General features: G+C 60.9%; 43 protein-coding genes, 1 tRNA gene and 4 pseudogenes (2 of these 48 cut by a window edge). 26 read left to right on the top strand and 22 right to left on the bottom strand.

Features of this window, described 5'->3' with window-relative positions; translation table 11 throughout:
• The 4 genes in view from HMPREF9695_RS19130 to ihpA are tightly spaced (each overlapping or abutting the next) and all read right to left on the bottom strand, a layout consistent with a single transcriptional unit that may run on beyond the window.
• Nucleotides 1-1,192 carry the beginning of an efflux RND transporter permease subunit gene (locus tag HMPREF9695_RS19130; RefSeq protein ID WP_006022549.1) on the bottom strand. It extends 2,039 nt beyond the left edge of the window, so only the first 1,192 of its 3,231 coding nucleotides appear in the window; it begins with the start codon at nt 1,190-1,192; the stop codon falls past the left edge of the window.
• Nucleotides 1,185-1,550 carry a P-II family nitrogen regulator gene (locus tag HMPREF9695_RS19125; RefSeq protein ID WP_006022548.1) on the bottom strand — a complete coding sequence of 122 codons (366 nt, stop codon included), beginning with the start codon at nt 1,548-1,550 and terminating at the stop codon, nt 1,185-1,187. The genes HMPREF9695_RS19130 and HMPREF9695_RS19125 overlap by 8 nt, the downstream gene beginning before the upstream one ends.
• Nucleotides 1,540-2,487 carry a divalent metal ion exporter adaptor subunit IhpB gene (gene ihpB, locus HMPREF9695_RS19120; protein ID WP_006022547.1) on the bottom strand — a complete coding sequence of 316 codons (948 nt, stop codon included), beginning with the start codon at nt 2,485-2,487 and terminating at the stop codon, nt 1,540-1,542. Before ihpB ends, HMPREF9695_RS19125 begins: the two co-directional genes overlap by 11 nt.
• On the bottom strand, nt 2,484-3,758 hold the full coding sequence (ihpA, locus tag HMPREF9695_RS19115) for a divalent metal ion exporter subunit IhpA (RefSeq protein WP_006022546.1): 1,275 nt from the start codon (nt 3,756-3,758) through the stop codon (nt 2,484-2,486). The genes ihpB and ihpA overlap by 4 nt, the downstream gene beginning before the upstream one ends.
• 213 nt (nt 3,759-3,971) lie before the next feature.
• Between ihpA and HMPREF9695_RS26725 the strand changes: the two genes are divergently transcribed.
• The gene (locus tag HMPREF9695_RS26725; protein WP_160166476.1) at nt 3,972-4,229 is read left to right on the top strand and encodes a hypothetical protein; all 258 of its coding nucleotides are present in this window, start codon (nt 3,972-3,974) and stop codon (nt 4,227-4,229) included.
• A gap of 136 nt (nt 4,230-4,365) precedes the next feature.
• On the top strand, nt 4,366-5,277 hold the full coding sequence (locus HMPREF9695_RS19105) for a cation diffusion facilitator family transporter (RefSeq protein WP_006022545.1): 912 nt from the start codon (nt 4,366-4,368) through the stop codon (nt 5,275-5,277).
• A gap of 63 nt (nt 5,278-5,340) precedes the next feature.
• On the opposite strand, the gene HMPREF9695_RS19100 is transcribed toward HMPREF9695_RS19105, so the two are convergent.
• Complete coding sequence (locus tag HMPREF9695_RS19100; RefSeq protein ID WP_006022544.1) at nt 5,341-6,168, bottom strand: hypothetical protein; 828 nt, start codon at nt 6,166-6,168, stop codon at nt 5,341-5,343.
• Between the two features lie 361 nt (nt 6,169-6,529).
• On the opposite strand from HMPREF9695_RS19100, the gene HMPREF9695_RS19095 reads away from it, so the two are divergent.
• On the top strand, nt 6,530-6,853 hold the full coding sequence (locus HMPREF9695_RS19095; RefSeq protein ID WP_006022543.1) for a hypothetical protein: 324 nt from the start codon (nt 6,530-6,532) through the stop codon (nt 6,851-6,853).
• Between the two features lie 596 nt (nt 6,854-7,449).
• Here the strand turns inward: HMPREF9695_RS19095 and HMPREF9695_RS26450 are convergent.
• Entirely contained in the window at nt 7,450-7,608 is a 159-nt protein-coding gene (locus HMPREF9695_RS26450; RefSeq protein WP_157223978.1) for a hypothetical protein, read from the bottom strand.
• A gap of 164 nt (nt 7,609-7,772) precedes the next feature.
• Complete coding sequence (locus HMPREF9695_RS19090; protein ID WP_049795435.1) at nt 7,773-9,848, bottom strand: carbohydrate porin; 2,076 nt, start codon at nt 9,846-9,848, stop codon at nt 7,773-7,775.
• A gap of 545 nt (nt 9,849-10,393) precedes the next feature.
• Here HMPREF9695_RS19090 and HMPREF9695_RS19085 point away from each other — a divergent pair.
• Both HMPREF9695_RS19085 and HMPREF9695_RS19075 read left to right on the top strand, forming a co-directional pair.
• The gene (locus HMPREF9695_RS19085; protein ID WP_006022540.1) at nt 10,394-11,674 is read left to right on the top strand and encodes a tetratricopeptide repeat protein; all 1,281 of its coding nucleotides are present in this window, start codon (nt 10,394-10,396) and stop codon (nt 11,672-11,674) included.
• A 551-nt stretch (nt 11,675-12,225) separates the two neighbouring features.
• The gene (locus HMPREF9695_RS19075; protein WP_006022539.1) at nt 12,226-13,533 is read left to right on the top strand and encodes an NRAMP family divalent metal transporter; all 1,308 of its coding nucleotides are present in this window, start codon (nt 12,226-12,228) and stop codon (nt 13,531-13,533) included.
• Nucleotides 13,534-13,713: 180 nt separating this feature from the next.
• Here HMPREF9695_RS19075 and HMPREF9695_RS19070 read toward each other — a convergent pair whose 3' ends face one another.
• Nucleotides 13,714-15,048 (bottom strand): IS5 family transposase, encoded by a 1,335-nt coding sequence (locus tag HMPREF9695_RS19070; RefSeq protein WP_006022538.1) that lies wholly within the window; start codon nt 15,046-15,048, stop codon nt 13,714-13,716.
• A gap of 312 nt (nt 15,049-15,360) precedes the next feature.
• Nucleotides 15,361-16,053, bottom strand: coding sequence for a ZIP family metal transporter (locus HMPREF9695_RS19065; RefSeq protein ID WP_006022537.1), 693 nt, complete (start codon nt 16,051-16,053; stop codon nt 15,361-15,363).
• A 115-nt stretch (nt 16,054-16,168) separates the two neighbouring features.
• Between HMPREF9695_RS19065 and HMPREF9695_RS19060 the strand changes: the two genes are divergently transcribed.
• Both HMPREF9695_RS19060 and HMPREF9695_RS19055 read left to right on the top strand, forming a co-directional pair.
• Nucleotides 16,169-16,411, top strand: a complete 243-nt coding sequence (locus tag HMPREF9695_RS19060) for a DUF2171 domain-containing protein (RefSeq protein WP_006022536.1) — start codon at nt 16,169-16,171, stop codon at nt 16,409-16,411.
• Nucleotides 16,412-16,682: 271 nt separating this feature from the next.
• Nucleotides 16,683-17,729, top strand: a pseudogene (locus HMPREF9695_RS19055) (IS110 family RNA-guided transposase).
• A gap of 359 nt (nt 17,730-18,088) precedes the next feature.
• Here HMPREF9695_RS19055 and HMPREF9695_RS26995 read toward each other — a convergent pair.
• The 4 genes and pseudogenes from HMPREF9695_RS26995 to HMPREF9695_RS19040 form a co-directional block, all read right to left on the bottom strand.
• A pseudogene (locus HMPREF9695_RS26995) lies at nt 18,089-18,224 on the bottom strand (cation efflux transmembrane domain-containing protein); the annotation flags it as partial.
• A 236-nt stretch (nt 18,225-18,460) separates the two neighbouring features.
• Nucleotides 18,461-18,730: a hypothetical protein gene (locus HMPREF9695_RS26990; RefSeq protein ID WP_012047075.1), complete on the bottom strand. Its 270-nt coding sequence runs from the start codon at nt 18,728-18,730 to the stop codon at nt 18,461-18,463.
• A 115-nt stretch (nt 18,731-18,845) separates the two neighbouring features.
• On the bottom strand, nt 18,846-19,907 hold the full coding sequence (locus tag HMPREF9695_RS19045; protein WP_006022533.1) for an AI-2E family transporter: 1,062 nt from the start codon (nt 19,905-19,907) through the stop codon (nt 18,846-18,848).
• A gap of 1,302 nt (nt 19,908-21,209) precedes the next feature.
• On the bottom strand, nt 21,210-22,013 hold the full coding sequence (locus HMPREF9695_RS19040; protein WP_006022531.1) for a universal stress protein: 804 nt from the start codon (nt 22,011-22,013) through the stop codon (nt 21,210-21,212).
• A gap of 447 nt (nt 22,014-22,460) precedes the next feature.
• On the opposite strand from HMPREF9695_RS19040, the gene HMPREF9695_RS19035 reads away from it, so the two are divergent.
• Genes HMPREF9695_RS19035 through HMPREF9695_RS19025 form a run of 3 tightly spaced genes read left to right on the top strand, consistent with a single transcriptional unit; the run spans nt 22,461 to nt 26,827 of the window.
• Nucleotides 22,461-24,218, top strand: a complete 1,758-nt coding sequence (locus tag HMPREF9695_RS19035) for a PHA/PHB synthase family protein (RefSeq protein ID WP_006022530.1) — start codon at nt 22,461-22,463, stop codon at nt 24,216-24,218.
• 3 nt (nt 24,219-24,221) lie between these two features.
• Nucleotides 24,222-25,640: a bifunctional enoyl-CoA hydratase/phosphate acetyltransferase gene (locus HMPREF9695_RS19030; protein WP_006022529.1), complete on the top strand. Its 1,419-nt coding sequence runs from the start codon at nt 24,222-24,224 to the stop codon at nt 25,638-25,640.
• Nucleotides 25,637-26,827: an acetate/propionate family kinase gene (locus HMPREF9695_RS19025; protein ID WP_006022528.1), complete on the top strand. Its 1,191-nt coding sequence runs from the start codon at nt 25,637-25,639 to the stop codon at nt 26,825-26,827. The genes HMPREF9695_RS19030 and HMPREF9695_RS19025 overlap by 4 nt, the downstream gene beginning before the upstream one ends.
• Before the next feature lie 147 nt (nt 26,828-26,974).
• Here the strand turns inward: HMPREF9695_RS19025 and HMPREF9695_RS19020 are convergent, their stop codons facing one another.
• On the bottom strand, nt 26,975-27,406 hold the full coding sequence (locus HMPREF9695_RS19020) for a hypothetical protein (protein WP_006022527.1): 432 nt from the start codon (nt 27,404-27,406) through the stop codon (nt 26,975-26,977).
• Nucleotides 27,407-27,945: 539 nt separating this feature from the next.
• Between HMPREF9695_RS19020 and HMPREF9695_RS19015 the strand changes: the two genes are divergently transcribed.
• The 8 genes and pseudogenes from HMPREF9695_RS19015 to HMPREF9695_RS18980 all read left to right on the top strand — a co-directional run bounded on the left by HMPREF9695_RS19015 (nt 27,946) and on the right by HMPREF9695_RS18980 (nt 39,916).
• Nucleotides 27,946-30,468 (top strand): heavy metal translocating P-type ATPase, encoded by a 2,523-nt coding sequence (locus HMPREF9695_RS19015; RefSeq protein ID WP_006022526.1) that lies wholly within the window; start codon nt 27,946-27,948, stop codon nt 30,466-30,468.
• 516 nt (nt 30,469-30,984) lie between these two features.
• A pseudogene (locus HMPREF9695_RS19010) lies at nt 30,985-32,062 on the top strand (IS630 family transposase).
• Between the two features lie 873 nt (nt 32,063-32,935).
• Nucleotides 32,936-33,961, top strand: coding sequence for an IS110 family RNA-guided transposase (locus HMPREF9695_RS19005; RefSeq protein ID WP_006022522.1), 1,026 nt, complete (start codon nt 32,936-32,938; stop codon nt 33,959-33,961).
• Nucleotides 33,962-35,080: 1,119 nt separating this feature from the next.
• Complete coding sequence (locus HMPREF9695_RS26785; protein WP_024921865.1) at nt 35,081-35,611, top strand: hypothetical protein; 531 nt, start codon at nt 35,081-35,083, stop codon at nt 35,609-35,611.
• 107 nt (nt 35,612-35,718) lie between these two features.
• Entirely contained in the window at nt 35,719-36,903 is a 1,185-nt protein-coding gene (locus HMPREF9695_RS18995; RefSeq protein ID WP_006022520.1) for a hypothetical protein, read from the top strand.
• Between the two features lie 95 nt (nt 36,904-36,998).
• On the top strand, nt 36,999-37,811 hold the full coding sequence (locus tag HMPREF9695_RS18990; protein ID WP_006022519.1) for a nucleotide-binding protein: 813 nt from the start codon (nt 36,999-37,001) through the stop codon (nt 37,809-37,811).
• Nucleotides 37,801-38,187: a hypothetical protein gene (locus HMPREF9695_RS18985; RefSeq protein WP_006022518.1), complete on the top strand. Its 387-nt coding sequence runs from the start codon at nt 37,801-37,803 to the stop codon at nt 38,185-38,187. Before HMPREF9695_RS18990 ends, HMPREF9695_RS18985 begins: the two co-directional genes overlap by 11 nt.
• Before the next feature lie 7 nt (nt 38,188-38,194).
• Entirely contained in the window at nt 38,195-39,916 is a 1,722-nt protein-coding gene (locus HMPREF9695_RS18980) for a type IV secretion system DNA-binding domain-containing protein (protein ID WP_006022517.1), read from the top strand.
• Nucleotides 39,917-40,142: 226 nt separating this feature from the next.
• Here the strand turns inward: HMPREF9695_RS18980 and HMPREF9695_RS18975 are convergent, their stop codons facing one another.
• From HMPREF9695_RS18975 to HMPREF9695_RS18965, 3 genes are all read right to left on the bottom strand, one after another.
• Nucleotides 40,143-40,985, bottom strand: a complete 843-nt coding sequence (locus HMPREF9695_RS18975) for a DUF932 domain-containing protein (protein ID WP_006022516.1) — start codon at nt 40,983-40,985, stop codon at nt 40,143-40,145.
• Between the two features lie 879 nt (nt 40,986-41,864).
• Nucleotides 41,865-42,179 (bottom strand): DUF736 domain-containing protein, encoded by a 315-nt coding sequence (locus tag HMPREF9695_RS18970; RefSeq protein ID WP_006022515.1) that lies wholly within the window; start codon nt 42,177-42,179, stop codon nt 41,865-41,867.
• Nucleotides 42,180-42,976: 797 nt separating this feature from the next.
• Nucleotides 42,977-45,016, bottom strand: coding sequence for a ParB/RepB/Spo0J family partition protein (locus tag HMPREF9695_RS18965; RefSeq protein WP_006022513.1), 2,040 nt, complete (start codon nt 45,014-45,016; stop codon nt 42,977-42,979).
• Nucleotides 45,017-45,343: 327 nt separating this feature from the next.
• On the opposite strand from HMPREF9695_RS18965, the gene mobF reads away from it, so the two are divergent.
• From mobF to HMPREF9695_RS25910, 5 genes and pseudogenes are all read left to right on the top strand, one after another.
• Nucleotides 45,344-48,100 carry a MobF family relaxase gene (gene mobF, locus HMPREF9695_RS18960; RefSeq protein ID WP_012047087.1) on the top strand — a complete coding sequence of 919 codons (2,757 nt, stop codon included), beginning with the start codon at nt 45,344-45,346 and terminating at the stop codon, nt 48,098-48,100.
• Nucleotides 48,090-48,347, top strand: coding sequence for a hypothetical protein (locus HMPREF9695_RS18955; protein WP_012047088.1), 258 nt, complete (start codon nt 48,090-48,092; stop codon nt 48,345-48,347). Before mobF ends, HMPREF9695_RS18955 begins: the two co-directional genes overlap by 11 nt.
• 131 nt (nt 48,348-48,478) lie before the next feature.
• Nucleotides 48,479-48,757: a toxin-antitoxin system TumE family protein gene (locus HMPREF9695_RS18950; RefSeq protein ID WP_006022510.1), complete on the top strand. Its 279-nt coding sequence runs from the start codon at nt 48,479-48,481 to the stop codon at nt 48,755-48,757.
• 3 nt (nt 48,758-48,760) lie between these two features.
• Nucleotides 48,761-49,108: an HVO_A0114 family putative DNA-binding protein gene (locus HMPREF9695_RS18945; protein WP_006022509.1), complete on the top strand. Its 348-nt coding sequence runs from the start codon at nt 48,761-48,763 to the stop codon at nt 49,106-49,108.
• Nucleotides 49,109-49,183: 75 nt separating this feature from the next.
• Nucleotides 49,184-50,275 (top strand): annotated as a pseudogene (locus HMPREF9695_RS25910) (recombinase family protein); the annotation flags it as partial.
• A gap of 555 nt (nt 50,276-50,830) precedes the next feature.
• On the opposite strand, the gene HMPREF9695_RS18935 reads toward HMPREF9695_RS25910, so the two are convergent.
• The 5 genes from HMPREF9695_RS18935 to HMPREF9695_RS18915 all read right to left on the bottom strand — a co-directional run bounded on the left by HMPREF9695_RS18935 (nt 50,831) and on the right by HMPREF9695_RS18915 (nt 55,523).
• Nucleotides 50,831-50,907 (bottom strand) — tRNA-Arg (locus HMPREF9695_RS18935).
• A gap of 398 nt (nt 50,908-51,305) precedes the next feature.
• Nucleotides 51,306-52,484 carry a saccharopine dehydrogenase family protein gene (locus tag HMPREF9695_RS18930; protein WP_006022508.1) on the bottom strand — a complete coding sequence of 393 codons (1,179 nt, stop codon included), beginning with the start codon at nt 52,482-52,484 and terminating at the stop codon, nt 51,306-51,308.
• 110 nt (nt 52,485-52,594) lie between these two features.
• Entirely contained in the window at nt 52,595-53,974 is a 1,380-nt protein-coding gene (locus HMPREF9695_RS18925) for a cytochrome P450 (protein ID WP_006022507.1), read from the bottom strand.
• Between the two features lie 128 nt (nt 53,975-54,102).
• Complete coding sequence (locus HMPREF9695_RS18920) at nt 54,103-55,002, bottom strand: CHAD domain-containing protein (protein WP_245258787.1); 900 nt, start codon at nt 55,000-55,002, stop codon at nt 54,103-54,105.
• A 116-nt stretch (nt 55,003-55,118) separates the two neighbouring features.
• A complete protein-coding gene (locus tag HMPREF9695_RS18915; protein ID WP_006022505.1) occupies nt 55,119-55,523 on the bottom strand; it encodes a YccF domain-containing protein in 405 nt (134 codons plus the stop codon).
• Nucleotides 55,524-55,657: 134 nt separating this feature from the next.
• Here HMPREF9695_RS18915 and HMPREF9695_RS18910 point away from each other — a divergent pair, with 134 nt between their 5' ends.
• The 3 genes from HMPREF9695_RS18910 to HMPREF9695_RS18900 form a co-directional block, all read left to right on the top strand.
• Nucleotides 55,658-55,945: a DUF3551 domain-containing protein gene (locus HMPREF9695_RS18910; RefSeq protein WP_006022504.1), complete on the top strand. Its 288-nt coding sequence runs from the start codon at nt 55,658-55,660 to the stop codon at nt 55,943-55,945.
• Nucleotides 55,946-56,102: 157 nt separating this feature from the next.
• Nucleotides 56,103-57,278, top strand: coding sequence for a DUF3095 domain-containing protein (locus HMPREF9695_RS18905; RefSeq protein WP_006022503.1), 1,176 nt, complete (start codon nt 56,103-56,105; stop codon nt 57,276-57,278).
• A gap of 86 nt (nt 57,279-57,364) precedes the next feature.
• Nucleotides 57,365-57,671, top strand: partial view of a hypothetical protein gene (locus HMPREF9695_RS18900; RefSeq protein ID WP_245258786.1) — the start only. The gene runs 590 nt beyond the window's last position; only the first 307 of its 897 coding nucleotides appear in the window; the start codon lies at nt 57,365-57,367; the stop codon falls past the right edge of the window.

Genomic DNA, 57,671 nt, shown 5'->3' with positions numbered 1-57,671 from the left:
GGCTCATCAGGTTTGCGCTGACCTTGTTTTCCACCATGCCGGTAATGGTAAACAGCATGGACAGCGGGATGACGAAGGCGGTGGCGATCGCCGCCTTGAAGTTTCCAAGGATCAGGAACAGGATCACGATGACGAGAAGAGCGCCTTCGACGAGGTTCTTTTCCACGGTCGCAACCGTCGCCTCGACCAGCTTGGTCCGGTCATAGACGGCTCGTGCGATCACGCCTTCCGGCAGGGACCGCCCGATCTCCTTCAGCTTTGCCGCCACGCGTTGAGCTACTGTCCGGCTATTGTCGCCGATCAGCAGCATGGCGGTGCCTAACACCACCTCCTTGCCGTCCACCGTTGCCGCACCCGTTCGCAGGTCCTTGCCTTCCTTGACATCGGCCACGTCCATCACCCGCACAGGTACGCCGTGGCGGGAGCCGATCACGATCTGCTTTATTTCCTCGACATTTGCGACCTGGCCGGGCGTGCGAACGAGATACTGCTCGCCGTTGCGTTCGATATACCCCGCTCCAACGTTGGCATTGTTCGCGGCCAGCGCCGTCATGACCTCGCGAAAACTGAGCTTGTAGGCCATCAGTTGCGCCGGATCCGGCAGCACATGGAATTGCCGTTCGAAGCCGCCAATGGTGTTGACCTCGATGACGCCGGGAACATTCCGTAGTTGTGGCTTGATGATCCAATCCTGGATCGTCCGCAGGTCGCTTGGCGTGTATTCGTCACCGCCGGTTTTGCGTGCTTCCGGTTTTGCCTCGACGGTGAACAGATAGATTTCACCGAGGCCGGTAGAGATTGGTCCCATCGCAGTTTCGATGCTGGGCGGAAGCTGGTCCTTGACCTGCTGAATCCGCTCGTTGACCAATTGCCGGGCGAAATAGATGTCGGTCCCGTCTTTGAAGATGATGGTGACCTGGCTCAAGCCGTAGCGGGATTGGGAGCGGGTGCTGTCCAGATGAGGCAAACCTCCCATCGCGGTCTCGATCGGAAACGTGATCCGCTGCTCGACTTCCAGCGGCGAATAGCCGGGCGCGCGACTGTTGATCTGGATCTGAACGTTGGTGATGTCAGGCACGGCGTCGATCGGCAGACGCGTGAAATTCCACGCTCCGAAAGCGGCCATGACAAAAACGCCGATCATCACCAGCCAACGCTGCCGGATGGAGAAAGAAAGAATCCCGTTAATCATGAGGTTGCTCCGGGCGCTTGCCAATTTCCCTGACGCGCGAGAACGAATGGACCGGCGTCGTGTAGACGACGCCGTCACCTTTCCTGCCGGTCCATGCGGCCGAGGCGATCCGCCTGCAAATGTCCTCAGCGAGGTCGGAGCGGCAAACCAATCTCAGCTCCAAATATTGATGGTAAGTGAGGTCCGCGTCAGTCGAGATGTAACTGCCGCCCTGTCCGCGCCCTCTTCCTTGTCCCCTCACTTCGTCGAAGGTGAAACCGGGGAAATCAGCAAGGTCGTGCAGCGCACGAACGACATGACCCTCCATGTGCGGCCGGATCAGCGCGGTGATCAACGTCTTGCTGCCCTCAATGCTCATCGCCGCCCGCTCCCTTTGTCATCTCCGCCTTCACGATGAAGCTGTTTTGCGCCGCGTAGAGATCGCCATCGAAGACGCCGAACAGAATTTCGACGAGCTGCGGATCGCGGTCGCCCACCTCGACATCGCGTGCCTCGAACTTCTCGCCTTTGCGCACGAAGACAACGGTTCGATTTTCCACGGTCTGAAGCGCAGACGACTTGACCGCGACCGGAACCGTCTTGGCCGACAACGTGAGGCGCCCCGTGATGAACAGTCCAGGCCGCAGCCGCTGGCTGGGATTTGTGACAATTGCCCTTGCAATGGCGCTTTGGGTGTCACTGCTCCCAACGGGGGAAAGATAGGAAATCTTGGCCTCGATTGGGGGTCCACCGTCGGCCGGATCGATGAGTACCTGATCGCCCATGCTGACCCGCTTCAGGTCGCGGCGGTAGACCGAGAAGTCCACCCAAACATTCGACAAATCCGCTACCACGAATGCCGATTTCTGTTCGGAGACGAACTCACCCAGCGAGATCTGACGATCGATGACCGTGCCCGCAAGCGATGCCTTCAACTCGTATTGCGTCAAGCTCTGATTGCTTTCGATGACGGCCAGCACATCGCCCTTCTGGACGACGTCGCCGATCCGCTTGCGGACGTCCCGGACGATACCAGGAAAGCGCGGTGTGACCTGAACCAGCGACTCCTGGTTCGGCTGCACGATACCGTTAAGCAACAGGCTGTCCCGCAACACACCGGTTGAGGCCTTTACCAGCTCAATTCCAGCGGCCTCAATCTTGGCGTCGCTTAAAGCGACGCTGTCTGCATGTTCTTCCTTCTCGGCTTTTTCGGTAGGAGCCGTCTTGGGTACGGCCGGTTTCAGCATTCGATAGCCGCCATAGACCAGCCCCGCTGCGACCAACACGAAAAAAAAGTATCTCAGAAGTCGTTTCATCTTGACGTCTCGCGCGTGAGCGTAAACGGGTTGCCGACAAGACCTTCGATCGTCGCGATGGCAATGTGAAAGTTCTGCAGGGCCTCCTGTTCTCGAAGCAGCGCCTGCAAGACCGAGCCTTTGACATCGAGCAGCTCAAGCAGCGTAAACCGTCCCTGCAGATAGCCGCTCTGGATCGTCTCGGAAGCACTACGTGCATTCGGAATGATTGACGTCCGCAGCAGCTTGAGCTCGGCCAAGGCGCCGGTAAGGGTATCGTAGGCACGGCCGACGATACTGGTGAGGACGAGCTTGTTGATCGCGCGCTCGGCATCAGTCTTTGCAAGCGTTTCCTGAGCAGCGATGATGTTGCCCGCGTTCTGATCGAAAATCGGTATCGGAATCGACACGCCGAGCCGTACGGCATTGTCATTGGTGTCTTGATAGTGCCGCCAGCCCGCCGAAATGCGCGGATCGGGGATTGCTTTCAGACGCGCGATCAGGAGTTCTGCGTTGCGTTGGGCCGCAACCGCCGTCCAACGCAACAATTGCGGGTTGGCTTCAATCGCCTGCAACACGTCCCGGAACGGCGGCGGTTGTCCAATGTTGGTTAGCCGCCCCAACGCTTTGCCGAAATGAGGGCTGCTGTCGCCCATCAGGATTGCGAGGTCGCGACGCGCTAAAGCGAGTTGTGTCTTGGCGCGCTCCCGCTCGACCCGGAATAAATCGGCCGCGACCCGCGCACGCAGTGTTTCAGCCGGTGAAGAAGCACCTTCCTGAACGCGCTTTTCCAACAGGGGAATGAGGGTGCCAAAGCTTTCGATCTGCTCGTCGAAGATCTCGATCCGCCGCTGCGCACTGATGATCGTGATGAACGCGATCGCGGCTTCCGACAAAACCTCCAGCCGCGTTGCGCGTCGCTGCCACACTGCCGTGCCGATGCCGGCCTCACCGGCAGCGATGCGCGCTTCCCGTTTGCCACCCAATTCGACGAGCTGGCTGAGCTGCAGATTGGTCTCGGCTGATCGTAGGCCTTTGTAAGGTCCCGATCCCAGCGCGTTGTCGAGCTCGAACGAAACGTCCGGATTGGGCAGTACGCCGGCCTGGATGCGCAGCCCGCCGGCAATACCGATGTCACGCTCCGCCGCCGTCAGCCTCGGGTTCGCTGCCAAGGCCCGCTGCAGTGCTTGCGGCAGCGAAATGGCGGGCGACGCGCGTTCGGCGGCCTGTACGGGAATTGTGAATAAAAGCATTGCACCCGCCAGGCGCAAAGCCACTCGAACCAACCACATAAGATCAACCTGAATAGCGAAACAGATGACGACGCGACTTTAGTCGCGCGTTCGGCTAGTTGCTCAGGTGAGATGCTTGGGTGGCGGCGTATCGAGCCAGAGAGGGTTGGCGTGAAGATGGTGTTGAGCCACAAAGGACCGCCTGACGAGCTTGGCAGACCGACCGCTTACCGCGGCCAGCGCTGGCGTCAGGACCGGTGCACAGACGTAACAATGGCTGGCGACCACCGGCAACTTTCTGGTTCCATCGTCATCTGGACCGCCTTCATCCGAAGCGGTGCTGAAATCGGAGGCGAGCGAGATTCCCACGGCCTCGTCGGCGCAGGACACGGCATGGGACATTCCGACGAAAAGATACGCAAAGGCAAGCAAAGCCAGCAGCGCACGGCGAGCGCCCGACGCTTTCGATGTAGGCAACCTTTTGTTCAGCCGATGGCTCATATGTTCCGATTAGCAAGTCTTGCAGAGTAATACTATTACATTGTCGCGCGTCCGTCCGGAACCCCCAGATTTACGAATAGCTGGTTCTGTCAGACAACGTTCACCTGGCCGTCACACTGGCGGAAAATGAGCTTGAAGTTGTTCGCAATAGAGAGAGGTTTTGGTTATGGGTGAAGGTCATTCGCACGGAGGTGCAATCCCGTCGGCGGCCGGGCGGCACCGCAAGCCTCTTTACGCGGCGCTGGCCCTGACGTTGACGTATATGACCGCCGAAATCGTTGGCGGAATCTGGACCGGCAGCCTCGCCCTGATCGCGGATGCCGCGCATATGGCGACCGATGCCGGCGGGTTGGGCCTGGCGTTGTTCGCAATTCATTTCGCTCAAAAAGCTCCAACGCCGCAAAAGACCTATGGCTATCTACGGACTGAAATCCTTGCCGCACTGATTAATGCGGTCGTTCTCCTGCTGCTGACAATTTATATTCTTTACGAGGCATATAAGCGGTTCCTGTCGCCGCCCGAAATTTTGGGCACGCCGATGCTGGCGGTCGCCGCCGTCGGGCTGATCGTCAATCTCGTCAGCATGAAGTTATTGTCGGCCGGCTCCTCCGAGAGCCTCAACGTCCAAGGGGCGTATTTCGAGGTTCTCAGCGACATGCTTGGTTCCTTGGGCGTGATCGCCGCGGCCCTGATCATCATGTTTACCGGCTGGACCCTTGCCGATCCGATTATCGGCGCCGGGATCGGCCTCTTCATCGTACCGCGCACGTGGAAGCTGTTGAATCAGGCCGTTCATATCCTGATGGAAGGCGTACCGGCCGAGATCGATCTCCCACTCCTCGAAAAGGCGCTGCGGGAAATTCCGGGCGTTACGGCGGTTCACGATTTGCACGTCTGGACTATTACGTCCGGAACGGACTCCCTGACCGGGCATCTCGTCGTGACTGACATGCAGGCCGCAGCCACGGTGCTGAAACGCGCCAAAGCCGTTCTGGAGGAGAAGTTCAAGATTGATCACGTGACTTTGCAAATTGAGGACGAAGAAATTCGCGCGGCTGAGCCGGCTCTGCGAGTCTAGATCTCGAGGTCTTGGCGTCGCCACGTATTCCTACCAATTTCACGTTCTATTCCTTTTCGCTGTTCATGGACCGGGATCGCGCACGACTGTCGCGGGATCGGCTGCGTCGCACTGAGCCAACTTGTCTGCGAACTCGCGGAGCAGAAATAGACTTACGTCGTCGAGCGATTCGTGATCCTTGCGAAACGGCTGCTCAAGCGTTTCGATGAGATAAAGAGCATAGATGAACATATAGGAGATGAACCCAAAAATCAGTGCGGTGCCGGGCGAACCTTCGGTCTCTAGAAACAGCAATAGCAGGACGATCGCTGCAACCAGCGTTTTTACCAGGATGTAGACCGACGGCACGAACTGCATGCTTTGGATGTGATAGATGCGGAATACGCATCTGCGAAGCTGATCCTGCTGACCGCGCAGTCGAACAATAAAATTGGCGGGCATCCCGAGCGAGTCCATCTGTGCGAACACCGGTGTGAGCTTGTCGATCTCGGCGATGACGGGTTGCAGTCTGCTGTGGGCGCCTTCGTGCCCCAAGCCCTTCTGCAGTGTCACCAGAATGCCCGATAGAATAGCCCGCAGGGATCCAAGTTGAAAACTCTTTGCTTTTTCGGCAAAGCACATGGCGTCGTCATGAATCGCCTCCAGAGCGACGCGAATATCGGCTGGCAAGCGTTCCGATTCCTTGTAATCGGATAGAACGCCGGACAACAAAAAACCGATGATGAAGATGGCGCCGCCGATCGCACTGGTCAGCAAGGTGCTGAGCGTCACGAATTCAAACTGCATCCAGTGAACGAATACCTTGAGCAAGCTGATCGCGATGACCAAACCTGCCACCACGAAAAACAGCTTGAGTCTCTTCAGGTGGTGACGCTTGTTGAGCCAATCCATAACTGGAACTTTCATCAAACACGATGTTGCGCTGGGGAAACGCGGTCTCGGACACTGCAAGGACGCTGAGTCAGTTGCGATATTTATTGAATGAATTTCTGTCTGCATTCCAATTCACGATGGCGGACGTTGTGAAAAGGGCCGCAGCACAGCATCACCTATTTGCTGGAGAAGCGTCTCTTTCATGGCGCAGAAGGGGACATGACACTCGCATCCCTTTGAAAGGGTTTATTGAGCTTTAGGGATCTGGGAAAAGCGCGTTACCGATCCGGGAACTTGCGAGTAAGCTCGGCGACAACAAACCAAATCATGCCATGATTGTGGACGACGCTGATAGTCTTAAGGTTCGAGGGAGAGGGACATGATCAAGCATTTGACGGCCGTGGCCGTTCTGGCGGCAATTCTGTTTGTTGCACAACCGGCACTGGCGCAGCATCACGGCGGGGACCATCATGGAGGTGGTCATTTTGGAGGTGGCTATTTTGGAGGTCACTTCGGCGGAGGTCACCACGGCGGGTTTGGCGGACACCATGGCGGGCATTACGGTTTTTATGGTGGATTTTATCCGGCCCCCTATTATGGCAGCTATTATCCATACGCGTATGCCGCGGATTGTTTCATTCGCCAACGCGCCGTTTGGACCCCTTACGGTTACAGAACCCGGCGGGTCCGCGTCTGCATGTAAATGCGGCTCTTGAGCGGCGCGGATAAACTCGCCCTCCCCCCCCGGGGGCGAGAAGTGAGTTGCAAGTTTAATGGACCGTAATCGATCACCTAGGATTCAGCGGTTGTGCCGAAAAACCGCGGATCTTGCTGGTTTGTCTTTTGCAACGAAGCCAGCCTGTGCGAGATCGAAAGGGTCGCTGAGCGTCGCAACCGGTTTTCGTGGTGGGCGTCAACATTCGATAACCGCCATAGACGACTGCGACAGCTGCGGGGAAACCCCGTTCACGTCGCAGCATGCCAAACTATTTCAAGCCGGTTCGACTGCAACCGGATTCGGCAGGATTATTGGTACTGGCCGATATCGGCCGGGCCACGGCAACCATGTGCTCGATGATCGCGGATGCGCCCCCTACCGCAGCCAACAACGAGATCGCGTTCGGACACATCGGGCAATCTCACGGTTGGTGGTGGAGGTGCAACACCGGCCATCACCACCTTCGGAAACGCCGGCTTGGTCTGAAAGGACCCGATGGCTTGGCAATTCGAGCAAGTTGCGGCCGTGAGCGCGATTACCAACATTAGGAAGCGGATGCGACACATTGGAGCCTCCGCAAGCTAACCAACGAACACTTTCCTACCCCAAAACAGGCCACTAGGGAATTCAAATTTGGCCACGAGGGTTAAACGGGCGAGTGAAGGCTTGCGGTTGATTGCAAAATCAAAGGCAGGACAATCCTCGCCGCGATCGCCGTCAAACCTGTGAAAATTGGCCACACGCCCCCTCCATGAGGGAAACCCAGCCTGATGCGCGCGCAACGAACTGCCAGACGGAAAGAAAAAGCTCGATTCTGTGTGCGCCGCAACAATTCCAACTTCCTGCGCAGTGGGTGTCTGGTCCAGAGCTCATCTGACATCGCTATCAGGAGCTTTATTGATCGCTAGAACTGAGCGTGAAGGCGTGTACCAAACACGGAAACCGGACCTCGGTCACGGTTATAGGCCGGGTTTGCAATGAGCTGATAATCGAATGTCAGGCGTGACGCCGGCGTAACGGCCAAGCTGTAATAGGCTTCGATGATCTTTTCCAGACCTGGATTGGGGAGCTGACCGTCCCCAATGAGAATGCCAAGCCCTCCGGCATTGAAATAGCTTTGATGCGATTTTGAAATACTGTTCAAGACACCGGCAATTCCGGCAGTGTCACCGGCTCGTCCCCAAAGATCGCCAGATACGGACAAGCCGGCGGCAACCGTTTTGTCGATATCGGCGAACTCATACGGCTCCACTTTGCCGTCGGCTATGCCGGCACGTGCAAACAGACCAACGTTTGGCATGAGTTGCTGTTCAAGGTTCATGCTGATACCGCTTCGGCTTCTGTAACGCCGGACAGCTGCAACGTCGGCGGGCTGATTCGTGACTTGGGCCAGTCGCACTGCATCATCGAAGCTTCCCATGCGTCCCCGGCTGAGGAAGCCGGTGACCGCGATCTTGCCGGGCTGCCCCCAGAGTTCATGACGATGTTCGATTTCGGCGAGCGCCTGAAACTGCGAAAATCGCGGATCCAACTCGGTGCTGTTAGGCACCTTGGAGAGATCGAATAATCCTGCACGCAATGTCCAGGCTCCGCGGTACCATTCGGCAGCAGCACCGTAAGTGTAGCCCCAGGCATCCGCCGCATAGTCGAAGGCGCCACTGTCGATAATCGACCAGTTCAGGAAGTCGGTCCGGGGATCGTGCGCGTATTTGTTGGTATCGAAGACATCGCCGACGCCAAACTTCCCGATCGTGATGACCAAACGGTCGGCGGTCTGCGAGCCGGCAAATTGATTGAAGTTCGATTCGACTTTTTGCTTCTCGCCACCGAGGTCGATCGTTTGCCTGACAAACATCCGCTGGAGGCGCGTGTACGGGTATTCAGCGCCGACTTTGTAGGCCTCACCACTTGGAAAACCGGCAACTCCCAGCGTGTTGCTGAGGCCAAACCCCTGATCGATCTCAGGGTTGATCCACAGTTCTGCTCCTTCCCACAGCCGCATACCTGCGTAAAACGTAATATCCAGGGTCTCGCGTGCTGAATTCGGAGCGAGGCTGTTCGGACCGCGATACGGTGCCCGAAAAGGAGCGGCGTATTGGCCGACAAAAGTCGTCTGGCCGTGAAGGCTGAAATTCTCCGTCTCAAGCGCGGAAATTCCATTTGCCGAAGCCACGTCTTTTTTGCCGGGGTCACGAAGTTGATAATTCAGACCGAGACGGATGCTGTGAGAAGCATAATCCCCTTCGAATTTTTGGGCTCCGGCGGGAAATGATATCGACTGACCGCCAAATTCGGACAGCAAATATTCCAATTTCGCCGTCCAGCTTGGCGCGACCGGAAGCTCGACACCGGCACCCGCCACCCAGCCGAGCCGCCATAGTGAATGTTTTTCGAGCGTTCCGGGCACCGCGCTGCCACCCATTGGGCTGCCCATCAGCTGCGTGCGCGTGAATTGATCGAAGCTCCAGCCAAAACCGCCGGTGCCGTAAACCAACCAGTTGTCAAACGCGTAGCCGACACGCCCGCGGACGCTCCCGGCGTGAAGCACTGTTTCTCCGTAGCTCGCTTGATCGCCAAGTGTAGTCGAAAATGTCTGGGTGGCTGAAACGCTGTTTGGAAATGAGATATCGGCCTCAACGCCTAGCAACAACCGTGATGCAGCTTGGTAATTATAGCCAGCTTGTAGACCGCTCGAAAAGCTACCAGTCCCCTTGAACGCGTCGTACTGAGGGTAAAAATCAAGCCTGCCCATCAAGCGCGGCGCAGATCCGTCAGCTTGCGTTGCCGACCAGTTGGAGGCCCCCGCAGCATAACCGAAATGAGTTCCAACATAGAAGCCGGTCCAATCGAATATACTGGAAACCGAAGCTTGAACGGGAAGTGGTACGCGCCCACTTTCGGCTGATGCCCAAGAATTGGCGGTCAAAACGCCGCATATCGCGCCGACGAATGTCGAGATTCTTTTCACGTAACAATCCATTGGCACGGTTTTAACGGCCGTTTGTAACAGCTTTTAATGCCCAACATCGGACGCCCTCGGACAGGGCGCTTCGGTTGCGGCAGCGCAACAGATAGAGGCCGAAAGTCCGCATTGGCCACACAACTTAGTTGCAACTCATTCTTAATTGCAAGAGAATATTCGAAGTGTACTATGAAATTTAATTCTGGCCGCAATTCCGAGAAAACGCAGGAATGATTGCCTAGAGCTAGAGCTGCGCGACACGCCGAATAACGGTGTTAGAGTCCAATCTCGGAAGGTGCTTCCCAAGCTACGCCACCACAATGGCAACGCTGCTGCCGCAAGCGCACGAGTGTCACACGTCGTCGAATGCCCAAATTCGTTGGAAACGCCGCCGAAGAAAGCAAACGGAGGTCAAGATTGCCTGCTCATCGGCTGGCGCGCAAACCTGCCCAGCGCGGGCCTAAACGCCCATTTCCCGGATTGACACGTTTGATATGATGCCAGCACCTTCTGACGTGCTTTCAAAGGATGTGATTTCGGCAAGCGTGCGGAAGAATCGATCAATGAAGATTTCATTCAAACAATTTCGGTACTTGCTGCTCGTCGCCGCGTCGGTAACGGCGGCCTGTTTAGCGTCACCGAGCTTTGCGCAGCGCAGCGCGCTTGATCTCGCACAAGCAGGATTTTTGGCAAAGGACCGGGGTGAATTCGAGCTTGCAATCCGGCTATTCGATAACGCTCTCAAGCAGGGGATTTTGGAAGACAAGCAGCGCGGGTTCCTCTTGTACAGCCGCGGCGCTTCGTACGAGTCGCTGGGGCTGCGCGATCGTGCTCTCGCCGACTTCGACGCGGCCATCGTCCTTATCCCGGAATTTCCCAACCTGTATCTTTATCGGGGGGTGATCTGGGGCGACAAAGGTGAATATCAGAGAGCCTTGCAAGATTTTCTGACGGTCTCCAGGTTAACTCCGACAGACCCGCTCGCTTTTAATAATCTCGGCAACGTTTATGATCGTTTGGGCGACCTCGATCAGGCGATCGTCAATTTCGATCGGGCGATTGGCCTCCGAGCGGATTATGCGCAGGCTTATTACAACCGAGCCCACACTTACGCGCTGAAGCAAGAAAGAGAACGCGCAATTGCGGACTATGACCAGGCCATATCGTTACAACCGCTGTTCTCGGACGCATACGTCAACCGGGCGGTTTTACATCTCATGCTTCGAAACTTCAAAGCAGCGTTGTCCGATCTCGACACCGCGATCCGAATTAATCCGAAAGATGTGACGGCGCTGACCAATCGCGCCACAATCAACCTGACTATGGAAAGATACGAAAACGCGCTCACCGACTTCGATTCGGCTTTATTACTCCATCCGGGCAATGCGGCTATCTTCCTCGGCAGAGGGCGGGTGCATTTGATCGCGGGCGCATTGGATAGCGCCATTGCCGACTTCAAGACCGCGGCGCGACTTCGCCCGAATAATCCATATCCGATCATCTGGGCACATATTGCTCGTGTTCATAAGGGCGAAGACGATCGAGAAGAGGTTGCCGAAGCCGCCAAAAAGGTGACGCGCAATGAGTGGCCCTTTGCAGTGCTTGGGCTTTACCTTGGGACGGAGAAAACGGAATCCGTAACAGCGGCGGCCCTCCAGGGCGTTCCCGGCGAGAAGACCAAACGGGATTGTGAGGCCAGATTTTTCACCGGCGAATTCGCGCTTCACAACGGTGAGCGAGATCAAGCCCGTGAAACTTTGCAGCGGCTGATTTCTACTTGTGGGCCGGAGGAAGTCGTGCACGGCGCAGCCATCGCTGAGTTGAAACTTTTAGTTCCAAAGTGAGTTGGACGGTAAGTGCTCGTCCGCAGTCCTGAAATTGCGCTTGCTAAAGTGGCGCCTGATGGGGGCCAATATCAAGTCATTGAACAAGCGCATGGTAATCCGAATAGCCGAAATTGATGCCGGACATTGTGTGCTTCATCTCCATGACGGCCTGACCTGCAGTTTGGCCGGGTTTGATTGTGCGGCAACAGGCGCTTGTTACCTGCGCCGAAGGATTTTGGCCAACCCGATGATCGTCCCTGCTGCGCCGAGGGGTCCGATTATTGTGACCCAGGGATGATCCGGAAACGCACGATGCAGAAGAATACCGGCTACCGTCGCGGCCAAGGCAGTCGTCAATAGAATTCCGATGACGAAGAAGGCTCTTTGTGTGGGTGACATCGAATGCAGCCTTGCGCTTAGCCGGGCGAATCGCCGGAACCTAATGGCCCCTGTACGCTAAACCGGCGCCCTGGCCAAAAACCGTCTACTGACTTCCCGGGAACTCGGGCGCAACCCGCGCGCAATCAAACGCCAATTTTTGGCTTTTTAGGATTTAGGGGCATTGCGGGATGAGTTCGACGAAAAAAAGCGTGCGGACACTGCCTAGCCCGGTCGTCGGAACCAGCAAACCACGCCTTCTGGACACCTTGGGACCGGGGCTGATCACGGGCGCCTCCGACGACGATCCCAGCGGAATTGCCACCTACAGCCAGGCCGGCGCCCAGTTCGGATACACCCTGAGCTGGACAATGCTGTTGACCTATCCGCTCATGGCGGCGGTCCAGATGATCAGCGGACGGATCGGACGGACGACGGGTCGTGGCCTCGCAGGCAACCTGCGTCAGCATTACCCCAATTGGCTCCTGCAGACCTTCGTGGCGCTGCTGGCGGCGGCCAACATCATCAACATTGGCGCCGACCTCGGTGCCATGGCCGACTCCACCAGTCTGGTGCTCGGGGGCTCGAAAACATTCTATGTGGCACTATTCGGCGTCGTCTGCATCGGGCTGCAGGTCCTGCTGCAGTACACCCGGTACGTATCCTACTTGAAATGGCTGACGCTCGCGCTGCTCGCCTACGTGGCGACGTTGTTTATGGTGGACGTCCATTGGGGCGAAGCGCTGCGCCAATTCGTGTGGCCGTCCATTACATGGAAGACCGAATACATTCAGACCATCGTCGCGGTCTTTGGCACGACGATCAGCCCTTACCTTCTATTCTGGCAGGCGTCCCAGGAGGCCGAGGACATCCGCGCCGTTCCTGAACGACAGGTCCTGAAACGGGCGCCAGAACAAGGCCCCGACGCCATCAAGCGGATCGAACTCGATACCCTGATCGGCATGGGCGTTTCAAACCTCATCGCGCTGGCCATCATCTTGACGACCGCAGCCACGCTTAACGTGTCCGGCGTGACAGACATCGAGACCTCCGCCCAGGCTGCCGAGGCGTTGCGTCCGATCGCAGACAACTACGCCGCGACAATGTTCGCATTGGGCGTTCTCGGCACGGGACTTCTGGCGATTCCCGTCCTCGCCGGCTCCGCAGCGTACGCCATTGGCGAAGCCCGAAAATGGCCGATCGGGCTTACGCGACAGCCCAAGGAAGCGAAGGCCTTCTACGCGACGATCGTCATGGCGACCCTCGTGGGCATCCTCCTCAATTTTGCGCCGATCAATCCCATCAAGGCGCTGTACTGGTGCGCGGTCATCAACGGTATCGTGGCGGTGCCGGTGATGGGGCTGATGATGCTGATGGTGGCCAACGCGAAGATCATGGGCGAATTCACGATCGGCGGTTGGCTGACCGGGCTGGGATGGATAGCGACCGCTGTCATGGCAGCGGCCGCGGTCGCCATGGGGGTCACGTACTTCATGTAGTGTCCAAGTGACCGGCGATCAGATGCGCGCCGGCGGACATCGTGGCGAGAACGATCGCCTCGTCCCACTCGGATAGGCGCTCCGTGAGCTGACGCCCGCGGCCGATGGCTACCGCCGCCTTCACAAGAGATCCGAGCCCGCTGACGCCCGCTAAATAGTCGTCGGTGAAGAACTCCGCTCTCAGACTGGATTGAACGAAAGTCCGGGGAAGAGTGCGGTCAGGAACAGGCGCAGCAAAAGGCCGAGCCAGCGGATGAGGCGGCCGAAGTTGTAGCCGGCGGCGGCGAGGACGGCGTTGGCGGCATCCCCCTGGCGGAACCAGAGATAGTTGCGGCCCATGCGGTGCTCGGCCTTGAGATGGCCGATGACGGGTTCGACGGCGGCCCTGCGGCGCAGTTCGCGCTTGATCCTCGGCGTTACCCCTCGCTTCTGGCCGGAGATGAAGACTCTGAACCTGTAATCGGGCGGCGCATTGTGACCGCGATATCCCTTGTCGGCGAGGAGGCGCGCGATGACGTTGCCGATGAGCGCCTCCATGTCCGGGATCACGGTGGCCAGTGTATGGCCGTCATAGGGATTGCCGGGCAGCGCCTTCACATGGGTGACGAACTGGCCGCCCTTGGCGTGGCCGATCGTGGTGGCGACGGAGACTTTGACGCCGAACTCGTAAGGCCGGTGGGCCTTGCCTTTGCCGATGCATTCGACTTCCGGCGCGTGCAGGGAATAGACCTTCGGCCCGCGCTGATGCTGCTTCTGATCGCGCACGCGCCGCGCGAGCGCCAGCAGCTTTGTGAACGCCGCTTCGAGCGCGCCGCTACCCTCGATCTTGCGGCCGACATCGCGGATGACGCGGCCGAGATAGGTGCGCAGCTTCCTGAGCGCCCGGTTGGCGCGCTTGAACTGCTTGGCGTGGGCATAGCGCTGATGCTGGATCAGGGCGAACTTGCCCACCCGCGCATAGGACTGGCGCAACGGCACCGCGTGAAGCTTCGCCAGCTGCACCAGCTTCTCGCGCGCCCGGTTCAGAAGCTTCGCATCGGTGGGGAACATCACGTTCTTGGGCTGAACCGTAGTGTCGACGATCACGCGCGACAGCTCGGACGGCTTGATCGCCTTGGTCCTGGTGGCAACCGACAGGCTCTCCTGGATCAGCGCAGCCAGCCGTTCCTCGCCCATCCGGTTGCGCCAGCGCGTCAGCGACGAGCGGTCGAACACCAGCCGGTGCTGGAAGAACTCTTCTCCGCAGAAGTATTGGTAATAGGGGTTCTCGACCCACCGCTCGCACAGCACCTCGTCGGACAGGTCGTAGGTGTGCTTGAGGATTGCCAGCCCCGCCATCAGGCGCGTCGGCAGCGGCGGCCGGCCGGGATCATCGGTGTAAACCTCGCCGAAACGCTCCTCCAGGACCCCCCAATCCACCGTCCGCCCCAGCGGATGCTTCATGTCGATGATCTGATCGAGCCGGGACCGGAAAAGGTCCTGCTCTCCCGTCTCGCTCCGCTCCCGTGGCCGCATCTGATCCCCTCGCCAAAGCAGTCAAAGGCGAGTGAATCACAAATTAAGTTTGCAAGGAATCCCGTTCCAAAGGCCTGTTTTCCGGCAAATCCAGTTACGGCAAAATGCCGTTTCCGGATTCCAAATCAACGGCTTCGGAATTCTTCACGGACGACTAAATAGCGAAAGAAAAGCGTGCTCGTGGCTCCCGTACTGATAGCGAGCGCCGCCGCCAGAGCCACCGCGACCGCAATCTCCCATCCGACCTTGGCCAGCCACGCTTGAAAAGGGTTTGTCTGCACTGTCTCTCCCAAGAAGAAGGAAGTTTGGCATTCAACCGGCGACTTCGTCCAACAGGAGAATCAGCAGAAAACCCACGAAAAAAAGACTGGTTACCCACGGTGTCTCCGGAGCCGAATGAGCTTCCACCAGAAGCTCTTCGGTGACGAGGTATAGTAGCGCTATCAAACCAAACGAAAAGAATGCCGCGATCCAGAAATTGGGCAGATGACTGACAGGGATGCCGACGGCCGCCCCGATCGGCAACAGCACAGCGAGGCCAGTAATGATCGCGAGAACCTTCATCGGTTGCCGGACGGTTTCCGACAATTCGCCGGCGAGCGACAGCCCCAGAAAAAGCACTTCGATCGTGAGCGCTACCGTAAGGAGGAAACCCTGTTTGGCGCCGGCCGCGAATCCGATGCCGAGGACCAATCCATCGATGAAGATATCCACCGCCACCATGATCACCACGCCAAGGGTGCCTTTGGCTTTTTTGCCCAGACGCTTGATCAGGAGCATGAGGAGGATGCCCGCGGCTCCTCCAAGGATGACCGCCCAGACCGACTGGCGATGTTTGATGTCCGGGAGGAGTTCCCCGGCCGCGGCGGCGAAAACGACGCCCGCCGCGAAATGCTGAATCGCAGCGGCGATCGATGGCGTCGGCTGCCGCCACAGCGCGACGGCAGCCCCCAGAACGACGGCGACGCTTGGGATCAGGGTATAAAACCAACCGGGCACATTCACCCTTGGACGGCTCGGAGCGTTGGCGCTGATCTGCGCGGGGATAGAACGGCTAATCGATTAAGCAACCTTAACCCTCGTGGCGCGTTTCTGATTTCTACACTCATAGGAGATTATTATGCCGGACACTTCGCAAATCAAAGAGCACATGGACGTCATTTCATCCGACAAAAAGACCGTCGGCAAGGTCGACCATCTGGAGGGCGCCGACAAGATCAAGCTGACCAAACAAAGTTCCCCGGATGGCGACCATCATCACTTCATCCCGGTCGCCTGGATCGACCACGTTGACCAACATGTGCACCTTACAAAATCCGGCGCGGATATCACCGCTCACTGGGAGCACGAAGGGCGGAAGTAAACCTAACGGCATGCATCCCGGCTGGCGCCCCGCCGGCCGGGGATACCTTCTGTTTCCAACTCCAAACATCATGGATTTTGGCGTCTGGCGTCGTCGAGCCGCCACCCGCAGCGCATCCGCCATTGCGCTCATTCTGCCCGCAAACTGGAACGTGCTGCCTGCCCAGTTTGACGCATCGAAGATCGAGCGACCACCTATTACTCTATTTACCTCCGCATTAATGATGATGCGTGGATGACACCCACTCCCGGCATCAGATTTGCCAAACTTGTTGCAGAGGCAACAGCGAGGGGAGTTATCCACAACGCATCCAACCATCAGCGGCCTTGATCTCGCCAAGCCCGTTTTTCAAGTGCATGGCATCGACGCTGCGGGCAACGTCGTCATTCGCAAGAAGCTCCGACGATCTGAATTAAAGGCATTCTTAGAGAAACTATCGCCCTGTTTGATCGGCATGGAGGCGTGCGGAACTGCCCATTATTGGGACGCGAGTTGACGGACCTCGGTCATGATATCCGGTTGATGCCGGCCGGTTACCTCAAACCCTACGTCAAGCGCGGCAAGAACGACGAGGTCGACGCTGAGGCGATCTGTGAGGCAGTCACAAGGCCGACGATGCGGTTCGTGCCGGTCAAGAGCGCCGAACAGCAGTCGATTCTGATGCTACATCGCACCCGGGATCTGTTCGTTCGCCAGCGTACCATGCTGGTCAATTCATCGCGGGGCAGCTTGCCGAGTTTGGTTTGATCGCTCCCAAAGGAGTCTGGCGCATTCCGGAGCTCGAGGCCCTCGCCCAGGGCACGGAACTTCCGGAGCCGGCCCGGGCCTGCGCCGAATTGATCTTGATGCAAATCCAGGAGCTGCAGTCGAAAATCGAAGCCATCGAACGAACAATCCTTGCCCGTCATCGCGGCAACGAACTGAGCCGGCGGCTCGCAACCATTCCCGGAGTCGGATCATCACGGCGACCGCGCTGGTGGTAACCATCGTCAATGCCAGCGCGTTCAAGTCGGGGCCGCCATTTTGCGGTCTGGATCGGGCTGGTCCCGGAACAGAATGGCAGCGGTGGAAAAATGGCATTGGGCCGCATCTCCAAGAAGGGCGAACCGTACCTACGCGGCTCCTTGTGCTCGGCGCCACAGCCGTTGTTCGCTACGTGCGCAACAAGCCCGACCTAGCTGGATGGGTCAATGCGCTGCTCGCCCGGCGGCCGGCGCGCGTTGTCACCGTCGCAGTCGCCAACAAGCTCGCCTGTATCGTCTGGGCAATCATGCAGCGTGGGGGCACCTTCCGAGAACGACCGTTCGGAATCGCCTGAAAAAAGATCGCTTAGCAAATGCAACCGCCTGAACACCGCTCAAGACAACGAACACTGAGTTTGGCGAGGGCAATGACGACGTGATGGCATCCGGTCGACACACCGAGGATCAGGACACCCCGAACCTGTGCACGGACTTTGAGTCCGTCAACGATGATTGGGGCCCGATCAGCGGACTACCATCAAGGCCATGCGGCTCTGATAAGCTGCAATCAAAGGCCGGACAGATGACCGCAACGACCAAAAATGCCATGACGTTAAAAAATGTTCTTGCCATGTGGGTGTCATCCACAGATGCACAAGTGTGATTTCTGCAATTCGCCCCTTTGTTCGAGGGCGCGCCGGATTGCTGGTCGACAGCCGACATCGGTGAGCATGTGCGCTGCGTCGGCAAGTAGCGTCAGGCTGCCCGTGACCAGACCTCCCACGACTTCGGCCTTCCAACCTCCCCGCGTGTTGCCCGCCCGCGGTTCCTGCGGCACCTCCACCGTGCATGACTTCAACTCCCTGCGTTTGAGACTGGATGCAAAGAGGCGTGCTCGTTCATCGATCTGCGCAAGCCCACCTCGAGCTCGGCCAGCAGGAAGAAACTGACATCGTCCACAGACCCGTGTCCCTTGGCAAACGGCTGCTCGAGCAGGCGGACGGGTAGAGCGCGTAGACGAACATGTGGGAGATGAATCCGAACATGATGGCCGATGCCGGGTCGCCTTCAGTCTTCAGGAACAGCATCATGGCGACAATCGAGAACACCGGCGTCTGGACCAGCGCGTGACCGACGAAACGAACTCGACCCGCTGGGTCTGGAAAATGCGCAGCATCGACCTGCGCAGCACGTCCTGCGTCGTGCGCAGGCGGACGACGAAATTGGCCGTCATCCCCATTGATTCGAGCCGACCGAAGATCGGAGTAAGCTTGCCGATTTCGGCGAGGACGGGAGAGATATCCTTGTGGTCTCGCGCATGGCCCAGACCAGACCGCAGCTTGTCAATCGTCGCCACGCCCTTATTGTTCTTTGGGCCACTCATCAGGTGCTTTGTTGGCAGGTATGAACCAGATGGCGATCGGACGTCAGCTACCACCTAACTGACATTTTCGGCAAGCCGCCGAAATACCTCACGCGATTGCGTCGTCATTCCTTTGTCTCAACACCGAAAACGTTTCCCAAGCTGCGATAAACATGGCCGCGATCACGGGACCTATGACGAAGCCATTGATACCGAAAGCTTCGATCCCGCCTAGCGTCGAGAAGAACACCACATAGTCAGGCATCTTGGTGTCCTTACCCACGAGCATCGGCCGCAGGAGGTTGTCCACCAGACCAATGACGAGGGCACCATAGACGATCAGGACGACGCCCTGCCAGATGGCGCCGGTTGCAAGCAGATAAACCGCTACCGGCACCCAGACTAAGCCAGATCCTATCGCGGGCAACAAGGACAGGAAGGCAATCAAAACCGCCCATAGCAGCGACGCGTTTATGCCCAGAAGCGAAAACATCAAACCGCCGAGGGCTCCTAGCAGGAGAGCGACGAGCAGGTTTCCCTTGACCGTCGCGCGGATAACGATGGTGAATTTGAGCAGGAGGGCATCTAGTCGTTCGGGGCGTAGCGGTATGGCGTCCTTAACGCGCTTGGACAGTGTATTCTCATCGCGAAACAGAAAGAACAGGAGGCACAGCATGACGAAGAGGTTTACAAGGAAGCCGAACGTGCGCTGACCGATATCGAGAGTCTGCGCGGCAAGGAATTGGCTACCCTTCAAGAGGACGCTGGATAACTTCTCCTGTACCCCGCCCAGGATCGCAAGGCCAAAGTGATCCAGCACACGAGCCATCCAGTCAGGCAATCCGTCCAGAATCTGTTGGAATGACCGAACGAGGTCTAGTTCGCCGGACTGAACCCGTCCGTACACGTTGGATGCTTCTCGCGCCAGTGTCACGCTCAGCAGCGTCAAGGGCAGAATTACCAAGGTCACGATAATCATGACCGTCGCGGCCGCTGCAAGACTGTGCCTCTGCTGCATCGCCTGCGACAATCGCCGGTACAACGGGGCGAACACAACCGCCGCGACCACACTCCAGAGAATTGCACCGTAAAATGGCCAGAGAATCCAGCCGAAGGCAAGTGATCCAGTAACGACCAAAGAGACGAAAACTCTGTCTTCGAAGGTTCGCATATCGGCTTCCTGTTAACCAGGCGCGGGCGTCGAGGACCGATTTTCGACTCCCATCTGATTGCACTGAGAACGCTGAACGGCCACTGCCACCATGGTAGGCGCTGACAGTCAACTGAGTCGACCTGATTTAGTCACGTCCCGGGCGCGCTACCGGCCGACCGCCAAACGAGTACGCTCGAAGTCGGATTGCGACGGCGGCAATTACCTGAAATGGACTTCTGATATCAAAGGCCTCCAAGGGGGCTTTTCAATGTCAGAAAGCGGAGGAACGACCGTCGTCGATCCCCCCCCCTCAACCTCGCCGTCGCGATTTGGGGCCCGGCCTCCGGATCGCGGAGCGGGAACGTCGCAAGTGTTCCGGGCCAGTACGTTCGCCCCCCGTAGAACGTTCGCTGTTACTTCGCTTCCCGGTACCATCAGCTTACTTGTCGGCCGCCAGATAATGCTCGTGATCACAACCGGAGGTGCCCTTATCGCACTCGTTGTTGGCGACGGCATGAAGAGGATCCCGGTGATCGCGTCGACGACGACCGTATTGCTCGGTGGACTTCGATGCAACATCCGGCGCTTGCCGGCGGGCTCGGAGCGATCATTGCCGTGTTCGCGGCCAAATCTCTGGTTCATCGTCGCCAGAGACATCCTGGCGGAAAACTACCTAGAGAACCCCCTGCTATTCGCAGGAGCAACACTGGTTGTCCTGCCCCTCGTACCTAATTGTCCATGGGCTCCGACGCTGCGCTCAATCCTCATGCGATTGGGTTGTCGTCATACTAATCATAGCTGTCAGCGAGCAGGTTTGGACTTCCTCTCTCGGCACTGGTTTCAGGCTTCATTTCGAGTACAGCGCTATCCGGCATCGGGATTCACGTCATTCTGCTAACTCTTCCGTCATCTCGTCGCATCGGCCGCGCTGCAAGTGATCGGTTCGGCGAGATCGGCATCATCTTCGCCGCAGCCATCGCAGGTTTCGCCGCTACGCTCTCTTCCGCGGTCTTGGTTGCATCGCTTGTCGCATCAAGAAGACTGGCTGAGTCTGACGCGCTCAAACTAGGCTGAGATGATCGGACAGTCCCTCGCGAAGCTTCGGCAGTGATCAGTGTCAGGCAAACGGTTCACCCGTCATGTGGCCCCTTCGCAGCGCCGCCACGATAAAGGATCGGCAGCAGTATCAGCGTCAAAAGCGTCGATGATAGCAACCCGTCGATCACCACGGCCGATTACATATCGCTCTGCAGGCAAGAATGCCGCCCCATCCCCTGACGGCGAACTATCCCCTTTTATCCTTTAGCCAGTCCACGATCCTCAATGTGCCAGAAACCAGGACATTTCCGTGCTTTTCAGCATTTCCCTGGTGACACCGCCGAGCACCCGTTCGGTCAGAGCGCCGTGGCTGTAAACCCCGGCGACGATGAGGTTCGCACCCTCGCGTTCGGCCTGACCGAGCAGATCCGCGCAGACATCGTCTTGCGAGCGAGGGAGGTGCCAATAGCGAGCCTTCACCTTGTGACGGCGCAGGTGCTCCGCCACCGCCTCAAGCCGGTCGGCGGACACCTCGTCCCCGACACCGACGACCGCGACGCTCTGGGCACGCTCAAGCAGAGGGAGCGCATCATGCAAGGCCCGGCGGGCTTGCGAGCAGTCCTTCCAAGCCACCAACACGTTTGGGAAGCAAGTGCTTGCGGTCTTTCGTCCAAGACGCAGAACTGGAGTACCGGAGCGGAGAGCGAGGTCGGCCGGATCTGGCAAGACGCAGGCGTCGGCCTCGGACGAACTCGTGATTAGCAGATCGGTAGCCAGCAGATGGTCGCGCACCGCTTTAGTCGGCTCGCGGATGCCTGAACGCCACTCGACCCCCTTCGGGTTCGCTCCAAACACCTTGTCGAACGCACTCCGGGCGGCAGCCAGAGCATCTTCCATGGCTCGGGTCTGCTCCTGGACGGAGAAGACGTTGGGAGCCAGCGCTTCCGTCATCGACAGAGGGGGCCAAGCATAGGAAACCACCGCAAGGTTAGAACCGAACTCCCTAGCCATGTCGCGAGCTCGATCAAGCGTTTGATAGAGGTCGCTGCGAGGGCATGCATCGACAACGATGTCGCAAAAGCTCATGGCATCACTCCCATTCTTCAATGTTGCTCGCCGCGTTGAATCTTGCTCTTACAGATCGTATGCCGCCCCGGCGAAACTCCAGCCGGAGTGCGCGGCTCAAAGCACAGGACGCAGCTCCGACCGATTTCGGCCGTCACTCCCTGCTTTGCGACTGAGCCGGATGATAGTGGGGCAAACAAGCCGGCGGCAGGCTCTAAGCACGAACTGACGGCTGGCTGCGAAGGGCCGATCATCTCGTCTAACTGATAAGTCATTGGCGGATACTTGCCTGTGGGATAGCGGACCATCATCTTTGCTACCTTCATCGATGAATGACCGCTCATCATTGAGCCATGTCAAGGTTAGGAGCGCTCGCTGGCTGCATTCTGACCCTGCCACCTCTCGGTGGTCGGCAGCTGTACTCTCCTTCAGTGCCCAACTCCTGGAATCGCAAAAAGATGGAAACGAATGCCTGAGGTCAACTCGCAGACTGCGACCGATCCGCTGGATGGATTGTCAGAAACGTTGGATCGCGCGACGACGGCTGCCTTCGCGCAAGTGACTTTCGGGCTTTCTCCGGTGACGGTGGCCCAGGCCTTTTCCGACTGGGGCCTGCATCTCGCCGTTTCGCCGGGCAAGCAGTTGCAGCTCGGCGCGAAAGCAATGCGCAAGTGCCTCCGATTGGCTGACTATGCAGCCAGGAGCGCGGCGAAGAACGACGCTGAGCGCGCGATCGAGCCGCTGCCGCAGGACCGCCGCTTCGCGGACACGGCCTGGGCTACGCCCCCGTTCAATCTAATCTCGCAAGCCTTTTTGCTGAACCAGCAATGGTGGCACGCGGCGACGACTGGCGTCGCGGGCGTCACCAAGCATCATGAAGACATGGTGGCGTTCACCGTGCGGCAATGGCTCGACACGGTGGCGCCCACCAATTTTCTCGCCACCAATCCAGTCCTCCAGCAGCGCATCCTGGACACCGGCGGGCGATGCCTGATCGATGGGGTGCGCAACCTCATGGACGACATGGGGCGGATGGTCCGCGGTCAGCCGCCAGCTGGCGCGGAAGCGTTTCGAGTCGGTGAGTCCGTCGCCACGGCCAGTGGCAAGGTGGTCTGCCGCAACAGGCTGATGGAACTGATCCAGTATGCGCCGACGACCGATATGGTGCGGCCGGAGCCGATCCTGATCGTGCCGGCCTGGATCATGAAGTACTATATTCTCGACCTTTCGCCCGGGAACTCGCTGGTTAACTGGTTGACCGGACAGGGCTTCACTGTCTTCATGATCTCATGGAGCAATCCGGGCAGCGCAGACCGCGATCTCGACATGGAGGACTATCGTCGGCTCGGACCGATGGCCGCTCTCGACGCCATCTGCGCGATCACTGGCGCCGCTTCAGTCCATTCAGTGGGCTACTGCCTGGGTGGGACGCTGCTGTCGATCGTCGCCGCGACGATGGCGCGCGATGGGGACGAGCGGCTCGCGAGCGTGACCCTGCTCGCGGCCCAGACCGAATTCTGCGAACCGGGCGAACTTGGCCTGTTCATCGACCAGGGGCAGCTTAACCTCCTGGAAAGCCTGATGTGGAGTCGAGGGTATTTCGACAGCAGCCAGATGGGCGGCGCGTTCCAGATCCTGCGCTCCAACGATCTCGTCTGGTCGCGCTTGCTCACCACGTATTTGATGGGCGAGCGCGAGCCGATGACCGATCTGATGGCCTGGAACGCCGACGGCACACGCATGCCCTCTGCGATGCACAGCCAGTATCTGCGCCAGTTGTTTCTCGGGGACGATCTGTCCGAGGGCCGCTACAAGGTCGATGGACGCACGATCAGTCTCTCCGCCATGCGCCAGCCGATGTTCGTCGTGGGCACGGAACGCGATCACGTTGCGCCGTGGCGATCGGTGCACAAGATCCATCGCCTGACCGGCGCGGCGATCGACTTCGTGCTGACGAGCGGCGGCCACAATGCCGGCATCGTGTCGGAGCCAGGGCGACCGCGTCGTTCCTATCGACTGCTCCGCCGCGAGGCGGACGGGCCGGCGCTCGATCCGGATGAGTGGCTGACCAGGACCCAACTCTTTGAAGGAAGCTGGTGGCCGGCTTGGAGCGACTGGCTCAAGCGGCATTCCGGCGAAGCCGCAACGGCGCCGCCGATGGGCGCGCCCGACAAGAACTATCCGATCATCGCCGACGCGCCCGGCCACTATGTGCTGGAGCGTTGAGCGATGGCCGATGAGGGGATGATCGAGAACCGGACATTCGATGAAATCCGGGTCGGCGACACAGCGAGCATGACCCGGACGCTCCGCGAGGAGGACATCAAGCTGTTCGCGCTCGTCTCCGGCGACGTCAATCCGACCCATCTCGACGCCGACTTCGCGGCCACTGACATATACCGCCGCGTGATCGCGCATGGAATGTGGGGCGGCGGCCTGATATCCGCGGTACTCGGCACTGAACTGCCGGGGCCTGGCGCTGTCTATCTCAGCCAGTCGCTGCGCTTTATCCGGCCGGTGGGCTTGGGCGACACGATCACCGCGAGCGTGACCGTCGCCGAGAAACGGCCCGAGCACAGCGTCGTCGTGTTCGACTGCCGCTGCGTCAACCAGAACGGCGAGGAGGTGATCTCCGGGCGCGCGGAGGTGAAGGCGCCGAAGGACAAGGTGCGTCGTCCCCGCATCGCACTGCCTGATGTGCATTTGGCCGAGCATCGCGGCTATCGCCGTCTCGTGGAGAAGACGACGGGGGGCGAAGCGGTGGCGACCGCCGTCGCGCATCCCTGCAGCGCCGCGGCTATCACGGCTGCGGTGGAGGCGGCGGAGGCCGGCCTGATAACGCCGATCCTGGTCGGGCCTGAAGCGAGGATCAGGAAGGCTGCGGAGGAGGCCGGCAAGGACATCGCCGCGCTGCGCGTCGTGCCGGCCGCCCACAGCCACGACGCGGCAGAGAAAGCGGTCGCGCTGGTGCGCGCCGGCGAAGCGCGGTTGCTGATGAAAGGATCGCTCCATACCGACGAACTGATGGGTGCGGTGGTCGTCTCCACCACCGGTCTTCGCACCGAACGCAGGATCAGCCATGCCTATGTCATGGACGTGCCGGACCATCCGGTGCCGCTCATCATCACCGACGCCGCGATCAACATCGCGCCGACGCTGGAAGAAAAGGCCGACATCATCCGCAACGCGATCGACCTTGCCCATGTGCTCGGCGTGGAGGAGCCGAAAGTGGCCATTCTCTCTGCCGTCGAGACCATCAATCCGGCCATAGGCTCGACCCTCGATGCAGCCGCGCTCTGCAAGATGGCGGATCGCGGGCAGATTACCGGCGGCATTCTTGATGGGCCGCTCGCCCTCGACAATGCGATCAGTGCAGCGGCCGCGAAGGAGAAGGGCATTGTCTCTCCCGTCGCCGGCCAAGCCGACATTCTCGTCGTGCCCAATCTTGAGGCCGGGAACATGCTCGCGAAGCAACTGACCTTTCTCGGCGATGCATCTGCCGCCGGTATCGTCCTGGGTGCGCGCGTCCCCATCATCCTCACCAGCCGCGCCGACAGCCTGCGCACGCGCCTTGCCTCCTGCGCGGTCGCCGTGCTGATGGCGCGCACGGCGACCAAGGCGGCTCCAGGACTGCCGGCCAGCGCATGAAAGCCATTTTCAGTCTCAACTCAGGCTCATCGAGCATCAAGTTTGCGCTGTTCACGCTCGACGGGGCTAATAACCCCATGCTGTCAGCCGGCGGCAAGATCGAGCGGATCGGCATCGCACCCAGCCTGAGGGTCCGCTCAGCCGACGGCGATATCGTGCTGGAGCGTGACTGGCCGGACGGCGCATCGCTGAGCCACGCCGAACTGCTAAAGGACATCTTCGCTTGGGCGGCGGAACGTTTGGGTGACCGCCAGGTGATCGCGATTGGCCACCGTGTCGTCCACGGCGGGACCGAGTTCGCCGCACCGCGTCTCGTCGACGACGCAGTCCTTGATGCACTGGAAAAGCTCAACCCGCTCGCCCCGCTGCACCAGCCGCACAATCTGGCCGCCATCCGTGCGATTGCGCAGCTCCGCCCGGGCCTTCCGCAGGTGGCCTGTTTCGACACGGCGTTTCACCACGACAAGCCGCCGGTCGCCGCGCGCCTGCCCCTCCCGCGCGCCTTCCATGAGCAGGGCATCCGGCGCTACGGATTCCACGGTCTGTCTTACGAATATATCGCCCGGCGCCTGCGCGAGATCGATCCCGTGCTTGCCGCCGGTCGCATGATCGCTGCGCATCTCGGCAATGGCGCCAGCCTGTGCGCGATGCGCGACGGCAAAAGCATCGACACCACCATGGGCTTCACCGCACTCGACGGCCTGATGATGGGAACACGCTGCGGAGCCATCGATCCTGGCGTTGTCCTTCATCTCCAGACACAGCTTGGCATGTCCGCGGCGGATGTCGAGGACCTGCTCTACCGCAAGTCGGGACTGCTGGGCGTGTCTGGAATCTCAAGTGACATGCGCACGCTGTCTGACAACAGCGGCCCCGAGGCTGAAGAAGCAATCGAACTCTTCTGCTGGAGGGTCGCGCGCGAGGCGGGCGGCCTCATCGCCTCGCTCGGAGGGCTCGACGCCTTCGTATTCACCGCTGGCATCGGAGAGAACCACGCCGATGTGCGCCGCCGGATCTGCGAGCGGCTCGCCTGGTCCGGCCTCTGGATCGACGAATCGGCCAATCTCGGCAGCGCTCTGCGCATATGCGAGGCCAACAGCCCCGTCGCCGTCCTCGTCATACCCACCAATGAAGAGCGGATGATCGCGCTTCATACACTCAACGTCGTTAGAGAAGATCATTCGTAGAACTGTTCATCGCCCGGCGCTGCAAGCGACGTGATCGTCCGCAATACCAACAAACAGAGCATCGCGCCCGGCTGTGCTACGCCTTTGCCCTATTGTTGTGATGCCGGTAATCGAATTCCACGGTGTCGAATGGAGCGTGCCTTCGTGCTATGCGTTACCGGGCGTTGCCGCCCGCGAACGCAGCAAGTCGCGTAGCTTCGGAAATTCGGTCCGCACGTGTTCGTCCAACGCATTTGCGAATTCGCGGGTGAGCCAGAAGCGAAAAACAGCATCGATCACGCGGCCGGCACCGCGAAATCCGACCTCGACCACGTGGGAGAGAGCGACGCCCTCTGCCTGATCTTCGAGGCGCAGGGTGAGTTTTCCGGGCAGCCGTACGCCCTTTATGAATTGCCAAGTGATCGCCTTTCCCGGAACAACGACGGTCACGATCGCGTGGAATCTCAGCCGAAACCGGCCAACATACTCATCCATGTAGACCACGTTTCCGACATCTCCCGTGACCCGGCGCACGGTGTGAAACTGCAAGTGAACCCCGGGCCACCAGGCTTGATAGCTGGCGTCGTCGCAATTCAACATGAAAGTCTGTCACTTCACGGCCGTTCAGGCCGGGGACGCGAATGTTGGTTTGCAGGCGCATCATCTTGCGACCTTGAGAGCCTCGGTCCCTCTCGGACATGGACCTGTCGTAGTTAAACCATAACATCGCCAAGCGACGATGCGAGCGCGCGCTTGGCCGCACGATCCTGACAGGGCGGGGGACGCATTCGCTGCCAGGATTCCGCCCAGGCGCCGCGAAATTTTCTCGGCCGCAAGAGACTGAGTCTCTGGCATGAGCCACTCCGGCCGGAGCCCGCGGCGTCGGTCCAGCGGCGCGCCGTTCGCTGCTGACGAGCCGCGTACGATCGGCGGAGGTTCGGTGAAACCCAGTGCAACTTTACAGCTATCCAGACGGCATGATGGCCTAGAATGTGATTGCACGGATGATCTGCTCGTCAGAAGATCCCGGTCGCCTTCTTTTGTCTCCCTCGTGCAAAATAATGAATAATAGTGAGGTCGCGGTTACCAGAGGGTGCGATCTTAGCTTAGAAGCATTTTAAGTAAAGAAGGACGTGAGGGTGACCGAAAAACTTCGCTTGGACATTCCGATCCTACTGCCGGGCGTCCCCGACACCGATGACGCGTGCGTAGCTCGGCTGACATCGGAGATCCAGGGCCGCGAAGGGGTCGAGGAGGTTCATGTCGCCGCCGCCGGCCCCGGCGAGCCCGCTCAGCTCTGCATCCACTACGACCCAAGCGCCGTACCGCTTCCACGCATTCGCGAGCTCGTGGCAAGCGCCGGAGCCAGGATCACCGAGCGTTTCGGCCATGTCCTTTGGCAGGTCGAGGGAATCGCTCACCAGCGTAGGGCGCGGACGGTCGCTGATCGTCTGCGTGCAGTGCCGGGCGTGCTGGAGGCGGAAGCGAGCGCCGGCGGGCTGGTGCGTGTCGAGTTCGACCGGACCCGAGGTTCCGAGCAGGCCATCCGCGATGCGCTCTCCGGGATGGGGGTCACGGTGACCGGACCCATCGCCGCCCGCCGGCCGGCTGCGAAGCCTGATCGCGTCGACAAAGACCAAGTGGCCGATGCTCATGCAGGTCATGACCATGGCGAGCACAGCCACGCACGGGGAGAGAAGGAGCACGATCACGCGCATGGCGGTGTTCTCGGGTTCAACACCGAGCTGATCTTCTCCCTCGCATGCGGCGCTATGCTTGCGATCGGCTTCGCGATCGAGAAGCTCCTGCCCGCTGCCCCCGGCTGGTTGCCGATCACCTGCTACATCGCCGCCTATTTCTTCGGTGGCTTCTACACGCTGCGCGAGGCGATCGACAATCTGCGCCTGAAGAAGTTCGAGATCGACACGCTGATGCTGGTCGCGGCGGCCGGCGCTGCGGCACTTGGCGCCTTCGCGGAGGGCGCGCTGCTTCTCTTCCTGTTCAGCCTCGGCCACGCGCTTGAACATTACGCGATGGGACGAGCCAAGCAGGCGATCGAGGCGCTGGCCGAGCTCGCCCCGCGAACGGCCACCGTACGCCGCGACGGCGAGACCCGCGAGGTGCCCGTCGAGGACCTCGTGGTCGGCGACGTGGTCCTCGTGCGCCCCAACGAGCGGCTGCCGTCCGACGGGTTTCTCGTGAAGGGCGAGTCGAGCGTCAATCAGGCGCCGGTCACCGGCGAGAGCATCCCCGTCGACAAGCGCCCGGTCGAGGATGCCGCAACGGCGCGCGCCAGACCCAATTCGGTGGGCGCCTCCTCGCGCGTGTTCGCCGGAACCATCAATGGCGCGGGTGCGATCGAGGTGGAGGTGACGCGCCTGTCCACCGAGACCGCACTGGCCAAAGTCGTCCAGATGGTCAGCGAGGCCGAGACGCAGAAATCACCAACACAACGGTTCACTGACAAGTTCGAGCGCCTTTTCGTGCCAGCAGTGCTGGCACTCGCTTTCATCCTGCTGTTCGCGTGGGTGGTAATCGACGAGCCATTCAGCGCTAGCTTCTATCGCGCCATGGCGGTGCTGGTGGCGGCCAGTCCCTGCGCGCTCGCAATCGCTACTCCGAGCGCGGTGCTGTCCGGTGTTGCGCGAGCGGCACGCGGTGGCGTTTTGGTGAAGGGCGGCGCGCCGCTCGAAAATCTTGGCTCGCTGAGCGCGATCGCCTTCGACAAGACGGGCACGCTGACGGAAGGCCGTCCACGCATCACCGATATTGTCCCGGCAGAAGGAGTTTCGGAAGAAGATCTGCTCAGGGTCGCCGTCGCGGTCGAGCAGCTCAGCGACCACCCGCTGGCGGCTGCAATTGCGCGCGACGGTCGCGAGCGCCTGGGCCGGCGCGACGTCCCGCAGGCGCATGATCTCAAGAGCCTCACCGGACGCGGGGTGACCGCGACGCTCGACGGCAAGCCGGTCTGGATCGGCAAGGCCGAGATGTTCGGCGCCGACGGCATCGCCGCACTGGGCAAAGCTTCTGCGGCAGCAATCGCGAAATTGCGCGAAGGCGGCCGCACCACGATGGTCGTCCGCCATGGCAGCAACGAACTCGGCGCAATCGGACTGATGGATACGCCGCGCGCTGCCGCCCGCGATGCGCTTGCGCAGCTGCACGCGCTCGGCATCAAGCGGATGATCATGATCTCCGGCGACCATCAGAAGGTCGCCGAGGCGATCGCCAAGGATGTCGGGCTGGACGAGGCCTGGGGCGACCTGATGCCGGAGGACAAGGTCGAGGCGATCAAGAAGCTGCGCGCCGAACAGAAGGTCGCCATGGTCGGAGACGGCGTGAACGATGCGCCGGCGATGGCGAGCGCGACGGTCGGCATCGCGATGGGCGCGGCCGGCTCCGACGTCGCGCTGGAGACAGCGGATGTTGCGCTGATGGCCGACGACTTGAGCCATCTGCCTTTCGCGGTGGGTCTCAGCCGCCACACCCGCGGGATCATCCTCCAGAATGTGTTCATCAGCCTCGGCGTGGTCGGGCTGCTGGTGCCGGCAACGGTCCTTGGCCTCGGCATCGGCCCGGCGGTGGCGGTTCACGAGGGCTCGACGCTGGTGGTCGTCGTCAACGCGCTGCGCCTGCTCGCGTATCGCGACAACAGGCGGTAGGGCTTTGGAGCATCTGAGGCTATGGACGCTCGGGCTGGCCACGCAACCGCGTAAACGGTCTACTCCCCCGTCAGGCGATAAGACTGACTACAATCCCGGTAACCGCCCAGGGCGAATTCATGAATGAGTGCGCCCATGAGTTTGTCTTGAGGAACAGCCGCCTCATTCACAGCCTTCTCGGCATGTGTGGGGAAGTCATGCACGCGCCAGTGGTTAAAGACATTCTGCTGCAGGACGCCTGGTGATAATGTTAGCCGTCACCACGAGGTGTTTGGAATATAAGAACGGCAGCTCGATGTCGTTGCGCCGAGTAGGTGGAATAGGAGTTGTTGCTTGCGTTCGATCCGCGGATGTTTGCGGACGTTTCCATCCCGCCAGAGGAGGTCAAATGCATAGTAGAACAGCCGTCCTGCCTGTGCAGGCGCTAGTGTCCCAAGTCACAAGTTCGCAATCGTAGATTCGCAGTAGATTTGCATCGCTGTGCCAAGAGGGAAGCAAACAGCGACGGAGCATCTAATGGCGGTCCAGCAACTGCCCCCCCTGACATTGAGCGATGAGGAGCGTGCCGAGCTGGAGTCGCTGACGACGCGGCGGAAGACGGCGCAGGCACTGGCTCTGAGAGCCCGGATTGTGCTGACCTGCGCTGCAGGAGGTCAGAACACGGAGGTGGCGGCCAAGCTGGAGCTGGACCGGCAGACCGTGGGCAAGTGGCGGCGGCGTTTTGTGAAGCGGCGCGTGGACGGGCTGAACGACGAGCCGCGCTCCGGGGCACCGCGCACCATTGACGATACCCTTATCGAAGCCGTGAGGACGCTGGAAAACTGCCCCGAGAACGCCACCCATTGGAGTTCTCGCGACATGGCGAAGGCCAGTGGCCTCTCGGTGTCGATGGTGCAACGCATCTGGCGGGCCTTCGGGCTCCAGCCGCACCGGCTGGAGCCGTTCAAGCTCTCAACCGATCCGAACTTCGTGGCCAAGGTGCGCGACGTCGTGGGCCTTTACGTCTCGCCGCCGGAGCACGCCATCGTTCTGTGTGTGGACGAGAAGTCTCAAATCCAGGCGCTGGACCGCACTCAGCCGATGTTACCGATGCGTCCCGGCCAGCCAGCCCGAAGGAGCCATGACTACAAAAAGGCACGGCTCTACATCGCTGTTCGCCGCCCTCGACATTGCGACCGGACGGGTCATCGGCAAGTGCTACGGACGGCACCGTGCCGCCGAGTTCCGCAAGTTCTTGGACGAGATCGAGGCCGCCGTGCCGCGCGAACTCGACGTCCATCTCGTCATGGATATCTACGCCACCCACAAGACCCCGCTGATCCGGAAATGGCTGACTAAAAGGCCGCGTTGGCATGTGCACCTGACCCCGACCAGTTCGTCATGCCTCAATCAGGTCGAGCGCTTCTTCGCGCTCCTTACCGATCAGAAGATCAGGCGAGGTGTCTATCGCAGTGTCGCCGCCCTCAGGGCTGACATCACTTCGTTCATCGAGCGGCACAACGCCGATCCCAAACCGTTCCGATGGACCAAGTCCGCCGATGACATCCTCGCTTCCATCGAGCGCTCTGCCGATACAATGCCCCAATCATTTTAACGGTACCGCAGTTGTCCGCGTTTATTTCCAGAATTCGTTCTCCAGGTTTCGGCGAGGCTTCTTGGAAAAGCGGCTCCCACCAACTTCCCATCCGTATCGTTCGCCGATAGCCCCGCTTGTAAATGCGTGTGAGTAGGCACGCCAGTAGTGAGCGAGGGAGCAAGGTCACGCGCATGGAAGATCTCGCAGGCGCTGATCTAACGGAATGCGTTCAAATGCCGGCATTTGACTTTCTCCGTCCCATAAAACCGAAGTTTCGTATGCCCCATTCGACCTTGCGACCTCGAAACTTAGCAGACTTTTCAATTCAGCGCGCCGACAATTGCGGCTGCGGCAAGGCAAGTGCGATTTAGTCAATGCGTCCATGCGCCCGGTCCACTGGTTACTCTCGCGGTTGCCAACAATTTGGCACGCATTGTCAGGGCAATCCTGCAGAGCAGGTAGCACCTTTTGGGGAACAGACGTTCAGAATCACGTGGTGGGGCTTGGCAATGAGGCCTTGCGGTGACCCCATCAATAGCGTCTCGACAAACGAAAGCCGAGTTGGACAAGGGCAATGACCCTTGATGGCATCCGCTCGACATACCGAGGATCAGGACACTTCGAACCTGTGCACGGACTTTGAGTTGCACGGACATTGAGTCCGTCAACGATGACGGGGGCCCGATCAGCGGACAACCATCGAGGCCATGTTGTGAGAACAGACCACAAGCAAAGGCCGGACAGATGACCGCAACGACCAAATGCTATGACGTTAGAAAAGCTCGGCCATGTGGGTGTCATCCACAGTGATGGTGTGGATGGCGTCCGCTACCGGCATCTGATGTGCCAAAGTGAGTCGTTGTCAGATTCACTTAAAGGGAGCCATCCACGATGCCCACTATGACAATCGGACTTGATCTCGCCAAGCACGTTTTCCAGGTTCACGGTGTCGACGCGACTGGCAAGGTCGCGGTTCGCAAGAAGCTCCGTCGCTCGGAAGTACTCGAGTTCTTCAAAGGACTGCCGCGTAGCCTGGCCGGCATCGAGGCCTGTGGCACCGCCCATCATTGGGGTCGCGAGCTGACGGCACTCGGGCACGACGTCCGGCTGATGCCAGCGGGCTACGTCAAACCGTACGTTAAGCGCGGCAAGAATGACGCAGTGGGTGCAGAGGCGATCTGTGAAGCGGTAGCCCGACCCACAATGCGATTTGTCGAAATCAAAAGAGCTGAGCAGCAATCGGGCTTAATGCTACATCGGACACGAGAGCTGCTGGTCCGTCAGCGTACAGCGCTGATCAACTCGTTGCGTGGCCAGCTCGCTGAGTTCGGACTGGTCGCGCCCAAGGGAGTCTGGAGCATCCCGGAGCTGCATGCGCTTGCCCAAGGCGCGACCCCAGCGGTCCTCCCCGATGCGGTCCGCAGCTGCGTCGAGCTGATCATGGGCCAGATCGACGATGTGCAGACACGCGTACAAACGATCGAGAACGCCATTCGAGTAGCGCACCGCGCCAGCGAGGTCAGTCTGCGACTGCAAACGATCCCCGGCATCGGAGTGATCACGGCATCCGCAATTACAGCCACCATTGGAGACATCAAAGTCTTCAAATCCGGGCGGCATCTGGCAACGTGGATCGGGCTTGTCCCACGGCAGTCCGGATCCGGTGGCAAGGTCCATATGGGAAAGATCTCGAAAAAAGGCGACGCGTATTTGCGCAAGCTGCTCGTGCTTGGCGCCACCGCCGTGATTCGCTATTGCCGTAACAAGCCCGAGCTTGCCGGCTGGATCAACGCGCTCCTCCAAAGGCGTCCGGCGCGCGTGGTCACGATCGCGGTGGCCAACAAGATGGCGAGGATCGCGTGGGCGGTGATGAGCCGAGGCGAGGCATTCCGCCAGGAAGCCTCCGCCATCGCGTAAGGAGAAGCGGCCGGGAAGGAAAAGAAAGTCAGCTGCCGAGTGGGATCATCGAATTGGTGAGAGCGACGACGACGTAATGGCAACCGGTCGAGACCGAGGATCGGGACAACCCGTACCTGTGCATGCGCATCAAGCGCGCCATAGTGGCTGGGACTCGATCCGCGGACTACCATTAGAGCCCGCGGACCAGGAATCCGCTTCGATGAGGCCGGACCGATGACCGCACCCCGACCACCAATTGTCAGAGCGTCGAAAAAGTTCTTGCCATGCGGGCGCCATCCACCGATGCACAGGTGTGAAGAGATCATTTTGAAGCAATTTGACGCGCTTCTCATCGGGTGATCTTGGTTCGTCTTGGTTCAGTTTGCGTCGGAACCCGCGGACTCGAGCCTGCGGCGGTGTTTGAGAGCACTTGCCGACGAACTCGAAGTCTGAAGGAGCCGGTCGATCCCCTACGGCTCGATCGTGCGGTGCGCCGGCATCTCGGGCCTGTCCAGGAATTCCGGAATGAGGGATTCACGTGGTCACGGATCGCGCATCCCTTTGCTGCGGTCGGCATACGGCGCGCCGATGGGGGCCTTCTCGGCCGATCGTCTGCGTAGCGGTCAGGCGCGGGATTCCTGGGGACCTGGCTCACAGGAACGTTACGCGCGAATACTCAGAATCCATCTGCTCCCTGGAGGGCTTGCTAGCCTCGGGGTTCAAGGAACGCGTCGGAAACCATCATGAACTCGAACCTGCGACGACGGCTAAATGCGGTTGCTCACGATCTGCGGGGACCACTCGGACGCATTCCGCTCGATCGGGTCTTGCGAAGACATCTCGATCTGTTCGAGGAGTTGCGACGCGAGGGATGTACATGGTCGCAGCTGGCGCGGGCCCTAGCGGCGGCCGGGGTCAGGCGCGCCGACGGGGAGATGGTTTCAGTTGATCACCTGCGTGGGACGGTGTCGCGCCAGATGCGGGAAAAAGCGTCCGTGCTACAAGACCCGCCGAAGAAAGATCGTGCGCCACAGCGAACGGCGGTCTCGGTGGGCCGGACGCGTTCTACGCCCCAAATCGGCAAAACAGCCAAGCTCAGAGGGCGGAAAACGGCTCGAAGATCGCCCGTGGTTGCACTTGATCCTGCATGAGCTTCCAAAATTCGTCTGGATTCATTTTGCTTCGGGTAACGCGATGAACTCTAACTTGCAGCGACGGCTGAAGGCGCTCGTTGACAATTTCAAGGGACCGCTCGGCCCTATACCGCTCGATCGTGCGGTGCGGCGGCATCGCGGCCTGTTCGAGGAATTCCGGGATGAGGGATTCACTTGGTCACAGATCGCGCGTGCGCTTGCTGCGGCCGGCATACGGCGTGCCGATGGGAGTTCTTTCTCGGCCGATCGTCTGCGCGGTGCGGTATCGCGGCAGATCAAGGGGAATGCGTCCGCGTCAACAGGCCGGCCTGTGGAAGACAGCACGCGCCAGCGGACTGCCGCACGAGAGGAAACGGCGTCATCCCGATCCATGACCGGTGAAACAGCCGAGCCCCGGGCCGGGAGAACGGTTACCGTCAAACCGGTCGCCGTGCCGAAATCAGACCAGCCGACGGCTGGTTCGCGTTCGATCCAGGACAAGCTTTCGCGTGTGGCTAAGTTGCGAGGCGGATAGGCTCAAGGTCGCAGCTCACAGGAACGTTACCAGCCGGATACTCAGAATCCATCTTCTTGCCGATGAGCTTGTTAGCCTTTGCGGCGCCGATGACCAAGGAAACAAGCATGGCGGCAGACCTGCCGACTTCGGACATCGAAAGGAACAAGCTGCGCAAGCTGTTGCTTTCGGACACACCGTTCCAACGGTATCTCGACTTCAGCCGGCCGGTCGTCGCGGTGAGCGGGGAGGCCATACGCGAGGGAAGGGCCGCTTATCCGCCGCAGGTTCCGCTGAAGATGAAGATAGCGGCTGGCTGGCCGGCTCAAAGTCTGCAAGGGATGATTGTCGATAGCCTCGACGATCCCCTCCCGATCCAGGCAACGCCCGAGGAACGGGAACGGTTTGACCGGGGTGAGCCGCTGCTGGTTCGAGCAAATATGGTCGGCATGCGGCCTGAGCGGTCAAGCGGCGGCCAGGTTGCCGACGATATCGAGAAGCAGATCAAGGACGCCTTCGCTGTCAACGTCTTCGTGATCTTCGAGCGCCTTCGGTATCTTGTGCCGCTGCGCGATGGGAAGAATGTCCGTAACTGGGCGGATCAGGAGGCGGCGCAGAACTTCATCTTCGACAAGGAGTTACTGCCGCTTCCCTGGCCCGAGCGCGATCATCGCACCACCGGGAAGCGCCGCCGTCGCCTCATCGATACGGCCTGGCGCAACGGGCAGCGTCAGAAGTTCCTGCGATGCCTGTACCCGAGCAAACGGCTGCGCCGGGAGATCGCCGCCTGGGCGGAGGGCTTTCGCGGCCAGCGCCAGGATGTGATCGAGGAGGAAATCCGTTTTCAGAAGACTCAGTTTGTCGCGCTCAACATGTGCCGCGAGCGGGCGAAGGAGTTTCGCTTTATTGAAAGCGAAATCAGTGAGAGCATCCGGCGGGAGCCGGACGGAGATGGGTTTCTCGATCCGAAGCAAGCGGCGGTGGCCGCAGGTTTCAACCACCCGATCGATGCCGGGGCGATCTTTCCCGCGGTCTATGCCGGGGATTTCGATCCAAAGCTGATGTTCCATCGGCTGGCGAGTTTGAAGGGCTTTGAATTCGTCCGGGACATTGGGAGGATCGCTCGCAGGCAATCCGCACCGTTGTCTCCTGCGCAGTTCATCGAACGGATCGAACGCAGCCGGCAGCATCTTGAAGAGCAGCCCGAGATGTTTAGCGAACGTCGGCACCCCGAATTGATGAGCGGGCGGGAATTCCTGCTTTACGCGTACAAGAATTATGAAGATCAGTGCGCGGCGTACCTCGCGCGTTGAATTTTTTCCGGAAGCCGACTCAGAATCCGTCCGGCCTGTTCGATTCCATGGCTTCTTCCTTCGCCCCGCGATCAACCGGGACGAAGGAACAAGCCATGACAGAGACAGACAAGAGGCGCTGGGCCATCGTTGTCGCCAACGAAAAAGGCGGGGTTGGCAAATCGACGCTGGCGCTGGCCATCACTGACAAACTGACGATCGCGGGATACTCGCCGGTCGTTATTCAAATCGACCGTCAAAAGCGGTTGTCGGCGGCGCTGGGCCAGGACGTCATCACGATTGCATCCGATCCCAAGGCGGCGCGTGCGGATCCCGGCAAGGAGCTGGCGCGGTTCAGCCCGGTGCTGGACGCCGTCACGCAAGCGGAGACGGCCGCTCCGATCGTCGACATTGGCGCCGGCGAGGTTGGCCGGTTCTCCGAATGGGCGGCTCTGGTCGACCTGGACGAAGAATTTGGCGAATTCGGTTTCCATCCGGTCGTCTTCATACCATTCACGGCCGAGGCAGAATCGATGCGACAGGCGCATTGGACGGTCGAACGCCTGACGACGGCCATCCCTCGCGCGGACATCATCCTTGCCGAAAACCAGCGCGATGGCCGCATCGCCGATCTGCATCCGGCCTCCTCTGCCTGGCAGGAGTGGGCCGATAAGCTCAAGCCTGCTGCGGAGAGAAATACGCTCATAGTGATGGGCGCCATTCCCGGCGGCTCATGGCGGTATTTCGAGGCGGCCGGCTCCCGGTTCATCGATGTCGTGGACCTCGAAACGCCGGCAGCCATGCAATTGAGCGGCCTGCCACGCGCGGAAGCCAAGATCGCACGCGGTGACGTTGCCCAGTGGCTGGTGGCGCTATTCGCAGAACTCGACCGTGCCTTCAAGACGACGGAGACAGTCGATGAAGAGTGAGAGTTTCAGAGCGGCGGCGTCACGCGCCATCGACGAAGGCAGCCGTGAGCGGTGGGCAACCGCACAGCGGCTGGCCTCGCAATTCGAGACGGGCGCGGACGAATTCGACCTACGCTCGCTGGAGCGCCTCGGAGAAGAGGGCCTCGCGGCGTTCCTGTCGAGCCTCGGCCATCAAAACCCGTTTCCGAATTGGCAAGAAGTAGAGCCCGCCCCGAACATCCAACCCTCCTCCGACCCGGAGGCTGGAAGGGATTACGGCTGGACGATTTTGCGATGCCGCGAACCCCGTTGGTTGGTCCGTGCTGTCGTGCGTGGATGGGCTGCGGGCTTTGCCCTTGCCGTCATCGGCTCGATCCTTCTCAAATTTGTGGAGTAACAGGACAGTGACAACCATCAAGGTCAAGAAATCCCCAAGCCCCGCACTGGCAGCCGCGCTACTCGTGGCATGCGGTGTCATGGTCTTTAGCTTCTTCATCATCACCCTTCTCGCCCCATTTGACAATCCGAACATCACCCCGGCTTATTTCTGGAGAACGGTCTGGGATGAAGGTTTCCACCGCCACTGCGGACCGGGGCCGTTGCAGGTCTTCGATTTCGATTGCCGCACAGCGAACCTTCGGGGGTGGTTGGCCTGGCCGCCGTTCTATCTCCGGCTCTGCCTGTTTTTTGGCTGCACGATAATCGCGGCAACCCTTGCGGCAATCTGGAGCTGGAAGCACACCTCGCCCAGGGAGACCGTCCGCACCATCCGGGGGCTGTGGCCGAAATTCGGCGCGGAGGGGCGAGCCTCGTTGCGGAAGGCCGTTGCCGTGACGGGGATACCGCAACCGGATTCGCTCTGGCTTGCACCTTACGTTCAGCTCACGCCTGTCGCGGAAGCTTCCAACATTCTCGTCATCGGTGACCAAGGTTCGGGCAAGAGCGCCGTGATCCGTGGCTGGGCGGAACAGATTCTGGCACGTGGGGAGCGGTCGATCATTCACGACGCCAAGGGGGACATTCTTGCCTGCGCTCCGATTGACGAGATTCTTCTGGTGGCGCCTCATGACGCAAGAGGATGGACCTGGGATATCGGCCGCGACGTAATCAATGCGCAAGGCGCGCGCGAGGTTGCGGAAAAGCTCGTGCCGTCGGGTTCAGAACTGGAATCGATGTGGTCCAATGGCGCCAAGGCCATCCTGTCGGGAGCCATCGAGGCGTTGCAACGTGAGCGCAAAACCGATTGGGGATGGGCCGATCTGTTCAAGTTCGTATTCAAAAGCCCGAAAGAGCTGCGCGCGGCTCTTGAGGCCGCGCACTCACCGAGTGTCCACCTCATCGAAATCGACGCCGATGGGGTGGCCAACAGAACCACTCTGAGCCTCATGTTGACGCTGTGGGTCGCGGCCCTGACGACGATCCGGCCGCTCGCACAGGCGGAGGCATCGAACAAGGAGTGCAGTTTCAGCGTCCGCGACTGGCTTTCCGAGCAGTCCCGTCTGCCGCGAACGATCATTCTTCAGCACAATGCCGAATATCCGCTTCTCTCGACCGCGATCAGCGGCCTTCTTGTCGATGTCGTCTGCGGCAAGTTGCTCAGCCCGTCCACGCCCAAACGGGATTGCCCGTGGTTGCACCTGATCCTGGATGAACTTCCGGTTCTGGGCCGTCTCGAACAGTTTCCCAAATTGCTCAATGTCGGCCGGGAAAAAGGCGTAGCGGCGATCGTGGCGACGCAGGACTGGGAACAGATCCTCAAGCTCTACCAGCGGTACGATGCGGCAACGCTCGAAGCGCGCTTCAAGATCAAGGTCGTCTGTAGACTCGGCACTTCCGAAACACGCGAACGCGTGGTCGGCAAATATGCGGGTCGCCGAACGATCGAAACGTGGGTTGCCACCAGCAGGGACAAACCTGAGAAAATCCGCCACGAGAATGAAATCGATGTGATCGAGCCAAACTACCTGGACGATGAGCTTGGCGTGCGCATCGTTGACGGTTTCCTTGTCGTTCGCGCCCTGGTTTTCGGTCTCGGCAATCCTGCCGTCGTCGAAACTCCGTTCACACAATGGCGAAAACGGCGCGAAGCCTACAGGGACGCCGCCTGGGCAAAGACCAGCGCGTAAGCAAGAACGAACGATCAAGCGAGTGCCGCACAATGTGGCGCTCGCTTTGTCCTGTCCGGTCGGGGCGATGCTATTTTTGGCAGCCGTGTTTTCCGAGCCGGGCGGAGCCCGGCGAGCGGTTTTTTTTACCCAGCACCTTCTTTGCCGGTCCGCGTGCGGACCGGCAAGAATTTTTCGGCACGGGGCAAAAGCCGAGAAGCCTTGTCCGGCTCCCCGGCCTTGCGGGTCAGGCCGATTTCAGGCGCTGCATGCCCTCTGCCAGCGTCCAGAGCGCGCGGTTGATGCCGACATTCTGGTCGATGCCATTGATGGCACGGGTCTGCGCGCGGCGAATACGGCCATCAGTGGTCTGGCGGCGGCCGTGAAGTCCGCCACGAATGAGGTTTTCCTGGGCTGCGTTCAGTGTCAGCCAGAGACTTTGCCCGACATCCTCGCGGCGTCGAGGCGCAATGATCTGGTCCGGACGAACGGGGCTTTCGTCCTCGCCGTAGCGGGCGACAAGTGCGGCTTCAGCAAAAACGGTCTGCTCGTCCCGCGAGAGCTTTGTTTCCTTCATCGTCTCGACGGATTCGATGAGGCGCGGAAAGTCTTCCGCAACAGTATAAACGCCCTCGATAATGTCGTGCTGGATATTGCCCTTGTGCGCCACACGAACTTCCTCGAAGCGCTCGCCCGCGACAAGGCTGTTTGTGCAAACAAACCTGAGCAACCCCGCAAACATCTGGTACGCCGAGGTTCCGTCATGCGAATTGACGATGATGACTTCGGCCGCTTCGGGCTTGCCGATGCCCCCATCACGACGCAGGCGGAGCATGTGCTTTGCGTGGCCGAGGCGGTCACCGTCGCGTGGTACGGCCTGCACGGCGAAGAACGGAAACCATCCTTCGCGGCGCACTTCCTCCACAATCTCAATGGTGGGTACGTAGACGTAACGTTCTGACCGGCTGTCATGCGCCTCGCGGGCGAAGATGGCGGGGACGTGCCGGTACAGGGTCTCGTTGTCGAGAGCTTCGCGTCCGCTGATTTGGTGGGCGTTGCGGCCGAATCGGGTGGCGAGATGGTGATGCATGATCTTGCTCCTTTGAGGCTTGGGTTGCAGCGCTGCGCTGCAGCCCTGCCTCGCGGCGAGCAGCGGGGTAGCAAGGGCAAGAGAACTCTTCGGCACCGTGGAATAAATGGAGGGGCCCCGGCTTTCGGGGAGGAGGCCGTTTATGCCGCGAAAGGCCGAAGAATTTTCTTGTCCCGCGCGAGGGCGGAGCCATTAGCAAGCCACCGGCAGGAGCATCCGGCGAATGCCGGGAAAACGACATGCACTGTTGTTCCGCGCGTTTCCGGATTCTGAGTAGAAGCACCAATCGTGGGGCCAGAATCCAAGTCCATCCTCCGAAAACACCGCATCTCGATGGTCTTGAGTTCGGAGACCATTGCGGTGGTTGCAACGCGGAATGTTGCGGCGTCCAGCGCTTATTATGTGCGCGGCAACGCCGGCTGCAGCTATTGAACTGCTTCGAGTTTCGCGCGCGCGCCTGATGCTGGAAACGACCGGCGTCCCACCGTCCGTCGTGGCATCACGATGCGGTTTTCGGACACAAGAGCAGATGCGAAGGGCGTTCCATCGCCTCTCGGCGTCACGCCGGGCTGGATCCGGGAGCACTTCGGCAAAGTCCATTGGTACGCGACATTTCTTGATGGGTTTCGCAACCGAGGCCCTGCACTGTTACGTCGACCGTGTGTCGCCGCCGATACGATGCTTGCAACAATCCGTATCAACATCCCAAAAGGCACCAATCGCAGCGTAGCGAAGAGGCGCGCAGGAGTGGGACAATCCCAGCCATGAACACATGGAACGCCGCTGCCGGACCTGCCCCCACTTCCTTCTTCATCGTTGTGGCCATGAGCGCACCAAAACCCCGCCTCCGAAGAGGCGGGGCCAGTCGATCCCTTGGGATCAATCGCCGTTGCGGCGGGACCAGATCAGCGTAAAGCTGTCGTCGCCCTCACCCTTCACCAGCGAGGCATAGATCGGAGCCGGAAAACTCGGATCGTCGAGCTTGACCGAGAGATATTCGCGATCGCTGTCCCGCGCGGTCTTCTTCCACGCAGCCCCAAACTCGACAGTGGAGCTTGCGAAGATGCGAAAATCGGGCGCCTTGTCGTTGTCCTTCTCGGTCGCGACGAACTTCGCCTTGACGTTGAGGGTGAGCGTCTTGACCGATCCGGTGTAGCCGTTTTCCGCCGCGGTAAAGGTTCCGATGGTAGCCATGGTGTCTCCGTGCTGTTGTCGGGCCGCGACCATCGCAGCCTCGATGGCGGTCCTTGGCCCGGGGAGCGATCGGCCCGCAGCCGCAAGGCCCGCAGCAACGCGGAGGACGGCGGCAGCCGGCTTTTTTGTCTTCCCGCGAGGAATGCCGCCCCTTCGCGGCAGGGGAAAAAAGCAGGCCGAGCCGTTGCGGGAAGGCGATCGAGGCGCAGCCGGCCCTCGGGCCTGATCCGTCCATTCGAGGTCGCGTGGGACGCGCCCATCAAACAGACCGATGGAGACCACCATGACTGCGGCCATCGTCGCCGCGCAAGGACACAGCAGCACCGCTCGGACAAGGACTTGCACCCGCGCATCAACGAAAGCAAAGGCGCGAAGCAGTGAACGACGGAGCATGAATGAGCATCGCGGCGCGCGATTGGCGCGCCCCGACCAAGACCGGCGAAGCCCAGTTCGCAATCTCCATGTCAGCGACGTTCGATACGCCCGTCACAGGCTACCCTCGCTGGTGAACGCCAGGGCGTCGACGCCTGCTTCACGCTGATCTGGTCCCGCCGCAACGGCGACTGATCCGACTGGATTGATGTGCCGCATCGCCTTCGGAACGGATTCACGGGCGCCGGCCACAACGCGCCTTCCCCTTATTAGTCTTGAGCGGAAAGTGTCTGGCTTTCCACAATGCGCCGGTCGTGGGCGTGAGCATCATGAGCTTGGCCGCGCGCCATCAGGCGCGCGGCCAAAAACTTTCGACATCCTTGCGATGAGAAGCCGGGACCGCGTGGCGGTCCCGGCCGTGCCGATTACTCGGCGGCGGCGGAATACGCGTCAGGGTTTGTCTCCGTGACGAGATCGGCCTGTGGCTGCTCTGTACACTCCTGCGCGGTTCGCGGTGTCCGCATCAGCACGGGCAGCCAGCCGGTTGCGATCACCAACTGTTCGGCAGCTTCCGCCATGTCCTGCTTCTTCATGTCCGCCATCCGGTCAGCGGCCTCGATACCGACGGCTTCCCGCACGGCGGCAAGAATGTGCGGCTTGGTGACCCGACCGAAATAGGTCCGCGCGGTCGGTATCCAATGCGCGGTCATGTCGAGCGACACGGCCTCCGCCAGCCTGTCCGCCGTTGCCATCGCCCGGCGCCTGCGCTCCGTCGGCAGTTTTACAGCGTTGACCGTGAGCGCTGCGCAATGCGCGAACAAAGCCATGCGGCTGTCAGGGTCCAACTCCACGATAAACGTCCAGAGGCCACACACGTCGCGGGGCATCTGCGCCGCCCAACGGGCGTGGTGATCCGCCCATGCCTTCCCCGCTTTGGTATCCTCGATACCATCCGCATGGGAAGCCAGCATTGTGCTTGCGGGGCGGATATCGAGAGCGTGGGCGTCCGCGCCGCGATAGAAGATTTGCGCCGACAGCGCATGGGTGACAGCGACGACGGCGATCTCCGGCTGCTCGCTCAGAGCGAGGCGAAGCCCGAGGGTGCGGAGCGCGGTGAGATCGCGGATCAGGATGTCCGACAGCGGCTTGTGATCGTCGGCGTCCTCGTCCTCCCCTTCCAAATTCCCACTCCGGGCCATACCGTTCGGGACTGTTCCGCCGTCGTCATCGAGGGTGCCATCCTCCTCGCCCTCGTCGCTCGCGTTCACTGCCTCCGTGTCTGGCTTCTCGTCCTCGGCTCTTACAAAACCGCGCTCGATGCGCACGGTGCCGTCATGATTGAGGATGACAAAGGCCCCGCAACGGGCAATGTCGGCGGGATTGTAGGCCTGACGCTTGGCCTCAAGACGCTCGATCTCGGCCTCAAGCTCGCCGAAGCGTGCATCGACCTCATCAGGCAGTTCCTCGTCGCTTTCATGCTGGGCCGTCAGGCTGTCGAACTCGCACCTGACGGCGTCCAGAGCGGCCTGATCTTCCGCCGACAGTTCTACCGCTTGCGGATAGGTCCGACGCAGCCCGTGGCTGTGGGGGAAGTCCAGAAAGACCTGCGCCCATTTCCAGCCCTCAGCCTCCATCAGGGCGTTGGCCTCGCGCCCAAGCTTCGCCACGACCAGCATATCGAGAAGCGCCACGTCCTCGAAATAGCCGCCGCGATCCTCGGTGAAGAGGTCGCGCAGGATCGTGCCGCCCACTTCTGTATACTTTTCCGCGCCGACAAAGATCGCGCGGCGATCCGTGGCGGCTACATTAGTTTCGGTCAGCAAGCGGCGGATCGTGCTGGCGTCCCGGTTATGGGATAGCCGCTCGTAGGCGGCCTCCTGCCGGGCATGGTCCTCGGTGATGGCAAAGGCCATCAACTGGTCGAGCGCCAGATCGCCGTCGCGGTAGACTTGCATCAGCTTGGGCGAGACAGCACCCAAGCGCAGGCGCTGCCGCACTACGTGAGGTGTCACGCCGAACCGGGCAGCAATCTCCTCCGCACCGAAACCGCGTTCGTCCGCGAGCTTCTTGAAGGCCTCGAACTGGTCGGCGGGATGCATGTTTTCCCGGGTGACGTTTTCGTCGAGGCTGATTTCGTGCGGATCGTTGGCGGTGTCGATGACGCAACGGATCGGCTCGGTCTTCTTGATCTCCTTGCGCTTGACACGCAGAAGCTGCGCCAGCCGGCGGCCTTCGCCGATGGTGACAAAATAGAACCCGGTGGCCGCGCCACCCGCATCCAGTTCCGGCTCGACGACAAGGTTTTGCAGGATGCCCTTCGCGGCGATGCTGGCCGCATAGGCCTCAATCGACGCCTCGCTGTGCGGCGTCTTGCGGGCATTTTTCGGGGATTTCTTGAGCTTGTTGAGCGGAATGAAACGCTCAGTCCCGCTCTCGACAACGGTTTCGACATTCTTGGCAGACATGATCTTGCTCCTTTGAGCTTGGGTTGCAGCGCTGCGCTGCACCCCTGCCTCGCGGCGAGCAGCGGGGTAGCAAGGGCAAGAGAACTCTTCGGCACCGTGGAATAAATGGAGGGGCCCCGGCTTTCGGGGAGGAGGCCGTTTATGCCGCGAAAGGCCGAAGAATTTTCTTGTCCCGCGCGAGGGCGGAGCCATTAGCAAACCGGCAGGAGCATCTGGCGAGTGCCGGGAAAACGGGATGCACTGTTCTTCCGCGTTTCTGGATTCTGAGTAGAAACAGCAATCGTCGGGCCAGAATCCAATTCCTTCCCCGGAAAACGCGGCATCGAAGTGGCCTCGATTCTGGAGACCGCGTCAGTGGTTGCAACGTGGAATGTTGCGGCGTCCAGCGCCTATTATGTGCGCGGCGCCGAATACTATCTTGGCAGCCGAGAGCCGGAGGGCGTCTGGTATGCGCCGCGCGGCGACCTCGGCCGGCGGGATGCAGCAACGGTCCAGCGACAAGAATTCGCCCGCCTCTATGAAGGGCTCGGCGAGAACGGGCAGTCGCTCATCACCAACTCAGGCGGCAAGGCGATTCGGCGTGTCCCCGCCTTCGACCTGACATTTTCCGCGCCGCGCTCGGTGTCGCTGGCGTGGGCATTCGCGGATGAGGATCTGCGGCGCAACCTCGAAGCTGCCCAGGAGCGCGCCGTCCGTGCCACCCTTGCCACGATCGAGCAGGAAGCCATATACGCGCGCCGCGGCAAAGATGGCGCATACGTCGAAAAGGTCGCGCTGACGGCCGCGTTGTTCCAGCACGGCGAAAGCCGACCGGCGGAGCATGCCGATGGTCGCCTCTTCGGTGATCCGAACCTTCACACCCATGCCGTCGTCCTGAACATGGCGACACGCGCCGACGGCACGGTGGGTGCACTGCATTCCACCGTCTTGCGCGACTGGAAGATGGCGGCCGGCGCTGTCTATCATGCCGCCCTCGCAAACGAGATGACCGATCTCGGCTTCGGCATCGATCGTGTCGGGCGGAACGGCACGTTCGAGCTGGCCGGCATCGGCGACCAAGCCATCACCTATTTTTCTGCGCGGCGGCAGGAAATCGAAAAGGAGCTGGCGGAGGCGGGCACGACCAGCGGTTCATCGGCTGCGCTGGCCTCCGCTGTCGCCAAATCAACGCGCCACGCGAAAGAGCTGGACGCTGATCGCGAGACCGTCTGGCGTGAGGCGGCGCAATCGGCCGGTCTTGACGGTGATATCCGCGCGGCGCTCCAGCAGCGATCTGCCCGGGAGTTTGTCGTCGGGGATGCCGGGCGCATCTTCGCCGAGCGGGTGGCGACATTGCCGGCAGAATTGACGCAGCATGAAAGCGTCGTCGACCGCCGCGAATTGGTTCGCTCCGTTCACGCGGCAAGTGTCGGGCTCGGCCTGCCACTGTCGCGGGTTGACGGGGAGGTCGATCAGCTTGTCACCTCCGGGACATTCGTCGAAATCGGCCGCGATGCTATCGGTCAGGTGCGCTATTCGACGCCGGAGATGATCGCGATCGAGCGTGATCTGGTTGCGACCGCCTCAAGACTGGCTGACCGGCGCGGGGTCGGGATCGATCCTGCCGACATCAAGGCGCGAAGCGCTGCGCAAGGGTTGAGCGCCGAACAGACCTTCGCCGCTGAAGCCGCAACCGGCCCAAACGCCATCGTCGTCATCGAAGGCGCGCCCGGCTCAGGCAAGACCACGACGCTCGCGCCGATCGTCGGGGCCTATCAAGCGGCGGGGCATCGCGTCATCGGCACGGCCACCGCCTGGCGTGTCGCCCGCGCCATTCAGCAGGACCTGAACATCGAAGCGCGGGCCACCGCGTCCTGGGTCGAACGCCTCAAGAAGGGCGAGCGCTTCCTTGACGACAAGTCGGTTCTCATCGTGGATGAAGCCGGCCTTCTGTCCTCGCGGGAGATGCATGCGCTGCTGTCGGAGGTCGAACGCGCGCAAGCCAAGGCGATCCTCGTCGGCGATCGCCGGCAATTGCAGGCGATCGGCGCGGGCCCGGGCCTCGATCTCGTCGTTCGCAGTGTCGAGGCCACGCGCGTTGACACCATTGTCCGCCAGCGTGACGCCTGGGCGCGGCAGGCCGTGACGGATTTTGGCACGGGTCGGGCCAATGAGGCGCTTGACGCATTCCAGGCGCACGGCTGCTTCGAAGAAGCTCCCACCTACCGGGCTACGCTGCAGCGGATCGTCGAACTCCGGAACCATGCAAGAGCCGAGCATCCCGACAGCTTCACCCTCCTGATCGCCCGGACCAACAAGCAGGTCGCGGATATCTCGCGGGCGGTTCGCGCTGAACTCAAACGTGAGGGCGTCATTCACAGCGCGGAAGCCAGCGTCGAGGCGGTCACGCCATCGGGTCAGACAACCCGCATCGAAATCGCGGCCGGCGACCAAATCCGCTTCCAGCTCCGCAACGATCAGCTTGGTGTCGTCAACGGCACGGTTGCGACCGTGACCGCCGTCCATCCCGATCCGTCGAAAGAACCGAGTACGCCCGGCAACATCCGCATTGAGGCGGTCATCGACAGGCGCCGCATCAGCTTTGTTCCCGCCGACATCGCCGACGAGCGCGGGCGAGCCAGGCTCGGCTGGGCCTACGCAAGCACCGTGCACGGCGCGCAGGGCATGACCGTCGATCGGGCGGTCGTCCTGCTCGATCCCCGGTTCGATCGCCATGCCGCCTATGTAGCCGCAAGCCGCGCCCGCGACGAAACCCGGCTCGTCGTCGATCGCTCCCAGATAGAGGCGCTTCTTTCTTCCCGTCTGCCGCTGGATCGCACACAGCAGGCCGAACCCGCATCCGCGGAAGACCGGCGCGCGCAGCTCGCCGGGCGATTGTCCAGCGGACACACCAAGACGTCGACGATCGCCGTGATCGAACAGGCCGCTCTCCCGGTGAAACATGCCGACCGACTTCACAGCCGGCCATCGGCAGATCGGGCGATGCAGCCGCCCACAAAGCCACCTGCCGCGCAGGAGGCCGCCCGCGCCGCTCCGCGATCCAGCGCGCGCACACCTGACCGCGGGTTGGAATATGGCCGTTGAGCGGAAAGCGGCTCGCCCACCGCGGCGGCCGGCGACAGGGCGACGAAGAAATCTGGACAAGGAGGCCGGCTGGTCGGTTGAATTCGAGATCGACCGCTCTCTTCGCGTTTCCGACGCCGAGATCCAGGTGTTGGAAACCTGGCTCGGCAAGCAACTGGATGCGCTGTTTGGGGGTGCTCGCTCACCACGAAGCGGCACCGCCGTGCCCGATGAGCCGATGAACCCTCTAATACGGAAGCGGGGATGACGCCCGATGGGCTGCATGGGTCCCAGGACGGCGATACTTCCACTCGCGGAAAACAAACAAATCCGTCGGAATTGTCAGATCTTGATGTATTCATTGACATCACGAGTCTTTTGATGTAAGAATTTCCATCAATGGCCAAAGCGCGCAAGATCACGCGAACCCGGCTTGTCGTCAGCCCCGGCTTCGCCGAACTGGTTGTGTGGGAAGTTCCCGAGCCCATCTCGGGCAGTCCGCACAAGTACAAATACCGGCTCGCCTATGTGGTGAACGGCGTCTGCCGCGTGCGTTACGACAATGAGCGCGGCAAGGGCGATCATCGCCACCTGGATGGCAAGGAAAGCCCTTATGCGTTTCGTGGTCTGGAGCGGCTGCTGGCGGATTTTTGGCGCGACGTGAATAAACGGAGATAGAGCATGCGGACGGTTATCCTGGGCGTCGAGACACAAAACGACCTGACGCGCCGCATCCTGGCGACTGCGCACGGGCAGCGTAAGGCTGGCGACGACCGAATTTCATTCGAGAGTGTCAGCGACCTTTGGCGGGTGCTGGCGCCCAAGCGCATGGAGATCGTGCGCGCGATGACCGGAGCCGGCCCGCTGACGATCCGGGAGGTCGCGCGTCGGGTCGATCGAGACTTCAAGGGGGTTCATTCCGACGTGACGCTGCTGCTGGGCGCGGGGATTTTGGAGCGGACGGAACGTGGGGGCGTTGAATTTCCCTATGACCGCGTTCATGTGGAATTTGACTTGATGGCGGCGTGACGTCCCCGCCCGATCAATAGTAAGATTGAAACAGCGCGATCACGCGAAATCGCGCGAGACCGTAGAGATTTGTCAATGACCCAGAACTTGCAATCAAGAACAAGTCTTGCCGCAACGGACTGTCCCGCGCCGTTGAGAGCCGCTGTTTATCTGCGGGTCTCGACCGGGCGGCAGGCGGAGGGCGAGGTGTCGATTCCTTCGCAGCGCGACTTGACCACGCGTCATTGTCTGTCGAGCGGCTGGACTGTCGTCGATGAGTATGTCGAGCCCGGGGCCAGCGCGACCGACGATCGGCGGCCTGTGTTTCAGGCGATGCTGGAACGGGCCTGTGACGCAGATCATCCTTATGATGTCATCGTCGTGCATTCCTTTTCGCGGTTTTTCCGCGACGGGGCCACGATGGAGTTGACGATCCGCAAGCTTCGCCGTCACGGCGTTGAGGTCGTCTCGATGACGCAGCCGACTGGCACCGATCCGTCGCAGGAGATGATGCGCCAGATCATCGGCATCTTCGACGAGTACACCTCGAAGGAAAACGGCAAGAACGTCACGAGGGCGATGAAGGAGAACGCCAAACAAGGGTTCTGGAACGGCGCTTCAGCTCCGCTCGGTTACTCCATTGTCGAAGCCGAGCGGCGGGGGCAGAAAATCAAGAAGCACCTGGCCGTCGAGCCCGTCGAGGCCGAGACCGTCCGGCTCATCTTTCGCCTCTACGCGGAAGGTGACACCAGGACCGGCACCCCACCGCTCGGCATCAAGCAACTGGTCAAATGGCTCAACGGACGTGGTTATCGGACCAAGGCGGGCGGGACCTTTGGCGTCGGTCCCGCGCACCATATCCTGACCAACACCGTCTATGTTGGCCGCTGGCGTTACAATGTTCGGTCCGCCAGGACGGGCGAATGTAAACCCGCCTCGGAAATCGTCGAGATCGCAACTCCCACCATTGTCGAGCAAGACCTGTTCGATCGCGTCCAGGCCCGCCTCGTGGCCAATAATCCCAAGGTCACAGCCCCGCGTGTGGTCACTGGTCCGATCCTTCTGACCGGACTTGCCAAATGTGCTCATTGCGGCGGGGGGATGACGCAGCGGACCGGAACCTCCAGCACGGGGCGCATCTACGCCTATTACACCTGCGCCAGCCGTGCGCAGAAGGGACCAACGGCCTGTCGGGGGAACACGATCCGGATGGCTTTCCTGGATGATCTGGTTCTGACGGCGCTCAAGGAGAACATGTTCACGCCCGAGCGTCTGACCGAACTGCTCTCCGCGATTGCCGCCCGGCGCCGGGAACGCACCGCCGCCGTTGATCGCCGCCTCGCTTCGTTGAAATCCCAGGTCGTCGATGCCGAAGATCGCCTCAAGCGGCTCTATCGCGGAATCGAGGAGGGCATCGTCGAACTCGACGATCTTCTTCGCGAGCGAATCGTCGAACTCAAAGCCGACCGCGAGAAGGCTCAAGCGGCCTATGACCACGCAGCATCGCAAGCGCTGCCATCGGCCAGCATTGACCCTGAAAAGGTTGCTGCGTTCAGCAATCTCATGACCGATCTCCTCGATAATGGCGAAACGCCCGCGCGCAAGGCGTATCTGCGCACGCTGATCGGCGCTATCATTGTCGGTGACAAATCGGTGAAAATCGTCGGCAGCAAGGAAGCCGTCAGAGCGGCTATTCTCGGCAAACCCAGCCCCCTCCAAAACGTTCGTGGTTTGGGACCGGAATGGCGCGCCCGACACGATTCGAACGTGTGGCCTCCACCTTCGGAGGGTGGCGCTCTATCCAGCTGAGCTACGGGCGCATCGATATTCAGATAGTGTCCGAGATCGACCACGGTCAATCGCGAATTCTAGAATCGACATGGCTCAAACGACGCGGGCTAAAGCCTCGCCGATCATCGCCATTCGTACTCCACAACCTCCTTTCGGTTTGCTTCCGTGGTGCTTCCGCGACCTCGAATGCGATTTTCGTGCTTCCTTCGAGTTTCGCCAATCGCTTGGTTTCACTCGTTTTTTACGACACCCTCGACCATCAGAAAGAGCTTGCATTTGCCTTCGGAGGGCAACGCTCTATCCAGCTGAGCTACGGGTGCGGCGCATCCCATTTAGCCGATTGGGCCGGTGCGGGCAACGGCTGGCGAGGGGCTTGAGCGCCTGATTTGGACCAAAGCCTGCTGGTTTGCCGCAGGTATTTCGCCCCTCAGCCCTCAACCGTGAACTGAAGCCCCGCATTGTCCTCCAGCCGCTTGATCAGGCGATCGCCCAATGCGGCGCCCGGGGTCCAGATGCCGCCCGCCACATCCTGCGCTTCGCGCACGAGACAGACGGCGCACTCGGCGATCATCTTGGAGGTCGATCCATAACCGGGGTCGCGATCGCCCTTGACCGAGGCGTGGATCTGCCGGCCGTCCAGCGTCACGCCGACGAACAGGATATCGTAGAGGCCCGTCTCGCGTTCTTCCTTCGAGGGGCCTTCGCCGGGCTTCGGCCCGCCGGGGCCGCCCATCGCGGCATTCGCCGCGACGATGGCTCTGGCGGTGGCTTCACCCTTCTCGCCGGGACCCGCCAGCATCATCTCGTCGTAGACGAAGTCCTTGCCATACGGGAAGCCCATCAGAAAATTTGAGCGATGCACGTTGCGGGTGTTGATCGTCGCCATCACGAACGGCGCGACCCACATGCCAAGCTCGTCGTCGTGGAGCGGCTTGTTGCCCGGCGGCTGTTTCGGGCCCTCGAAGCCCGGCGTCAGCGCGAACGGATTCTTGAGCAGCGGCACGATGCTGAGATCGTTGGCGGCGGCCGCGTAAGTCGCCTTCAGGCTTGCCGCCGTACCGCCAGAGAATGTGCCCTTCATCTTGCGCACGCGGCCCTTCACGCGGTGCACGGCTGCGCCGAACTGCTTTTTCGCCGCGCTCTGCAGGAAGAACACGCCGAGCTCGAACGGAATCGAATCGAACCCGCAGGAAAACAGGATGCGGGCGCCGGTCGATTGCGCCTTGGCGTGATGGGCATCGATCATCTGGCGCATCCATGCCGGCTCGCCGCAGAGATCGAGATAGTCGGTGCCGGAGGCGGCGCATGCCGCAACAAGCTCGGAACCATAAAGCTGATAGGGGCCGACAGTGGTAAGAACCGCCCTGGTCTGGCCGACCAGCGCCTTGAGCGACGCGGGATCGCTCGCGTCGGCTTCGATCAGCGGCGTGTCTTTCGGTGCGCCGATCTCGTCGCGGACCGCGGCAAGCTTGTCGCGGTTGCGGCCTGCCATCGCCCATTTGAGATTGCTGCCGGGGCCATAATGCGCGGCGAGATATTCGGCGACGAGCCGGCCGGTAAAGCCGCTGGCGCCATAAACCACGACATCGAATTTCGCCTGGGTCATCGTCGTTTCCTCAAATATCGCCGACCGCTCAGTTTCCCGCGGTTCGGTCGCGTGTTGCCGATTGCTTGTCTGACAGGGAGCGCAGAGTCAACGGCTTCGCGCGCGGCGCATCAAGCGGTGGACAGGGTGACACGCAAGCCGTCCCTGGGCTTCGGGATCGGCCACATCTGCCATGCCGGCACATAACCTGGCTCCAGGGAGACCTTGAGATTTTGCAGGAAATGAAACGCAAAGCATTTGGCCTGCATGTAGGCGAAGTGCACTCCGATGCACATATGCGCGCCGCCGCTGAAAGGGATGAACGCGAAGCGATGGCGGGCACGCTGTGCCTCGTCGGTGAAGCGCAGCGGATCGAACGTTTCGGGATCGGGCCAGTGCTCGCTCATATGGTGGGTGAACAGCGGATTCATGCTGACCAGCGTGCCGGCCGGAATGTCAAAGCCCTTGAAGCTGAAATCGCGTGTCGCCCGGCGCGGGATCGACGGCACCGGCGGCTTCATCCGCATGGCTTCCTTGAAAGCCATTTCGGTGAGCGGCATCGCGTCGAGTTTCTCGAACGGCAGCGGCGCGCCGGGTGCGATCCCAAGCGACGCGACCTCATCGCGCAGCCGCGACTGCCAGTCCGGATGTGCCGCGAGCAGCGCCACGAACGACGTCAGCGACGATGTCAGGGTGTCGTGCGCCGCCATGATCAGGAAGCTCATGTGATCGACAATGTCCTGCGTCGACAGCAGCGCGCCGTCTTCATGGGTTGCGTGGCAGAGTTGCGAGAACAGATCGTCGCCGCCGTTCTCGCGCCGCAGGGGAATCTGCTGCGAGAAATAAGCGACGATGCGCTGGCGTCCCCTGACGCCGCGCGCCATCTGCGTGCCCGGCCAGGGCTGGCGGATCACCGCCACGGACGCGGCGATCATGTCGACGAAGGAGCGCGTGACCTCCTCGACCTCGGGGCCGATCCCTGTGCCGAGAAAAGAGGTCGCGGCGAGATCGAGCGTCAGTTGCTTCATCGCCGGATAGAACAGCATCGGACCCGGCGCCTCGCGCCACTGATCGACGCGCGCCGCAATTCCTGAATCGAGCTGCGAGAGATAGTTTTTCATCGGTCCCGATTTGAACGCGACCGACATGGCGCGGCGATGCAGGCGATGTTCCTCGAAATCGAGCAGCATCAGTCCGCGCGGAAACAGCCGCCCGAGGATCGTTTCCCATCCGTTGGTCGAGGAAAACAGCTTGGTCTGGTCGAGCAGCATGAATTCGTTGGCTTCGGGCCCAAGCAGGGAGACACTTGTCTCGCCGAGAACCCGCGAGCGATAGATCAGCCCGTACTTGCGGGCCATCGCATTAACTTCGCCTTTCGGATCGGCAAGCACACTGAGTGTTCGTCCGATCAGCGGCCAGCCTTCATCGCCGGGAATGTGGGCGAGCCTTGTGCGATCCACCATAAGAGGTGCCTTGATCGCAGCCGGCGATGTCAGGCTATGCATCGACATGGCATGTCCCTGCGCTATTCGCCGGAATTATCGCCGAGTTGGCGAGGGGCGACAACTCCGATCGCCATTAAATCGGGGAGTTGTGATGGTGCGGTGCATTGCGCCGTGAGCCCGGAAATGCCTGCGGATCAAGGGGACTCCGCGGCCGCTTCCGCCAGGGCCTCGATGCGTTTGCGGAATGACCGCGGCGATTCCGCGAACACCCGGCCGGACAGCGATCGCGCGCGGCTAAGGTGAAACTGTTGCCGGGAGTCGATCCGCGGCGTCAGGCGTGAGCGCCAGGGAGCCAGCGGTTGCTTCGGTTGAATCAAGCCGCGGAGAGCAACGAGATCGTTGCTCCTGCCAAGCTGCGTGCGCAGCTTCTGCACCTCGTCGATGAAGGTGTTCCACATTCTTGGCCACAGCGGCGCAATGAGGTCGAGCTGATAGCGGAAGGCCACGACGGCCTTGCGGAAATCATGAACCTCTTCCGGAGCGGCCGTGTCCCATTCGCGCGGGCGGCGGCGGCGGGCCCGGCGATAGGATTTTGCGAGAGCGGTCACGATGTCGTCGAAATGGATTCGTTCAAGCGGCCAGTTTGCTGCGCAGGCGGACGCCCGGACAAGGCCGTCGCGCAGGTGCTGAATGGCTTCCGGATGAAGCTGCTCGGCCTCCAAAGCCTTTCGCGCGTCTTCAAGCCGCTGGGTGAGAGTGGCTTTGGTTCGTTCCGACAGCGGCGGCGTCTCGGTGACTCTCGGCTTTGTAATGTCGGCCAGCGCATCGAGAGCGGTCTGGGCATCGCGGCTGCGGCCGAACTCGCGGGCGATGTGGCTTGCCTCGTGGCGCAGAGCCACGGTCTCGTCGCCGATTGAGTCCTCGAGCAACCGCAACAAGGCTCTCCAGCGCTTGAGCGCGACACGCAGCTCATGAATGGTTGTGCTGGTTTCGTTGCTGTCGAGCTTTTCTTGCGCGGCCCTCGCCATAGCCAGAGTGTCATCCGCGACCTCGCGCAGCGAATGGGCATTTGGCTCAGCTTGAGGGACCGCCATCATCGGCGTCTGTCCAGAACCAGTTCGCGCCAAATTTACAGTTTCTCCGCGCCCGTGGAAGTTGTCTCTTCAGTCATACTGCGAATGCGGGATGGCGAGCGGGCCGGCAGGCAACCTTATGCGGGGACGATGGTCTTGCCGATCGGCCACAGCGCGATGGCGCCGAGCTTCAGATGCGCCCAGGCGAACGGAATTCCGATGATCGTGATGGCGAGCAGGAGTGCGGTGAACAGGTGGCCGAGCGCCAGCCACCATCCGGCCAGGATCAGCCAGATCAGATTGCCGATAAATCCGAAAATGCCGGTGCCGAAGTCGCGTTCGCCGATATAGATCTCGCGCGAGACGGCCTTCTGGCCGAACGGAAACAGCGTGTAGATGGCAATATTCCAGGCGCCGCGCGCCCATGGAATCCCGATGATCGTGATGGCCATGATGACGGCGGCAACGGCCCAGCCGAGCGCCATCCAGAAGCCGCCAAGCACCACCCACAAAACATTGAGCATAAACGAGACGGGCGACATCGGAACTCCTGCGTTGGTGCCGGTTTGGTTCAGCGTAGCACTTTTCCGGCGGCGCGGCGGTGAAAACGGCGGGTGATTGGAGATAGCCAATCCGGTGGCGAAGCCCGTATAGAGGGACATCTAGGAGATTCGGAATGCTGAAGATCGATTTTGCGTCCGGGTTCGCCATGGCCGCCGTTGCGGTGCTGGCGATCATGCCCGGCTCCGCAGCGCATGCCAGGGTGGATGCGCCGTTCTGTTCGGAAAATTTCGGCCGTACCGGAATGGGCAGGGTGTGCGACTATTACACCTATGAACAGTGCCAGGCCGCGACCAGCGGTGTCGGCGGGTCGTGCCACGTCAATGCGTGGTATCAGCCTCGCCAGTATTATGACCCCGCTCCACGCCGCTATCGCAAGCCCAGGCACAAGCATCGCCACTGACGTGATCCGGCGGACGGCCTGTGGTCCTGATTGTCGGCGCGGCGTGGCCGCGCCGATTTTGTTTGCATCGGGCCTGAACCCGTATTGCTGAACGCCCGTATTTTTGGAACGCTGGCCGCACGGATTTGGCAGGCATGAAATCGGCAAGGCAACGGTCATGAGCGTGTCGCAGGACCAGAGTGCCGCGGATGTTGGCGGCCGGGACGATTTCTACCGCGCCATGCCGGTGTTTCGCGGCTTCGCGAATCTGATGGACCCGTCGTTGTACCGGCCGGTGCCGGATGGATGGCTGATCGGCGTTGCCGACATCGTGCAGTCCACCAGGGCGATCGCGAACAACCGCTACAAGGCGGTGAACATGGCGGGTGCGGCGGTGATCGCATCGGTAACCAATGCGCTGGAGGGCAGGGATTTTCCGTTTGCCTTCGGCGGCGATGGCGCGAGCTTTGCGATATCCCCGCAGGACGCCGACGCGGCGCGCGAAGCGCTGGCAGCGACCGCAACCTGGGTGAAGGAAGATCTCGATCTGTCGCTGCGCGTCGCGCTGGTGCCGATCGAGGCCATTCGCGCGCAGGGGCTCGATGTGCGTGTGGCGCGCTATGCGGCGTCGCCGCACGTGTCCTATGCGATGTTTTCGGGGGGCGGAATGGCATGGGCGGAAGCCGCAATGAAGCGCGGCGAGTTCACCATCCCGATGGCTTCGCCGGGTGCGCATCCTGATCTCACCGGACTGTCGTGCCGCTTCTCCGAAATGCCGGCGGAGCGCGGCCTCATTCTGTCGATGCTGATCGTGCCTGCGTCGGCGGACAGCGCGGCGTTTCGCCGCCTGATCGAGGACGTGGTGACGCTGGTCGAGCGAAGTCCCGGTGCGGGACGGCCCGTGCCGTCATCCGGTCCGCGCATGCGCTGGCCGACACCGGGCGCCGATTACGAGGCGCTGGCGCAGCGCGGCGGATCGCTGTTCGTCCGGCGGCTCAGCGTTCACGCATGGACACTGTTCGCCTATCTGCTGTTTCGCCTCAACATTTCGGCCGGAGGCTTCGTGCCGCAGATCTATATGCAGCAGGTGGTCGAGAACTCGGATTTCCGGAAATATGACGATGGCCTGCGCATGGTGCTCGATTGCAAGCCTGAACTCGCCGATGCGCTGGAAAGCCGTCTTGCCGCCGCGGCTGCCGCCGGCACTGCGCGATACGGCCTGCACCGTCAGGATGCCGCGATGATGACGTGCTTCACGCTGTCGGCGTCACGTCCGGATCATTTTCATTTCGTCGACGGCGCGCGGGGCGGCTATGCCTCGGCCGCCACCGCGCTGAAAGCCACACTGAACTAAAATCAAGCCGCGGTTCACCTGAGCGAACATTGAAAAGAGGCGCGGAACACGTCACCATCGCCGCACTTTCGCGGCTTTTCAGATCGGTGAGCGTTGCTTTGAAGGCGATCGATTTCCAGGAAGATCGTTGCGGCTGGATGCTTCGCCGTGTCCCGCTCGGCTTGTGCGTCCTTCTTGGCGTTGTACTTGGCACCTTCGATCTCGCCCGCGCCCGCGATGACGAAGACGACGAGCCGTCCAAGGCGAGCCCAAAGCAGCCGAATATCTATCTGGATTACAACACGCAATACACGACCGTGCCGCCCAACACGCTGGCCATCGGGTTCAGGAATTTCGTGTCTCCGATTCCGGCCGCAGCGCAGGTCGTGACACTGAACGCGCCGCTGACGGTGG

Origin of the sequence: Afipia broomeae ATCC 49717, from assembly GCF_000314675.2 — a bacterium.
GTDB lineage: Bacteria > Pseudomonadota > Alphaproteobacteria > Rhizobiales > Xanthobacteraceae > Afipia > Afipia broomeae.
This window is presented reverse-complemented; position numbering and strand designations above follow the sequence as displayed.

Coding starts and splice junctions, on each gene's coding strand:
- HMPREF9695_RS19125 (WP_006022548.1), bottom strand. CDS start 1,550: ATGAGCATTGAGGGCAGCAAGACGTTGATCACCGCGCTGATCCGGCCG.
- ihpB (WP_006022547.1), bottom strand. CDS start 2,487: ATGAAACGACTTCTGAGATACTTTTTTTTCGTGTTGGTCGCAGCGGGG.
- ihpA (WP_006022546.1), bottom strand. CDS start 3,758: ATGTGGTTGGTTCGAGTGGCTTTGCGCCTGGCGGGTGCAATGCTTTTA.
- HMPREF9695_RS26725 (WP_160166476.1), top strand. CDS start 3,972: ATGGCTGGCGACCACCGGCAACTTTCTGGTTCCATCGTCATCTGGACC.
- HMPREF9695_RS19105 (WP_006022545.1), top strand. CDS start 4,366: ATGGGTGAAGGTCATTCGCACGGAGGTGCAATCCCGTCGGCGGCCGGG.
- HMPREF9695_RS19100 (WP_006022544.1), bottom strand. CDS start 6,168: ATGGATTGGCTCAACAAGCGTCACCACCTGAAGAGACTCAAGCTGTTT.
- HMPREF9695_RS19095 (WP_006022543.1), top strand. CDS start 6,530: ATGATCAAGCATTTGACGGCCGTGGCCGTTCTGGCGGCAATTCTGTTT.
- HMPREF9695_RS19090 (WP_049795435.1), bottom strand. CDS start 9,848: ATGGATTGTTACGTGAAAAGAATCTCGACATTCGTCGGCGCGATATGC.
- HMPREF9695_RS19085 (WP_006022540.1), top strand. CDS start 10,394: ATGAAGATTTCATTCAAACAATTTCGGTACTTGCTGCTCGTCGCCGCG.
- HMPREF9695_RS19075 (WP_006022539.1), top strand. CDS start 12,226: ATGAGTTCGACGAAAAAAAGCGTGCGGACACTGCCTAGCCCGGTCGTC.
- HMPREF9695_RS19070 (WP_006022538.1), bottom strand. CDS start 15,048: ATGCGGCCACGGGAGCGGAGCGAGACGGGAGAGCAGGACCTTTTCCGG.
- HMPREF9695_RS19060 (WP_006022536.1), top strand. CDS start 16,169: ATGCCGGACACTTCGCAAATCAAAGAGCACATGGACGTCATTTCATCC.
- HMPREF9695_RS19045 (WP_006022533.1), bottom strand. CDS start 19,907: ATGCGAACCTTCGAAGACAGAGTTTTCGTCTCTTTGGTCGTTACTGGA.
- HMPREF9695_RS19040 (WP_006022531.1), bottom strand. CDS start 22,013: ATGAGCTTTTGCGACATCGTTGTCGATGCATGCCCTCGCAGCGACCTC.
- HMPREF9695_RS19035 (WP_006022530.1), top strand. CDS start 22,461: ATGCCTGAGGTCAACTCGCAGACTGCGACCGATCCGCTGGATGGATTG.
- HMPREF9695_RS19030 (WP_006022529.1), top strand. CDS start 24,222: ATGGCCGATGAGGGGATGATCGAGAACCGGACATTCGATGAAATCCGG.
- HMPREF9695_RS19025 (WP_006022528.1), top strand. CDS start 25,637: ATGAAAGCCATTTTCAGTCTCAACTCAGGCTCATCGAGCATCAAGTTT.
- HMPREF9695_RS19020 (WP_006022527.1), bottom strand. CDS start 27,406: ATGTTGAATTGCGACGACGCCAGCTATCAAGCCTGGTGGCCCGGGGTT.
- HMPREF9695_RS19005 (WP_006022522.1), top strand. CDS start 32,936: ATGCCCACTATGACAATCGGACTTGATCTCGCCAAGCACGTTTTCCAG.
- HMPREF9695_RS18995 (WP_006022520.1), top strand. CDS start 35,719: ATGGCGGCAGACCTGCCGACTTCGGACATCGAAAGGAACAAGCTGCGC.
- HMPREF9695_RS18990 (WP_006022519.1), top strand. CDS start 36,999: ATGACAGAGACAGACAAGAGGCGCTGGGCCATCGTTGTCGCCAACGAA.
- HMPREF9695_RS18985 (WP_006022518.1), top strand. CDS start 37,801: ATGAAGAGTGAGAGTTTCAGAGCGGCGGCGTCACGCGCCATCGACGAA.
- HMPREF9695_RS18975 (WP_006022516.1), bottom strand. CDS start 40,985: ATGCATCACCATCTCGCCACCCGATTCGGCCGCAACGCCCACCAAATC.
- HMPREF9695_RS18970 (WP_006022515.1), bottom strand. CDS start 42,179: ATGGCTACCATCGGAACCTTTACCGCGGCGGAAAACGGCTACACCGGA.
- HMPREF9695_RS18965 (WP_006022513.1), bottom strand. CDS start 45,016: ATGTCTGCCAAGAATGTCGAAACCGTTGTCGAGAGCGGGACTGAGCGT.
- HMPREF9695_RS18955 (WP_012047088.1), top strand. CDS start 48,090: ATGGCCGTTGAGCGGAAAGCGGCTCGCCCACCGCGGCGGCCGGCGACA.
- HMPREF9695_RS18950 (WP_006022510.1), top strand. CDS start 48,479: ATGGCCAAAGCGCGCAAGATCACGCGAACCCGGCTTGTCGTCAGCCCC.
- HMPREF9695_RS18945 (WP_006022509.1), top strand. CDS start 48,761: ATGCGGACGGTTATCCTGGGCGTCGAGACACAAAACGACCTGACGCGC.
- HMPREF9695_RS18930 (WP_006022508.1), bottom strand. CDS start 52,484: ATGACCCAGGCGAAATTCGATGTCGTGGTTTATGGCGCCAGCGGCTTT.
- HMPREF9695_RS18925 (WP_006022507.1), bottom strand. CDS start 53,974: ATGTCGATGCATAGCCTGACATCGCCGGCTGCGATCAAGGCACCTCTT.
- HMPREF9695_RS18920 (WP_245258787.1), bottom strand. CDS start 55,002: ATGGCGGTCCCTCAAGCTGAGCCAAATGCCCATTCGCTGCGCGAGGTC.
- HMPREF9695_RS18915 (WP_006022505.1), bottom strand. CDS start 55,523: ATGTCGCCCGTCTCGTTTATGCTCAATGTTTTGTGGGTGGTGCTTGGC.
- HMPREF9695_RS18910 (WP_006022504.1), top strand. CDS start 55,658: ATGCTGAAGATCGATTTTGCGTCCGGGTTCGCCATGGCCGCCGTTGCG.
- HMPREF9695_RS18905 (WP_006022503.1), top strand. CDS start 56,103: ATGAGCGTGTCGCAGGACCAGAGTGCCGCGGATGTTGGCGGCCGGGAC.